Source organism: Haloferula luteola (assembly GCF_014201715.1).
Classification (GTDB): Bacteria; Verrucomicrobiota; Verrucomicrobiia; order Verrucomicrobiales; family Akkermansiaceae; genus Haloferula; species Haloferula luteola.
In genome coordinates this window covers 230,044-281,256 of record NZ_JACHFD010000004.1, presented here as the reverse complement: position 1 = coordinate 281,256, position 51,213 = coordinate 230,044, and the positions used below count along the sequence as shown (strand labels likewise).

Annotated in this window: 43 protein-coding genes and 1 pseudogene (1 of these 44 only partly in view); 22 read left to right on the top strand and 22 right to left on the bottom strand. The window is 60.6% G+C overall.

All coding sequences use genetic code 11. From position 1 onward, the window contains the following. Positions 1 to 231: 231 nt before the first annotated feature. A complete protein-coding gene (locus HNR46_RS05980; RefSeq protein ID WP_184016778.1) occupies positions 232 to 975 on the bottom strand; it encodes a glycosyltransferase in 744 nt (247 codons plus the stop codon). A gap of 55 nt (positions 976 to 1,030) precedes the next feature. Here HNR46_RS05980 and HNR46_RS05975 point away from each other — a divergent pair, with 55 nt between their 5' ends. From HNR46_RS05975 to HNR46_RS05965, 3 genes are read left to right on the top strand one after another with little or no spacing between them, the layout of a single operon-like run. Next, complete coding sequence (locus tag HNR46_RS05975) at positions 1,031 to 2,488, top strand: glycosyltransferase family 39 protein (RefSeq protein WP_184016776.1); 1,458 nt, start codon at positions 1,031 to 1,033, stop codon at positions 2,486 to 2,488. Positions 2,489 to 2,492: 4 nt separating this feature from the next. Continuing rightward, positions 2,493 to 3,311, top strand: coding sequence for an FAD:protein FMN transferase (locus tag HNR46_RS05970; protein ID WP_184016774.1), 819 nt, complete (start codon positions 2,493 to 2,495; stop codon positions 3,309 to 3,311). A gap of 10 nt (positions 3,312 to 3,321) precedes the next feature. Beyond that, positions 3,322 to 4,674, top strand: coding sequence for a Gfo/Idh/MocA family protein (locus HNR46_RS05965; protein ID WP_184016772.1), 1,353 nt, complete (start codon positions 3,322 to 3,324; stop codon positions 4,672 to 4,674). On the opposite strand, the gene HNR46_RS05960 is transcribed toward HNR46_RS05965, so the two are convergent. Both HNR46_RS05960 and HNR46_RS05955 read right to left on the bottom strand, forming a co-directional pair. After that, on the bottom strand, positions 4,671 to 5,174 hold the full coding sequence (locus tag HNR46_RS05960; protein WP_184016770.1) for an ankyrin repeat domain-containing protein: 504 nt from the start codon (positions 5,172 to 5,174) through the stop codon (positions 4,671 to 4,673). The genes HNR46_RS05965 and HNR46_RS05960 overlap by 4 nt on opposite strands. Positions 5,175 to 5,194: 20 nt before the next feature. Beyond that, positions 5,195 to 6,691, bottom strand: coding sequence for a catalase (locus tag HNR46_RS05955; RefSeq protein WP_184016768.1), 1,497 nt, complete (start codon positions 6,689 to 6,691; stop codon positions 5,195 to 5,197). A gap of 129 nt (positions 6,692 to 6,820) precedes the next feature. Here HNR46_RS05955 and HNR46_RS05950 point away from each other — a divergent pair, with 129 nt between their 5' ends. Beyond that, complete coding sequence (locus tag HNR46_RS05950; RefSeq protein ID WP_184016766.1) at positions 6,821 to 7,717, top strand: LysR family transcriptional regulator; 897 nt, start codon at positions 6,821 to 6,823, stop codon at positions 7,715 to 7,717. A gap of 42 nt (positions 7,718 to 7,759) precedes the next feature. Here HNR46_RS05950 and HNR46_RS05945 read toward each other — a convergent pair whose 3' ends face one another. The 3 genes from HNR46_RS05945 to HNR46_RS05935 all read right to left on the bottom strand — a co-directional run bounded on the left by HNR46_RS05945 (position 7,760) and on the right by HNR46_RS05935 (position 14,990). Beyond that, on the bottom strand, positions 7,760 to 9,859 hold the full coding sequence (locus HNR46_RS05945) for a TonB-dependent receptor (RefSeq protein WP_184016764.1): 2,100 nt from the start codon (positions 9,857 to 9,859) through the stop codon (positions 7,760 to 7,762). 149 nt (positions 9,860 to 10,008) lie between these two features. Next, on the bottom strand, positions 10,009 to 10,350 hold the full coding sequence (locus tag HNR46_RS05940) for a hypothetical protein (RefSeq protein ID WP_184016762.1): 342 nt from the start codon (positions 10,348 to 10,350) through the stop codon (positions 10,009 to 10,011). Positions 10,351 to 10,418: 68 nt separating this feature from the next. Continuing rightward, on the bottom strand, positions 10,419 to 14,990 hold the full coding sequence (locus HNR46_RS05935; protein WP_221285038.1) for a glycoside hydrolase family 9 protein: 4,572 nt from the start codon (positions 14,988 to 14,990) through the stop codon (positions 10,419 to 10,421). 216 nt (positions 14,991 to 15,206) lie between these two features. Between HNR46_RS05935 and HNR46_RS05930 the strand changes: the two genes are divergently transcribed. Further along, positions 15,207 to 15,461, top strand: coding sequence for a hypothetical protein (locus tag HNR46_RS05930; protein WP_184016758.1), 255 nt, complete (start codon positions 15,207 to 15,209; stop codon positions 15,459 to 15,461). Positions 15,462 to 15,470: 9 nt separating this feature from the next. On the opposite strand, the gene HNR46_RS05925 is transcribed toward HNR46_RS05930, so the two are convergent. Further along, entirely contained in the window at positions 15,471 to 16,826 is a 1,356-nt protein-coding gene (locus HNR46_RS05925) for an MATE family efflux transporter (RefSeq protein WP_184016756.1), read from the bottom strand. Positions 16,827 to 17,079: 253 nt separating this feature from the next. Here HNR46_RS05925 and HNR46_RS05920 point away from each other — a divergent pair, with 253 nt between their 5' ends. The 8 genes from HNR46_RS05920 to HNR46_RS05885 all read left to right on the top strand — a co-directional run bounded on the left by HNR46_RS05920 (position 17,080) and on the right by HNR46_RS05885 (position 26,689). Next, the gene (locus HNR46_RS05920; RefSeq protein ID WP_184016754.1) at positions 17,080 to 17,763 is read left to right on the top strand and encodes a CerR family C-terminal domain-containing protein; all 684 of its coding nucleotides are present in this window, start codon (positions 17,080 to 17,082) and stop codon (positions 17,761 to 17,763) included. Beyond that, entirely contained in the window at positions 17,760 to 18,749 is a 990-nt protein-coding gene (hlyD, locus tag HNR46_RS05915; protein WP_184016752.1) for a secretion protein HlyD, read from the top strand. The genes HNR46_RS05920 and hlyD overlap by 4 nt, the downstream gene beginning before the upstream one ends. Positions 18,750 to 18,753: 4 nt before the next feature. Beyond that, on the top strand, positions 18,754 to 20,475 hold the full coding sequence (locus HNR46_RS05910; protein ID WP_184016750.1) for an ATP-binding cassette domain-containing protein: 1,722 nt from the start codon (positions 18,754 to 18,756) through the stop codon (positions 20,473 to 20,475). Next, positions 20,472 to 21,599, top strand: coding sequence for an ABC transporter permease (locus HNR46_RS05905; RefSeq protein WP_184016748.1), 1,128 nt, complete (start codon positions 20,472 to 20,474; stop codon positions 21,597 to 21,599). Before HNR46_RS05910 ends, HNR46_RS05905 begins: the two co-directional genes overlap by 4 nt. A gap of 1 nt (position 21,600) precedes the next feature. Further along, positions 21,601 to 22,713, top strand: a complete 1,113-nt coding sequence (locus tag HNR46_RS05900; protein WP_184016746.1) for an ABC transporter permease — start codon at positions 21,601 to 21,603, stop codon at positions 22,711 to 22,713. Between the two features lie 6 nt (positions 22,714 to 22,719). After that, positions 22,720 to 25,479, top strand: a complete 2,760-nt coding sequence (locus HNR46_RS05895) for a DEAD/DEAH box helicase (protein WP_184016744.1) — start codon at positions 22,720 to 22,722, stop codon at positions 25,477 to 25,479. Positions 25,480 to 25,731: 252 nt separating this feature from the next. Next, positions 25,732 to 26,103 (top strand): hypothetical protein, encoded by a 372-nt coding sequence (locus HNR46_RS05890; RefSeq protein ID WP_184016742.1) that lies wholly within the window; start codon positions 25,732 to 25,734, stop codon positions 26,101 to 26,103. A 352-nt stretch (positions 26,104 to 26,455) separates the two neighbouring features. Continuing rightward, complete coding sequence (locus tag HNR46_RS05885) at positions 26,456 to 26,689, top strand: hypothetical protein (RefSeq protein WP_184016740.1); 234 nt, start codon at positions 26,456 to 26,458, stop codon at positions 26,687 to 26,689. Positions 26,690 to 26,693: 4 nt separating this feature from the next. Here the strand turns inward: HNR46_RS05885 and HNR46_RS21170 are convergent, their stop codons facing one another. Then, positions 26,694 to 26,816 carry a hypothetical protein gene (locus tag HNR46_RS21170; protein ID WP_281375552.1) on the bottom strand — a complete coding sequence of 41 codons (123 nt, stop codon included), beginning with the start codon at positions 26,814 to 26,816 and terminating at the stop codon, positions 26,694 to 26,696. Positions 26,817 to 26,869: 53 nt separating this feature from the next. Here HNR46_RS21170 and uxaC point away from each other — a divergent pair, with 53 nt between their 5' ends. Then, positions 26,870 to 28,294, top strand: coding sequence for a glucuronate isomerase (gene uxaC / locus HNR46_RS05880; protein WP_184016738.1), 1,425 nt, complete (start codon positions 26,870 to 26,872; stop codon positions 28,292 to 28,294). A 378-nt stretch (positions 28,295 to 28,672) separates the two neighbouring features. Here the strand turns inward: uxaC and HNR46_RS05875 are convergent, their stop codons facing one another. From HNR46_RS05875 to HNR46_RS20845, 5 genes and pseudogenes are all read right to left on the bottom strand, one after another. Beyond that, a complete protein-coding gene (locus tag HNR46_RS05875; RefSeq protein ID WP_184016736.1) occupies positions 28,673 to 29,656 on the bottom strand; it encodes a HupE/UreJ family protein in 984 nt (327 codons plus the stop codon). Then, positions 29,653 to 30,060 carry a peptidylprolyl isomerase gene (locus HNR46_RS05870; protein ID WP_184016734.1) on the bottom strand — a complete coding sequence of 136 codons (408 nt, stop codon included), beginning with the start codon at positions 30,058 to 30,060 and terminating at the stop codon, positions 29,653 to 29,655. The genes HNR46_RS05875 and HNR46_RS05870 overlap by 4 nt, the downstream gene beginning before the upstream one ends. After that, a complete protein-coding gene (locus HNR46_RS05865) occupies positions 30,005 to 30,484 on the bottom strand; it encodes a peptidylprolyl isomerase (RefSeq protein WP_184016732.1) in 480 nt (159 codons plus the stop codon). Before HNR46_RS05865 ends, HNR46_RS05870 begins: the two co-directional genes overlap by 56 nt. 380 nt (positions 30,485 to 30,864) lie before the next feature. Beyond that, entirely contained in the window at positions 30,865 to 31,605 is a 741-nt protein-coding gene (locus HNR46_RS05860; RefSeq protein WP_184016730.1) for a hypothetical protein, read from the bottom strand. Between the two features lie 69 nt (positions 31,606 to 31,674). Next, positions 31,675 to 33,633, bottom strand: a pseudogene (locus HNR46_RS20845) (DUF3604 domain-containing protein). 378 nt (positions 33,634 to 34,011) lie between these two features. Here HNR46_RS20845 and nadD point away from each other — a divergent pair. Both nadD and HNR46_RS05845 read left to right on the top strand, forming a co-directional pair. After that, positions 34,012 to 34,728 carry a nicotinate (nicotinamide) nucleotide adenylyltransferase gene (gene nadD, locus HNR46_RS05850; protein WP_184016728.1) on the top strand — a complete coding sequence of 239 codons (717 nt, stop codon included), beginning with the start codon at positions 34,012 to 34,014 and terminating at the stop codon, positions 34,726 to 34,728. Positions 34,729 to 34,789: 61 nt separating this feature from the next. Then, entirely contained in the window at positions 34,790 to 35,554 is a 765-nt protein-coding gene (locus HNR46_RS05845; RefSeq protein WP_184016726.1) for a tetratricopeptide repeat protein, read from the top strand. A 56-nt stretch (positions 35,555 to 35,610) separates the two neighbouring features. On the opposite strand, the gene HNR46_RS05840 is transcribed toward HNR46_RS05845, so the two are convergent. From HNR46_RS05840 to HNR46_RS05800, 9 genes are all read right to left on the bottom strand, one after another. Further along, a complete protein-coding gene (locus HNR46_RS05840; protein ID WP_184016724.1) occupies positions 35,611 to 36,636 on the bottom strand; it encodes a TQO small subunit DoxD in 1,026 nt (341 codons plus the stop codon). A gap of 29 nt (positions 36,637 to 36,665) precedes the next feature. Continuing rightward, the gene (locus HNR46_RS05835) at positions 36,666 to 37,112 is read right to left on the bottom strand and encodes a deoxycytidylate deaminase (protein WP_221285035.1); all 447 of its coding nucleotides are present in this window, start codon (positions 37,110 to 37,112) and stop codon (positions 36,666 to 36,668) included. Between the two features lie 31 nt (positions 37,113 to 37,143). Continuing rightward, entirely contained in the window at positions 37,144 to 38,373 is a 1,230-nt protein-coding gene (locus HNR46_RS05830; protein WP_184016722.1) for a VWA domain-containing protein, read from the bottom strand. A 4-nt stretch (positions 38,374 to 38,377) separates the two neighbouring features. Next, on the bottom strand, positions 38,378 to 38,983 hold the full coding sequence (locus HNR46_RS05825; RefSeq protein ID WP_184016720.1) for an RNA polymerase sigma factor: 606 nt from the start codon (positions 38,981 to 38,983) through the stop codon (positions 38,378 to 38,380). 2 nt (positions 38,984 to 38,985) lie between these two features. Then, positions 38,986 to 39,606, bottom strand: coding sequence for a redox-sensing transcriptional repressor Rex (locus HNR46_RS05820; RefSeq protein ID WP_184016718.1), 621 nt, complete (start codon positions 39,604 to 39,606; stop codon positions 38,986 to 38,988). Between the two features lie 119 nt (positions 39,607 to 39,725). Next, positions 39,726 to 41,063: a xylose isomerase gene (xylA, locus tag HNR46_RS05815; protein ID WP_184016716.1), complete on the bottom strand. Its 1,338-nt coding sequence runs from the start codon at positions 41,061 to 41,063 to the stop codon at positions 39,726 to 39,728. A 156-nt stretch (positions 41,064 to 41,219) separates the two neighbouring features. Next, positions 41,220 to 42,116: a helix-turn-helix domain-containing protein gene (locus tag HNR46_RS05810; RefSeq protein WP_184016714.1), complete on the bottom strand. Its 897-nt coding sequence runs from the start codon at positions 42,114 to 42,116 to the stop codon at positions 41,220 to 41,222. Positions 42,117 to 42,125: 9 nt separating this feature from the next. Further along, a complete protein-coding gene (eutC, locus tag HNR46_RS05805; RefSeq protein ID WP_184016712.1) occupies positions 42,126 to 42,887 on the bottom strand; it encodes an ethanolamine ammonia-lyase subunit EutC in 762 nt (253 codons plus the stop codon). Beyond that, the gene (locus tag HNR46_RS05800) at positions 42,887 to 44,302 is read right to left on the bottom strand and encodes an ethanolamine ammonia-lyase subunit EutB (protein ID WP_184016710.1); all 1,416 of its coding nucleotides are present in this window, start codon (positions 44,300 to 44,302) and stop codon (positions 42,887 to 42,889) included. The genes eutC and HNR46_RS05800 overlap by 1 nt, the downstream gene beginning before the upstream one ends. A gap of 95 nt (positions 44,303 to 44,397) precedes the next feature. Between HNR46_RS05800 and HNR46_RS05795 the strand changes: the two genes are divergently transcribed. From HNR46_RS05795 to HNR46_RS05770, 6 genes are all read left to right on the top strand, one after another. Beyond that, positions 44,398 to 45,483: a family 43 glycosylhydrolase gene (locus HNR46_RS05795; RefSeq protein ID WP_184016708.1), complete on the top strand. Its 1,086-nt coding sequence runs from the start codon at positions 44,398 to 44,400 to the stop codon at positions 45,481 to 45,483. Between the two features lie 226 nt (positions 45,484 to 45,709). Further along, entirely contained in the window at positions 45,710 to 46,459 is a 750-nt protein-coding gene (locus HNR46_RS05790; protein ID WP_184016706.1) for a TolB family protein, read from the top strand. 265 nt (positions 46,460 to 46,724) lie between these two features. Next, positions 46,725 to 47,492: a hypothetical protein gene (locus tag HNR46_RS05785; RefSeq protein ID WP_184016704.1), complete on the top strand. Its 768-nt coding sequence runs from the start codon at positions 46,725 to 46,727 to the stop codon at positions 47,490 to 47,492. Then, positions 47,489 to 50,068 carry a hypothetical protein gene (locus HNR46_RS05780; protein ID WP_184016702.1) on the top strand — a complete coding sequence of 860 codons (2,580 nt, stop codon included), beginning with the start codon at positions 47,489 to 47,491 and terminating at the stop codon, positions 50,066 to 50,068. The genes HNR46_RS05785 and HNR46_RS05780 overlap by 4 nt, the downstream gene beginning before the upstream one ends. An 83-nt stretch (positions 50,069 to 50,151) precedes the next feature. Beyond that, positions 50,152 to 50,922 carry a hypothetical protein gene (locus tag HNR46_RS05775; RefSeq protein ID WP_184016700.1) on the top strand — a complete coding sequence of 257 codons (771 nt, stop codon included), beginning with the start codon at positions 50,152 to 50,154 and terminating at the stop codon, positions 50,920 to 50,922. A 49-nt stretch (positions 50,923 to 50,971) separates the two neighbouring features. Further along, a protein-coding gene (locus HNR46_RS05770; protein WP_184016698.1) for a hypothetical protein crosses the window boundary here: on the top strand, positions 50,972 to 51,213 show its start. It continues 2,239 nt past the right edge of the window; the window shows 242 of its 2,481 coding nt (coding positions 1-242); it begins with the start codon at positions 50,972 to 50,974; its stop codon lies beyond the right edge, outside the window.

Here is a 51,213-nt window from a genome sequence, read left to right as displayed (position 1 = left end):
CTGTTCCTCGAGGTTGACGGGGACGATGAGTCCCTGGGCGTAGTCGTAGGGTTTGAAGCGTGCCATGGCTCGCGTCCCGAGGAAGCAGCGGGCGGGCCAGCGGGCGGAAATCGGGCTGGAACAGGGAGGGGTTTTTCGACAGTTTCAACATCCCTCTTTCAAAGAGGTTCCTCTCCAACTGCTCTCTCAGGTCGCATTAGGGTTCCAACTCTGGCCAGATTCAAAAGATCTTCAGCTCTCGCTCAAAAGCCGCTTTCTCATCTCCATGAGGGCCGCCAACATCTTCCAGGAATCTCCGACTCGGAGGCGGCTTTCGTCCTTTTCATCCCACGCCACGGGAAGCTCGACCCATGAGTGGCCAGCCGCGTGAAGTTCGACCATCAATTCGACATCAAAGGCAAAGCCTTCTTCATGCAATCGCCCTTGGACGTCGCGGAACTCCTCCCCGCGGATGACCTTCGCGCCACATTGGGAATCGCGCGTCTCCAGGCCGACCAACCACCGGGTAGCACCGAGAAAGGCACGATGCCGAATGGCCCGCCAAAGTCCTTCCCGAACCTTGGTTTCTTCACTGGAAACTCTCACTCCGATGATCGAGCGACGACGACGCAACGCCTCGCGGAGCAAGCGAACAGTTTCTCTGGCGGAAACACTGCCATCGGCATCGACAAAAGCCAGCCACTCGGCCTGGGGTTGTGAAGTCCACGCGGTGCGCACGGTTGCCCCCTTCCCTCGGTGATGGGATTCCCCGGACACCTCGACTTTGGAATACACCTCCGCGATCTCCTGACGGATTTTTTCAAGTCGTTGCCGCTCTTCGGCTCCCGATCCATCATCGGCAATCAGCCATTTCACAGGCAGCTGGGATGCGGCCAGCGCTGCCGCCAAATCCGGGGCAAAGCGCGCCAGTCTCCGGGCGTCGCACCAGACGGGCGTCACCAGGACGATGGTTGCTTCGACCCCTTGATTCGGCATTCTCCCACAACGTCCGCAATGCCGGCCGACTTTCAACCGTAGGCCCTCCTGTCTCATGAACCGCTACACCGTTTTTTGGCTGCTGATTCTTTCCCTAGCGGGTTGGCTGCGATTTCACGATCTCGACAACCGCCCCGTGCATGCCGATGAAGCGACCGGAGCCCGCATTGTCGCTCGGGCGTTGGATGGCGACTACCGATTTGATCCGGTTCACTATCATGGTCCGGTGTTTCACCGCCTGGGGCAATGGACTTCCAGTCTGGCCGGGCATCACCGCTGGCAGGAGATGGAGATGCTTCCCCTGAGGCAGCTGACCGCCTTGGCGGGTCTCCTCACGGTCGCACTCCCGCTCCTCGGGGTTCGCCGGTTCGGTCAAGCTCCGATGTTGGTTTCCTCACTCCTTCTGGCGACGTCTCCCCTTCTCGTTTACTACAGCCGCATGTTCATTCACGAGTCATTGTTAGCCTTGTTTGGTGGACTTGTGTTGGTTCAGCTGGCATCGGGGCGAGCGTATGGAGCGATCGGTTTCTGGCTGGGATTGATGTATGCCACGAAGGAGACTTTCGTCCTTACCCTTGCTGGCTGGGGGATCGCAGCGGTCCTCCTGTGGGGCTTGTTGGGGAAATCCCGTCCCCCGGTTCGCGATCTTTTCCAAAAGCATCGCGGAGATTTCATGATCGGGATCGTGAGCTTTCTCGCGATCTCGCTCGCCTTTTACACCGATGGATTCCGCCACTGGCAAGGGGCCATCGATGCCGTGCGGACGTATTTCATCTACGATACGACGGAGGGACACGACAAAGCAGCGTGGTGGTATCTGGACTTTCTGGCGTGGCCGCTGAAGTCCGGCGGCCTGTGGTGGTGGACTGGGGCACCGCTGATTCTGGCGATTCTGGCGGCGTGGAAGTGCCGCACGCGGACGGTTCGTTTTCTGGCGCTTGCGATCCTCGCCCAACTCGCCGTCTACTCCGCCATCGCCTACAAAACGCCGTGGTTGATGGTGCTTCCGTGGGCGCAGGTGCTGCTGTTAGCCGGGTTTTCCCTGCGCATCGTGCCACCGGGAAATTCCTGGCGGTGGGGGGCTGCGTGCGTCCTCACGACCCTAGTGAGCTGGCAGACTCTCCAAAGTTGGAGATCCTCTTTCGTCTATCCTTCCGAGGCGCGTAATCGATTTGCCTACGTCCCGACCAGTCCGGACATGGAAAATTTGAATGGCTGGCTCGATCAATTGGCAGCGGCTTATCCGGAGCTACCGCTCAGTCCCATCGGTATCATCGGTCATGGCTACTGGCCTCTTCCTTGGTATTTGCGTCAGCGTGGACCGGTCGGCCATTGGGATCATCCGCCCGCCTCTCTTGCACGGCTCCCGTTGGTTTTTTCGATGGTCGACCTCACCGCGGAGCTGGCGGAAACTCACGTGCCGATTCCCCGAGGGCTGCGCGATGGCAATCCAGTCATGGTCTGGGTGCGCAACGATTTCTGGGACGCATCGGTCGCCCAACCCCATCCCTGATTCTATGAGACAATTCCGCCACGAAGCCATGAACACGGTCTTTCATCTGCGCTTTCCCGGGGAGGCGAAGGGAGCCGCGGACATGGCCATTGAGTGCTTTGAGGAACTTGACCGCCTTGAGGGAAAGTTGAGCCGCTTCCGGGAGGACAGCGAGATCAGCAGGATCAATCAGCTAGCAGCCGGGGAAACGCTCTACCTCTCCGACGAAACCGACGAATGCCTTCGGATCGCGCTGACCCTCCACACGGATACTGGGGGGCTTTTTGATATCACTCTTGGGCGGGCCATTCGCCACCGCAAGGATCAGGAGGATGGACCGCTCCCGGCCCCCGCGGGCCGGCTATTGATTCATCCTGACCGCCCCGCGATCACCTGCATCGAGCCGGGGCGCGAACTGGACTTGGGCGGCATCGGCAAAGGCTACGCACTCGACTACTTGGCGGGCATTCTCCTCCAATGGGACGCGGCTGCCTGTCTTCTTTCATCCGGTGCCAGCACGCACCTCGCCTACGGGATGGATTCCTGGCCCATCGAGCTGGATGGCGATCGCAGTACGGTGGAGATCCAGCTCGAAAGAGCCGCGCTCAGCGCCTCGGGGACCGGCATCCAAGGAAGCCACATCGTGCACCCTGACCCCAACGCTCCCCTTGCCGTGGGCCGCCACTGGGTGATTGCCGACTCCGCCGCGGTGGCCGACGCCTGGTCCACCGCATTGATTTTAGCCCCAGCAGATCGCTTGCCCGATCTCCTCCGCGATTCGCCTGAGCTGCTTCACCACTTTGAGGAGATAGACGGCGTGCCGACGAAACGTTCTCTTGGATGACATTCCACCCATGAAGACTCGTCGACATTTCCTTACTTCCACCGCTGCTCTCACTGCTGGGGCGTGGGTCGCACCCCGTTTCGCCATTGGCCAGTCGGGCCGTTCCGCGAATGAAAAGATCCAGCTCGCCTTTGTCGGTGTGGGTGGCCGCGGATGGGATAACCTCAACGCTCTCGGCGGCGAAGACATCGTCGCGCTCTGCGACATCGATGACCAACGCGCGGCAGGAGCTTTTGAACGCTTTCCAAAGGCGAAACGTTTCCGCGACTACCGCGAGATGCTCGATAAAATGGGGAAAGAGATCGACGCCGTCGTCGTCAGCACCCCAGACCACTCTCATTTCCCGGCGACGATGGCAGCGATGGAACTCGGCAAGCACGTGTTTACTGAGAAACCGCTCGCTCACAATGTTTGGCAATGCCGGGCGCTCAAACGGGGTGCCAAGCACTATGGGGTGATTTCCCAGATGGGCAATCAAGGTCATGCGACGGAGGGGATTCGCTTTGTTCGTGAATGGTACGAGGCCGGCGTTCTCGGCCAGGTGACCGAGGTTCTGGCATGGTTCACCGGCCCCGATTTCAATGGCCCGTATTTCCGAAAGCCGGACGCCATGCCGCCCACCGCGCAGCCGGTGCCCGACACGATCGATTGGGATCTGTGGGTTGGACCCCACGTGGGAAAGGTGGACTACAACCCGGTTCTTCACCCTCTGACGTGGCGGGGATTCTTCGAATTTGGCTGTGCGGAGTTGGGTGATTGGGCGTGCCATACCTTGGACGCTCCCTTTTGGGCGTTGAACCTCGGCATGCCCACGGTGGTGGAAGCGGAAAAACGCGAGGGCGGCTCCACGCTCTTTACGCCTGATTCCTCACAAATCCGCTTTGAGTTCCCTGCACGCGGCGACGCACCGCCCGTTACTCTCCGCTGGCACGATGGCAACCTCCGGCCAGATCTCCGCCCCGAGTGGGGCCTGAAGGAACTGGCATCGGATGGCATGATCATGGTTGGAGACCAGGCCTCTCTCATGACCGGTGGCCGCCCCGATAGTCCCCGCTTGATCCCACAGGACCTTTGGAACGAGTTCCGCAAGGACATCCCCGAACGGAAGATTCCACGGGTCGGAAAAGGAGGCCACTACAAGGAATGGACCGACGCCATTCGCGGCGACGGCCCCATGCCTGGCTCCAACTTCGATTATGCAGCCGAACTCACGGAAATGACGCTACTGGGAGTCATGGCCATGCGCTTCGGGGGTCGCATCGAATACGATGCTTCCAGTATGAAAATCACCAACCGCCCCGAGCTGAACGAGTATCTCAAGGAGCCCGTCCGCGACGGCTGGGTCTATGGGGAGAAAATCTAAGCCCCGGCGCGGCGAGGCAACATCGCGCGGATGCGCGAGGTCCAACGAGCGAGGGTCGAGGCACGCAAGCCCCAGACTTTTTGCCGCCGGCCTTCGGCGGCTTCCTCCAACAGCTCCACGATCCGGGGGTGTCCGAACATCGCAGCGAACATCCCCGGAGTCTGCCCGCCACCCTGATCTGCTTCCGGGTCGGCACCCGCCTGCAATAGCATCCGGGCGACCTCAAAGTGACCTTTGAAGGCGACTCCCGCCAGCGGAGTTTGACCGCGATCATTTCGCTCATCCGGCCGTGCACCTCTCGCAAGCAATGCTTCAACGAGGACTGGGTGGCCGTGATAGGCCGCCAGCATGAGCAGCGTGTTGCCTTTCCCGTCTTTCAGCTCCACCGGCATGCCGGCCCCGATCATCGGGGCCAGCATCTCGGTGTCACCTCGGCGGGCCGCATCGAGTGCCATTTGTTGAAGCTCGATGAAGCGCTGTTTTTCCGATTCGGTGATCATGGTGGGCAGGGGGTCCGAGGTCAGCCCACGGGAGCCGCTTGCGGCTCTTCCTGGACAGAAATGTTGTTGGTATTGTCGCCAGCCAATCTCACCAGCGCCTCACGGACTCCCGCCCCATAGGCAGGATCCGCTTGGTCGAAGTGACCGAGTTGGCGATCGATGATGGATTGCGGCACTCCTTGCATGGCTTCCGCGATGTTGCTGAAAAGCTGCTCCTTCTGGACATCGGACATGAGGCGGAAAAGATTTCCCGGCTGGGTGTAATCGTCATTGCCATCGCGGTGGTTCCATCGGTCTGCGTCGCCGGAGATCTTCAACGGAGGCTCTGCAAACGCATCTTCCTCCGCCGGCCCATCGAAGCTATTAGGCTCGTAGTAAGCATCACTCGACTTCGGCTTCATGAAGTTCATCGAACCATCGAGGTGGTAAGTGTGGACTTCGCTCTTCGGCTGATTCACCGGGAGGGCTTCATACCAGGTCCCGACCCGATAACGGTGGGCATCGGCATAGCTGAAGATCCGCGCCTGCAGCATCTTGTCAGGGGAAAAGCTGATCCCCGGCACGATATTTGAGGGAGAAAAAGCCGCTTGTTCGATCTCCTGGAAATAGTTTTCAGGATTCCGGTTGAGTTCGAGCACACCGACGTCGATGAGCGGGTAGTCCGCATGGGGCCAAACCTTGGTGAGATCGAAAGGATTGAACGCACACTTCTCGGCATCTTCCTCCGCCATCACCTGAATCTTGAAGTCCCACTGGGGATATTCACCGCGCTCAATGGCTTCGTAGAGATCCTTTTGCGAGGACTCCCGGTCCTTCGCGATGACCTGCTCCGCTTCCGCATTGGTCATGCATTGGATGCCCTGACGAGTCTTGAAGTGAAACTTGACCCAGAATCGCTCGCCCTGCGCATTGATGAACGAATAGGTATGGGAGCCGTAGCCATTGGTATGGCGATAACCGATCGGCAGGCCACGGTCCGACATCAGAATGGTCACCTGATGGAGCGACTCCGGAGAAAGGGACCAGAAGTCCCACATCGCCGTGGCGCTACGCATGTTGGTACGGGGGTGGCGCTTTTGAGTGTGGATGAAGTCAGGGAATTTCAATGGATCCCGAACAAAGAAGACCGGGGTATTGTTGCCCACCAGATCCCAGTTCCCCTGGCCCGTATAAAACTTGAGCGCCCATCCACGGACATCTCTTTCCGCATCCGCCGCGCCTCGTTCTCCCGCCACAGTTGAGAACCGCAGCAAGCACTCCGTTTGCTTGCCTACCTCAGAAAAGACCTCCGCCTTGGTGTAGCGGGTGATGTCGTGAGTGATCGTCAAGGTCCCAAACGCTCCCGATCCTTTGGCGTGAACGACCCGCTCCGGGATGCGCTCGCGGTTCTGGTGGGCCAGTTTTTCAATCAGCTGATAGTCTTCCAGCAGCAGGGGCCCGCGTGGTCCTGCACTCTTGGAGTTTTGATTGTCGGCGATCGGGTTGCCACCGGTGGTGGTCATGATGGGTCGGCTCATGCAGATAGTTTTCGTTTCGGATTCTGTGCCGCGATCCTAGCGGGCCCCTTCCCATCTGGGTAACGAATGTTTCCAAACCCACCTATTGGACTTTTCAATACCTCCGAATCGATTCTAAAAAGAGCCGCCATGGATTTGAGGTTGCTACAAACGTTCATCACGGTCGTGGAGGAGGGCTCGATGAGTGCTGCATCGCGTCGGTGCCACCTCTCCCAACCCGCATTGAGCCAACAGATGCAAGCCCTTGAGGAAGAACTTGGGGAAGCCTTGCTGCATCGGAGGCCGCGTGGAGTCGAACCGACTGCGGCAGGCGAGCTGCTCATCTCCCACGCCCGAGCTTTGCTGGCACAGGCCGATCGATTGCGCGGGGAATTCCAGAATCGCCGCGAATTGGAAGCGGGCGGCATCGACTTTGGCATCATTCCCACCCTCGCGCCCTATCTCCTTCCCCAATGGCTCGGCCCTTTTCGCAAGGCCCATCCTGGAATCCGCGTCTCCATCGATGAAGCTCGCACCCGCCAACTACTGCCCAAGGTGGTCGAAGGCACCATTGAATTTGGCATCCTCAGCGATGTCACCACCGAAGAACGGAAGCTCGGTCCCTTGCAGCTTCGAGAGTTGTTTCGCGAGCCCCTGCTCCTCGCCGCTCCTGCCAGCCATCGACTCGCGCTCCGCAAAGAGGCACCGACCCCGACGGATATCGATCCGGACGAACTCATTCATCTCAGCGGTGGCCATTGCCTCGCCGAGCGTACTCTCAAACTGTGCCGCATCCGCAATCCCAACTCAGGACTGCAGTGCGATCAAATCGCCACAGCCCTGGCCATGACCGAGGCGCATATGGGAATCACCGTAGTTCCCAAGCTCGCCGCGCGCGACCATCTCCGGCCTGGCGTGGTGTGCCGCCCGTTTGCAGGAAATGGTCTGCATCGCGTGATTCACCTCATCAAACGCCGCGACACCCGTCTATCGCCAGCCGCAGAAAAACTTCTCTCTGTGCTGATTTCGCCAGAAGTGCCCGGTTAGCCGACTTCCCCCCAGTGATGAAAGCCGGCCGCGACTTCTCCCTCAGAAGCGTGTCGACACCCCGACGACCACTCCCCTCCCGGCCAGCGGAGCGCTATCCTTTAGAAACGAAGTACTGATCCGGGCTTCCTCTTGGGTGAGGTTGGTTCCCTTCAAGAAAACCGTCGTCTCGACCTGGCCTGTTGTAAACGTGTAGTCCAGCCCGGCATTGACCAAAACATAGCCGTCCGTGGGCAGTTCAAAGCTGGCCGTGCGATTCTGATCCGCAGCATATTGGCACTCCACATTCGCACCCCACCCACCATGGGTGTAGTCGAGACCCGCTGTGAATCGAAACGGAGGGATCCTCGGCAAGGGCTCATGCGTCGATCGGTTTTCGGCGTGGACGTAATCTGCCTTCAGACTCAAATCCAATTGAGAATCGAAAGCTGCCACCCGCTCGAGCGGCGCTTTCGCATCCGCCCCTTCCGCTGAATTCCCGGTCGCCGGGCCCAACAGATGAAAAACCGTTTCAATTTCACCCCCATAGAAGTCCGCATCCACAGCTCGATAGGCATAGATAGGGAAGCCATCGACCGGATCAAAGGCGCCGGTCGGCAAGGCTCCGATGTAGTCAGAAAACCGGTAGTAGTATCCACTGACTCCTCCCGTCACCCAACCTGCATTTTTCTTCAGCGAGACATCGAGTGACAAGACATCTTCGGTCCCCAGCCGGGTATCTCCAATCTCGTAGCTCCCCGTCGCCACGTGAGGTCCATCGGCAAACAATTCCACGTACGTCGGAGGACGTTGTGCATATCCGATGGCCACCGTCGCCGCATAGTTTTCTACCGGCTCATAAACCAAAGCCACCGATCCGCTGAAGGCGTCGAAATCCCGGCTCAGGCCAGGCCCAAACAGAGGATTCGTTTCGGTTTCATTCGACTGGTGATCGTAACGAGCCCCGAACTGCAGTCGAAACGGATGGAAGTCCATCTCCTCGAAGAAAAATACGGAATGCGTTTCATTATCGACCGTCGGCAGGAAGGCCTCGCTCCCAAGTGCCGAAAACTCATTCATTTGGGTCTCATACCCCACGGCACCCTCCATGCCCGCCAAGGCATGGTGAAGCATCTCCACCCGGCCATTGAAGCCTTCGATCAAAAACTGCGTCCCTGGCTCCACCCCTTCAAACTCGGTGTGTTCGTAGTCCGAATATCCCAAGGAAAAACTCAGTTCCTTCGCCCACGACGTCGGCTCCCACCAAGCTCCACGCATCTCGTAACGCCTCTGGCGCAACCCGATGGTGACGTCCGGCTCGGCAACCGTGCCGTAGGTCGAATCCATGCCCGAATACGAAATTCCGAGATATCCCGCATCCCCCACATAAGAAATGCCGACGCCGGCTCCTTTCGAGTGAGTGGCACTGTTAGGGAGCGTCCCGTATGGCTGGGGGGTTCCCGCGGGGTCAGTCAGACGAAGCCGCTCGGATCGGGCAAAGCCGGGGATCTCGATGTCCTCGGTCTCCCGGTTGAATCCATCTAGGTGGAAAACCCACGGACCCGTTCCCCAGGTCAGCGCTCCGGATTGAGAGAACAGTTCGTCGGCCGAACCTCCCATCAAACCAAGGCGGCCGCTTGGCCAAGGCCCCTCGAACCGCTCTTTCGCGATGCGATCGTCCATCACGTTCACAACCCCACCCATGGTATTCGGTCCGTAGAGCAAGGTCGCCGGTCCACGAACCACCTCCACCGCCTGCATCGACAATGGGTCAAGCGCTACCGCGTGATCAGGGCTCACATTCGACACATCGAGCACCGAAGTGCCATTTTGGAGAATCCGCACCCGGTCGTCACCCAAGCCACGCACCACCGGACGACTCGCACCCGGACCGAAATACGTGGAACTCACTCCAGGCTCTCGATTGAGAGTTTCACCCAGAGTCGGTGCCATTCTCTTGAGCAGGTCGCGGCCCGTGAGGACCGTTGCCGGTTGCACTTGCTCGAACAAAGTCTGCCCCGAGCGATTGGCAGTCACCACGATGGCATCCAGCGCACCGATCGGTTTTTCAAAATCAGGTCCGGCCGCAGCATCACTCTGCGCTCCCAGAACCATGGGTGCCGCAACCGAAAGTCCGGCGGCACGGAACAAAAAAGAATTCATGATCAATAGAAAGAAGGGTTGGAAATGAGGGCAGCCGCCCGGTCGGCTCATCGGCACGACGGGTCATCGAAGCCACCCAGCCCCTCCGACCGACCAAGGTCCGAGAGGCGAAATGGATAAGCAGCAAACGGGATCGGGTTTCCCGGCCTCTAAGGCGCCCGGGGCGGCGAATGCGCCCCCCTTCCTCCACGGAAATGGCCCGCCGGCAGCAGGAGACTCCGGCAAGGAGCCAGCACCATCGCCACCATCGGCAACACTTCTTCCGCCTCAGGCACCATCACCGGAGGCGGAATCTCCTGCCCGCCGGATGCCTGCCAGAGCTCCACCACACAGGGCGGCTCCTTGGGCGAATGCCCATGGCAATCGTGGTCATGCAGCTCTTCGTGCAGAGCCGGACTGACCGCCATCAATTGGATCAGCACCAGCTGCAACACCAAGAACACCGCCAAAGCGGGCCTCAGCATCGGATGGTGGTGTCCCGCAGAAGTCATGGCCGGGCGAAACGAAAATCATCTCACCCGGCAAGTAAAGACCAAATGCACACGTCGTGCATTTGCATTTATCGAATCCCCTGACTGATGCGCACTTCATCGAAATCCGCATCGATATTCCCGATCACAAAGGTCCAATCGTTGGTCCGGCTGTAGGCAAACGGAGCCGATTGGGAAGAGATCAGCACCCCGTCGACCCACACATCGACCTGGCTTTGGGCATTGTGAGTGATCTTCAGATGCTGCCATTGGCCCATCATCACTGCTGCATCCCATTGATCGTGCGCCAACGCCGTGTGACTTCCCACCATGACCTTGGGGCGGTCCGGTAGCAGCCATTTGTCCTGCATCACTCCCAGGGAACTATCCCAATTCTGCTCGAGGCGGAAAATCGACGAAGTGGCCACGCCATACGCTTTGTAGGCACGGGGGTAGATCCATGCTTCCAGGGTCAATTCGGGCGGAGCATTGCCTGGGGAGAGAAGTGCATCCGGAATGGTCACCATCAGTTGGTCTCCGACCAGTCCGAAACGTGCCGCTTCGCCCACCGGTTGCGTCATCCAGCCGAGATTGTCGGCGGCACGATTCGCTCCCCCTTGGGACGTCAGATGGAGCCCATTCGGTCCCGAATCTTCAAAATTCCCGTTGAAGTGATACAGCGCGATGGTTTCCGCATCGACTTCGAAACCATCGGGCGCCGGTGGCGTCCGCACCACTCGGCTGATGCGCACTTCGTCGAAATCCGCGTCGATGTCAGCGATCCGGAAGGTCCAATCCGTCGTGCGTCCATAATTGATCGGAGCATAGGCCGACGCCACCGCTTCGCCGTCCACCCAGAAAGTCACCACGCCCGTCTCGTCCCGCGTCAGCATCAGATGGTGCCAAGTCTCCAACGAAACCAAAGACTCCCAGGACCCTTGAGGCAAGAGGGTCGTGGAACCGGCGGAAACGGAAGGCACCGCAGGTTGCAGCCATTTGTCCTCACTGATCGCCAAGCTGCTGTCCCAGTTCTGTTTCAGTGAAAAGTTCCCGTTGGTACCGTTTCCATAGACCTTGTATGCCCGCGGGTAGATCCAGGTTTCCAGAGTCAGTGGCTGGGAAACGGAGCCCGGAGCGATCTGGGAGTCGGGAAAGGTCACTGACAAAGAATCTCCATAGGCTGAAAGTCGCAACCGCTCTCCCGCCGGCAACCCATTGGCATCGAAGCTTGCCACGCGCGTCGCCCCTCCTGCCGCCACCAAATCATATCCCTGGCCGCTCGCATCCTGAAAATCCCCATCGAAATGATAGAGCGCGACCGTATCCGCATCGGTCATCAAGGGAACCGCAAACGGAATCACGTCGGCATTCGCTCCTCCGCCCGTGCCTCCGGAACCCGACCCAGGCCCTGGCCCGCCGCCATCTTCGGGCTCCTCTTCTTCTGGAGGGAGAACAGTCGCATCCCCGGTGATCCGCACCTCGTCCAAGTAACCATTGAAATTTCCGAGCGTCAGCGTCCATTCCCCGCTGGGTCCGAAAGGACCCGCCGTCGATTGACCCGATCCCACCGTCACTCCATCGAGTTGCGCCTCATACTCCCCCGCTGCCGTTCGACAGATCCGCAGATGCTGCCACTCCCCGGGTCGAACCGCCGCCTCCCAGGCCGAACCAGAGACCAAGGTCAATCCATCGGTGATCAAAAACGGAGCAGCCGGCTGCACCCAGATATCCTGCAAGGCCCCGAATTTGGAATTCCAGGACCTCACCAAGGCCATCAAGGGCGAAGAACCCTGTCCATAGGCTTCGTAGCTTAATGGACAGATCCAAGCTTCCAAAACCAAAGGTGTCGGAGCGTTCTCCGGCGTGATGTAGCTCGCCGGTATGACAGCCGTCAGCTGATCACCCATCCCGTGGAAACGGACCGCCCGTCCACTTGGCTCGGCCATCCATCCGGCTGCATGCTCCACCCGCTCCACGTCTCCTTGCGCCGTCAGATCAAATCCGTGCGCGGTCGCATCCGTAAAATCGTCATCAAAGTGATAGAGGGCAATCGTATCCGCCGCCACTTCCCAAGGAGCACCACCGGAAGCCCCCTTCACCCCAAACCACCGAGCCGCCGAGAACCGCCGACCATCTGGCATCACCACCTCCGCCTCGATGCGATGCCGAGCCACTCGATGGGGAGTGAAGGTGAACTCGCTGCCTCCAATCCAGGGGTCGACACCGCCCCATTCCCAGGTCACGCGGGCGGCGCTGAGATCCATCCCCGGACAACTCACCTCCGCCGTCACCGCATCGCCCGCCGACACGTAATCCCCCGGCAACAAAATCTCCGGCGTGGCTGAAGTCCATGGGGTCGCCGCTCCCGGGGATTGAGCACCCCAGCGCGCCAAACTCGCCAGCCCTCGCCCCTGTTGCGCGATCACAAACTCCGTCGTCGAGTTGAAGGCATCCCCCCACCGATCATAGAATGGATATTTTCCAGTGCTGAGACCGTCTCCTGGATACGACAACGACCCCAAAACCGAGCCGTAACGTGCCACCCAACTGAAGCCGGTCTGGATGTTCCCCAGAGGAATGCCGCTAGGCGGCAACACCCGATCATCATTCTGGGCATACTGATGCACAATTTCCCGCTGGCGGCGCCAACCACTACCAGTGACGTAGCTCACATTCACCGGATTGCAGCCCATCTCATAGTTGGCATTCCCCACCACCGCCGTTCGGTGAGCAGGATCGGCCACCAACAAATCGGTCACCGTGATTTCGAATGCCCGCTCCGAGCAAAAAAACCACCCGGCCGTGCTCTGCTGTTTCGAATAGGGGTCAAGGCAGGACCCGTAAGCGCCTTGCCCGGAAAGCGTCGTCAGCCAAGTGCCCGTGTCCATTTGCAGGGCCTCTTGATCCGCCAAATAGGCTGCGTCCATTTCCCCCGCACTGCGTTTCCCCACCCGCTGAGCAAACAGGTAGTCACGCGTCGCGCAGCCGTATCCTTCAAACAGCGCCCACCAACCCCAACGACGCACATCCGTCGAAGTCGGATCATACCATTCCTTGAGCTTCTGCAAGCACACCGGATTCCCCGTCGCAGCAAACATGGCGGAAGCCGCCCACGCCAATTCGTCGTCGTGGCCAAAGATATGACCGTAGTGCGTGATCTTCTGATAACTCCCCTCCAGTCCGTGCTCTTCGATCGCTTCCAACAAGAACTGCCAACCCGCTGCAGCCTTCTGCAGGTAGAGCGCCGCTTCGGATGGGAATTGCTGTTGGAACAAAGGAGACGACCCCAAGTCTGCCAGTGCACCCACCGCGGCCGCAGTCGAGGCCGTATTCTTCGGCCATACCACCTGCTCGTCGCCGTCCTCGGGAAGCACATCGTCTTCGTATTTTCGGTGCTTCGGATACACGAGGAAGAAGAACCCGCCGTCGTCGTCCTGCATTTTGGCAAGGAAATCCGCTTCAATCTTCGCCTCCTGCAACAGGTCACTCTTGCCATCGCCACTCTCCGGGATGCCCAAATTGTCGAGGGCCCCCGCCGCCGGTGCGGCATCGACAATGAACGCCAGATGATGAATCAATTGCGCCGAATTGATCGTGTACTTGCTGTAATCGCCCGCGTCGTGATGGCCACCGGAAACATCGATCGGTCCACTCCGCAAAATCGGATACAACTGCGTCTCCGGGGAAACCATCTGCGGAGCGACCTGGGCGGAATCGGCACTGCCCTGGGCAATGAAACCCCAGGTGTCATCGAATTCAGCGCCGCTCGTAGGAACGCCAGCCAGAGCGGTGTGGCAGGCCGCATGCGGATGGCGGCTGAACGGCAACTCGACCGCATGCCCGCAGCGCTGGTTGTACAAACCCTGTGCATAGGTTCGCGCAAAACCCAGCAACATATTGTCAGCGATTCGAAATGGCAGAGAGACTCCCAGGCCTTCCACCTTCAGGCGATATTCCCCCGGGGTTTCCCATGAGCTGAAATCCGCCTGCCAAACCTGCTGATAGGGTGGTGGCGAGTAGGTATAACCCACGTCCTGGCGCAGTGTCAGCGGACCCGAAAAAACCACCAGCCCACTCGCTTCATCGACCACCGAAAAACTCGTCGCTGCCACTGCCATCTCCCCGCCGCTCCCGAGGTAGTACCCCACCATCGCCTGCTTCGGGCCCACCGTCTCATAACCTTCCTGATTCACGTGCACCGCCGGACTGCGCCGATCCCCATCGAAGACCGCCGCATACTCCGCGATCGAGGACTCCCCTTCCCACCCGTCCGTCGTGACCTTCACCTCCGCCCCGTCTGAAGCCGCCGAGGAAAGCGTCAAATACAGCCGGTTCTCCACCCGCAAATCCGTTTCACCCAAGGGCGCATACAAAACTCGACGCCGAAATCCCGTGATCGAACAACTCACGGACTGCCCATCCACCTCCACCACGCAGCTATTGGCCTCGGGCGCCACAAAATTCCCCCCCTCCACGAAATCCCAAGCGTCCACACTGCCATTCGTATCCGAAGTGGTGATCCGTCCCAGCTCCAGAATCTGAGGCGTCAACCACCGAGCGGCCGACTCTCCCACCTCCGGCATTTCCCCACGGACCCCCTCCAGTCGATCAAAGTCGCCTGCCAAAGAAACCTGAAATCCTCCCACTCCCAATCCGATCATCGCCCCCCTTGCGATGACCCGATGAATTCGAGCCCAATGCATGTTGAGCGGGTCCATAACGTGTTCGCGTCAGGACGTCGAGTTGGATTGTTACGCACAACTCATCTAATCCATTAACTTTAATTAACTTAAAAACTGCCTACTCCGCCCCCGCACTTCCGGAAAAACCCTCGGTTAGGGCATTTGACCCAGGCATGAAACCGAGGAATTTGCTTCATGAGCAGCGCTTCCCGTCCGACCTTCACCTTTGCCTCCATCATCGCCCTCGTGGTGTCGATCGCCAGCTTCTATCAAGGACCCATCTTGGGTCTGCTGCTCGCCATCACCGCCATGATCTTTGGCCTCTTCGGGGTCCTGATGTCACTTTCGTCCCGGAAACGCGGAGGCATCGTCAGCTTCACCGCCATCTCACTCGGTGGACTCGGCATTCTCGCCGCGATCATCCGCGCGATTGCCTATCTCATTGAATAACCGGTCGTTTCATCCTTCCCAGGTGGTTTTCGACCAAGCACGCCGCCCAAGGGCCACGGCGGTTAAGGTCAAACCCACCGTGATTCCCCACCACATCCCGGTCACTCCGTGGCCCAGAAGAATGGCCAAAACCCAGCCAAGAGGGATCGACACCACCCAGTAAGCGCCAAACGCGATCCATGCCGGGATTTTCACATCATCGAGCCCCCGCAAAGTGCCCGCGGCGATGATTTGCATCGCATCGCTGAATTGAAACGCCGCCGCGACCCACAGCAATCCGGCTGCCATTCTTGCCGTCTCGGATTCACCCACGAATCCACTCACCAGGGCATCCTTGAAGCCCACGAAAACTCCCGCCCCAAACAGCGCATACACCAGGCCCATCGCCCAGCCACTCACCAAAATACCCCGCATTCGCCAAAACTGCTTGGCTCCCACCACCTCCCCCATCCGCACCGTCTGCGCCATCGATATTCCCAGCGGCACCATGAACACCGTCGCCGCGCACGACAGCGCCACCTGGTGCGATGCCAGGGCCTCCTCCCCCAGTGTGCCAATCAAAAGAGTCGCAAACACAAAGGCACTCACCTCCGCCAACAACTGCATGCTGGCCGGGAAACCCACCCGCAACAGATCCCGCACCGCCGCCGGATCCGGACGGCGGAACCACCGGTAGGGAACCCATTCCCGCAACCCAGGCGATCGCAGACACCACGCGATCATTCCCACAAACGCCAACAGCCGGGCCAATAAAGTCGCCAGCCCCGCTCCCTCCAGCCCCATTGCCGGAGCCCCAAGGTGGCCGAAAATCAGGACCCAGTTGAGCGCCACATTCGCCAACACGGAACCCAAAGTGATCCAGAAAACCGGCCAGGGCCGATTCATCGCATCGGCGTGATTCTTCACCGCCATCCCCGCCATCGCTGGAATCATCGACCCCGCGATCAGCAGCAAATACCCCGGCACCGTCGCCACCACCGCAGAAGATTGTCCAAAGCGACCGAGGAACGGCCGCACCCCCCATCCTGCCAACAATGTCAGCACTCCTAATGCCGTGGTGATCTGCAGACCATGCCGCAACGCTGCCCGCGCCGCTTCCGGATCCTGAGCACCGCGTGCCTGCGAAACCCGAATCGAAACCGCCATCGACATCCCAATCCCAAACATCATCGGCAAATAAATCAGCGTATTGGCAAACGAGGACGCCGCCAACTCGGTCACTCCCAATCGACCGATCATCATCGTATCGACCACTCCCATCAGCATCTGGCTGAGCTGACCCACGATCAACGGCACCGCCAGCCGCAGGGTCGTCTTGCCCTCGTCCATCAAACGGGGCCTGGCATGAAAATCAGTCGGATGCATCGGTCGACAAAAAAAGCCCACTCGGCAGCAGCCAAGCGGGCGGGATCAAAAAGGGCCATTTCCTCCCTTCAATCCCGCACGCCACGCGCCATGCGCGCAAAGACGAGAAGCGGGAAAAAGAAGTTCACCCCGCAGGGCCTAGCCGCCCACCCCTTGGTGGTCAAGCCCCCCGAGAAATCATCTCCGCCACTCCCACTCCTCGAAAATCAATCAATCGTTTGACTTTTTCAAACCCTTGTTCAACTTCCCGCCCGTGTCGGCGAAGATCTTTCCAGTTCAGGCCAACAAAGGTGAGCGCGCCCGCCAGCGCCTGCTCATCGCAGCTTTGGAGAAAATCTCGGAGAAGGGCTACGACACCGCGTCCGTCCGGGAAATCGCCGACGCCGCTGGCCAGAACGTCGCCGCCATTGCCTACTACTTTGGTAGTAAGAAGAAACTCTACGCTGCCCTGCTGGAAGGCGTCGGCAGCCACATCCGAGGCATTTTCTCGGACCTCGACGAAACAGTCCGCCAGCGATTGGAAGCTGGGACACTGGAACCCGCTGAAGCCATCCGCCTCCTCAAGGCCATGCTGCGCGCCATGGTCGGAGTTCAAATGGGTGGCGGTGGCGACTTCGAGAAACTCCACCGCATCATGGTCCACGAGCAGACCACTCCCAGCGATTGTTTCCCCATCCTTTACGACAAAACCCTCCGGCCTCTCCACGAGCGCTTCACCTCCCTGCTCGCCATCGCCCGCGGAGAAGACCCCACCTCGCCAGAAGTCATCCTCCGCGCCCATGCCCTCTTTGGGCAGGCCATCTCTTTCACTTGGGTCCGGCCCACCATCGTGCGCCGCCTTGGCGTGCGCCAGCTCGATGCCACCCACGCCGCCACCATCTCCGCCTTGATCGAGGATCACATCGACCTCATCTGCAACCGTCCCTCCACTCCATGAATCGCAAAGCTGTCCTCGGCCTGATGGTCGTGCTCGCCGCCGGCACTGCCGCCGTCCTCTACTTCCGCCAACGGGAAGCCGACCAGGGCCCCATCGTTCTCCACGGCAATGTCGACATCCGCAGCGTCGACCTCGCCTTTCGCGTTTCCGGGCGCATCGCCGAAGTCCTCAAAGATGAAGGGGATTCCATCCAACAAGGCGAAGTCCTCGCGCGCCTCGATCCCGCGCCCTTCCAGGCCGAACTCGCCTCCGCTCAAGCCGCTCTTCAAGCTGCCGCAGCCCAGGAAGCCCTCAAACGCGCTGGCTATCGTCCAGAAGACATCGCCCAGGCCCAAGCCTCCCTCGATCAAGCCAACGCCCAACTCGACAACGCCCGCACCACCTTCCGACGCCAATCTCAGCTCGTCGCCAAAGGTGCGGTTCCCCGGCAAACTTACGACGATGCCGAAGCCGCCCAGCGGGTCGCCGAGCAACAAGTGAAAGTCGCCACCGCCAACCTCGCCCTGCTCCAAGCAGGCTTCCGCACCGAGGAAATCGACGCCGCCGCTGCGGCTTCCGCCCAGGCTCGCGCCGCTGTCGAAACCGCCCGTATCCGTCTCAGCGATGCCGAACTGACCGCGCCCTCCGGCGGCATCCTCCTTACCCGTGCCGAAGAGCCCGGTGCCATCGTCTCCTCCAGCTCCACCGTGCTCACCCTCTCCCTCGAAAATCCCGTATGGGTCCGCGCCTACGTCCACGAACCTGAATTGGGAAAATTCCCTCCGGGAAAAGCCGTCGAACTCTTCACCGACAGCCGTCCCGATCAACCCTATCACGGCCATGTCGGCTTCGTCTCCCCCCGAGCCGAATTCACCCCGAAACCAGTGGAGACCGAAGAACTGCGCACCTCCCTGGTCTATCGCATGCGCGTCATCGTCGACGATGCCGACGCCGCCCTGCGCCAAGGCATGCCGGTGACCCTTCGGGCCACCGACTCCAACCCCTGAGACCATGGCCGAAACGGTCGTCACCTTCCGGGATCTCACCAAGACCTTCCCGGGCATGGAAAAACCGGCCCTCGCGGCCGTCTCGGGTGAAATCCGTACAGGACTCATCACCGGCCTCGTCGGTCCCGATGGCGCCGGCAAAACCACCCTGCTGCGTCTCATCGCTGGCCTCATGCAGCCCGATTCCGGCGACCTCGCCACACTCGGGGTCGATCCCCTCCACGAAGCCGCCACCATCCGCGGTCAAGTCGGCTACATGCCCCAAAAGTTCGGTCTCTACGAGGACCTCACAGTGCTCGAAAACCTCAATCTCCAGGCTGACCTCCGGGACATCATCGGGCAAGAACGTGAGGAAGCCTTCGAACGACTCCTTACCTTTACCGACCTCAAACGCTTCACCGGACGCTTCGCTGGAAAACTCTCCGGCGGCATGAAACAAAAACTCGGCCTCGCCTGCACCTTGCTCGGAAAACCCTCCCTGCTGCTGCTCGATGAACCCGGCGTCGGCGTCGATCCCATTTCCCGCCGAGAACTCTGGGGCATGGTCGAGGATCTCGTCCGTCAAGGCATCGCCGTCGTCTGGAGCACCGCCTACCTCGACGAAGCCGAACTTTGCGGAACCACCCTCGTGCTCAGCGAAGGCCAACTCATCGCGAGCGGCACCCCGCGCGAAATCTCCTCCCCACTTCAGGGTCGATGCCGCCAATTGCGCAACCCCGGCCACGGCAAACGCAGCCTGCTGGTCCATGCCCTCAACCGTCCCGAAACCACCGACGGCACCATTCAAGGGGATAGCTTAAGACTCACCTTTCAGCCCGATGCCCAACCGTTTCCTCCCGAGGACATCGGAGCATCCCCCGCTGCCCAGTGGGCCGAAGTGACCCCTCGGTTTGAAGATGCCTTCATCGATCTCCTCGGCGGGGGCCCTCCCGGGGAATCGGTGCTTGCCCGCCATACCCGGGAAATTCCCGGCCAAGGTGACGTCGTCATTGAAGCCCACGAATTGACCAAACGCTTCGGCGACTTCACCGCCACAGACCACGTCTCCTTTGAAGTCCAGCGAGGCGAAATCTATGGCCTGCTCGGTCCCAACGGTGCTGGCAAGTCCACTACCTTCAAAATGATGTGCGGACTCCTCACCCCCACCTCCGGCAGCGCCCGCGTGGTCGGACTCGATCTCCGCCACAGCGGAACCAAAGCCCGTCAGAGGCTCGGCTACATGGCCCAGAAATTCTCCCTCTACGGCAACCTCTCCGTCGCCCAAAACCTCGCCTTCTTCGCCGGGGTCTACGGCGTGCGGGGGCGACCCGGCCAGAAACGCATCCAAGAACTGGCCGAAATCTTCCACCTCGGTCCCTTTCTCCGCGCACCCACCGACTCCCTCTCCCTCGGATACAAACAACGGCTCGCCCTCGCCTGCGCCGTCCTTCACGAACCCGATCTCCTCTTCCTCGACGAACCCACATCCGGTGTCGACCCCGTCACCCGCCGGGAATTCTGGACTCACATCAATGGCCTCGTCAGTCGCGGAGTCACCGTCATGGTCACCACCCACTTCATGGATGAAGCCGAGTATTGCGACCGCATCGGCCTCGTCTTCCGGGGTCAGCTCATCGCCGCAGGAACCCCCGATGAACTCAAGGCTGGCGTCGCGACCGACACACGCCCAGACCCGACCATGGAAGATGCCTTCATCGAGCTCGTCACCGGAAAGGAGAGCCCATGAAAGCCCTCTCCTTCCGCCGCCTGCGTGCCCTCTGCTGGAAAGAAACCCTGCAAATATTCCGCGATCCCAGCAGCAACCTGATCGCTTTCATCCTGCCCCTCGCCATGATGGTCATCTTCGGCTTCGGGCTCAATTTGGACTCCAGCCGACTCCATCTCGGCCTGCTCAATGAATCCCCGGGGACTGCGGCTCACGGACTCGCCGCCGCCTTTGTGGATTCCCCATCTTTTGACGTCGAAGTATTCACCGACCGGAATGCGATGGACCAGGCGCTCACGGATTCGGCCATCCGTGGCTATGTCGTCATCCCTGCCGATTTCGATCGCCTCCTTGTCACCGCGGGAAATACGGCTCCCCTGCAAGTCGTCGCGGACGGGTCCGAACCCAACACTGCCCGCTTCGTCGACGCCTACTCCAATGGCATCTGGAACTCATGGCTGGTCAGCTACTACGAAGACCGTGGTCTCACCCTTCCCGAAGAGGTTCAGGTCGAACCCCGCTACTGGTTCAACCCCTCCACCCGCAGCCGAAATTTCCTGATCCCCGGTTCGGTCACCGTCATCATGACCGTCGTCGGCGCCCTGCTCACCTCCCTGGTCGTGGCCCGCGAATGGGAACGCGGCACCATGGAGGCCCTGCTCGCCTCACCCGTCACCCGCTCCGAGTTGCTGCTCAGCAAGATCATCCCCTACTACGGTCTGGGCATGGTGTCGCTGCTCCTCTGCGTCTCCGCCGCCCGCTGGATGCTTGGCGTGCCCTTTCGCGGATCCCTTCCGGCCCTGCTTCTCGTGGGCAGCTTCTTCCTCCTCAGCGTCCTCGGCATCGGCCTTCTTCTCTCCACCGTCACCCGCAACCAATTCAACGCCGCCCAAGCGGCCCTCAACGCCGCTTTCCTTCCCGCCACCATGCTCTCCGGCTTCATCTATGAAATCTCCAGCATGCCTCCCCTGCTCCGCGGCATCACCCACCTGATTCCCGCCCGCTACTTTGTCTCTTCCATCCAGACCCTCTTTCTCGCGGGCGACCTCTGGAATGTTTTGCTGCCTGATCTCCTCTTCCTGATGGCGGCCTCCGCCTTCTTCCTCGGACTCACCGCCCGCTCCACCCGGCGCCGCATGGACTGACATGAGCTTCTTCCACCGCATTCACGCCCTGATCCGAAAGGAACTTCAGGCCCTACTCGGCGATCCCTCCAGCCGCACCCTGCTGTTCCTTCCCGTCATCATGCAGACGCTGCTGTTTCCCTTCGCCGCCACCCTGGACGTCGAAAATGCCAGCCTGGCCATCTTCAATCGCGACACCGGGCCCGAGTCCCTCGAACTCGTCCAACGCTTCGCCGCCTCCCCGGCCTTCAGCACGGTGCTCTCCCTCAATAGCGAAGCCGAAGTCGAAACGGCCATCGACACCCATCACGCTCTCCTCGCCGTCAACATCCCCGCCGACTTTTCCCGCAAACTCGCCCGTGGCGAAGCCTCGCCCCTCCAGGTCGTCCTCGATGGTCGCCGTTCAAATGGAGCCCAGATCGCCCTCAGCTACCTCCAGGGCATCACTCAGGAATTCACCCTCGATCGTCTCGACGCCGCCGGCCGCACCCTGCCCTCCACCGTCGTCACCCGCTTTCGCTACAACCCCAACCTCAACTACCGCCATTTCATCCTGCCCAACCTGATCGCCATCATCACCACCATCGGCGCCCTCATCGTCACCGCACTCTCCGTCGCCCGCGAACGCGAACAGGGAACTTTCGATCAACTCCTCGTCTCACCCCTGACTCCCGAAATGATCATGATCGGGAAAGCCGTTCCCGCCATGATCGTCGGCTTCTTTCAGGCCACCCTCATCCTCTGCGCTGCCGTCTTCATCTACCACGTTCCCTTCCGCGGAAACCTTCTCCTCCTCTATGCCGGGATGTTTCTCTACAGCCTCTCTCTGGTCGGCGTGGGATTGTTCATTTCCTCCCTGTGCAGCACCCAACAACAGGCCTTTCTCGGGGCCTTCTCCTTCATGATGCCCGCCATCATGCTCTCCGGATTTGCCGCGCCGGTCGAAAACATGCCCCGTTGGCTGCAGATCGCCGACATGGCCAACCCCGTCCGCCACTTTGTCGAAGTCGTCAAAGGCGTCTTCCTCAAGGACACCTCCTTCCACCACGTGCTCGCCGATGTCATCCCCCTCATCGGCATCGCCTTCGTCACCCTCTCGGCAGCCTCCATCCTCTTCCGCCAGCGCAGCACCTGACGTCCCATGCTGGACTCCCGCCGCGGCGACCGCTATCCCGTGCGCCCACCCGTGCCCGAGCCGATCGACATTCACGACCACTTCTCCGCCTCCCTCTGGCAGGACCGCTTCGAGGAGGAGATCCTGCTCATTGCCAACAAACTCAAGGGCAAGGCCCGCGGACTCCAAGGCCACTGGGAAAATGAATCCTTCGTCCTCCACGCGGAAGTCGCCGGTGAATCCTGCGAAATCCTCCACTGGCGCGAAGGTGACCGCTGGGACTTTGAGTCCACCTGCACCTGCGACATCCGCACCTACTGCCCCCACGCAGCTGCCGCCCTGCTCGCGGCCAGCAAGCCCTCCAAACTCCGCGACCTTCTCGCACCGCCCGCCACCCCGCCGCAGCCCCCTGTGGACGCATCTCACTCAAGCTCCGCGATTCGCCACGAAGGAAACGCCACCTTCCATCTCCGCATCACTCGCGAACCCACCGACTCCAAAGTCGTTCGCCTGCTTCTCCAGGCACTCAAAATCCACGACACCGGAGAATGGGTCGTCGCCCGCCCCGAAATCCTCTACGGCGATCACCGGATTCCCCTCGGTGGCAAAGCGGGCATGCGCGAACACCCCCTTCCCGATGGCTCCCTCTTGGTCCGCGATCCTGCCGCCGAGATGAACGCCATCCTCCAGCTCCAGCAAACCGGCCTCGCCTCCCTCGCTTCCCACGCCCAGTTCCGCTTCCTGCTCGCCCTCGAAGGAAAATCCCGCCCCACCCCCCAAGACCTGCCCCCCGCCTCCACCCTCTGGTTTCCCAACCCCAGCCATGGCACCCTCGACCAATTCTGGCCCTGGCTCCGCGCCACCGGCGTCGAGTCGCTCCAAACCGCCGGCTGGACCGTCAACTTCGACGCCGAAGTCGGCCACGAAGTCATCTCCGTCGACCCCGAAGGCTTCAAATACGTCCTCGAAGACGACGGCACCGGCTGGTTTCACCTTTCCGTCGGATTCGATGTCAATGGCAGCCAGCTCGACCTGATGCCCATCCTCGCCCAGTTGCTCGACCGCGGCGCCACCGAGGTGACCCTCGAATTTCCAGCCGACGGATCTTTTCTCCATCACCTCGATGACGGCCGTGCCCTGAAGCTTCCCGCCGACCGCATTCGCCGCATTCTCAAACAATTCGCCGCCTTCCTCGACCCCCGGCGTTTCAAGGGCTCGAAGCTTCGCCTCCACCCGCTCGACGCCGCCACCCTCGCCCACAACGATCCCGAGAAATTCAACCCTCCCCCCAAGCTCGAACAACTCATCCACTCCCTCAGCACGGGGCTGGAAGCCGCACCCGGCACACGCGCCACCCCCGATGGCTTGCAGGCGGAACTCCGCGACTACCAACGCGATGGCTTCCACTGGATGCAATTTCTTGCCGCCAATAGCCTCCACGGCATTCTCGCCGATGACATGGGGCTCGGTAAAACCCTCCAAACCCTCACCCACATCCTTGCCGAAAAAGAAGCCGGACGCATGAACGGCCGACCCGCCCTCGTCGTCGCCCCCACCTCGGTCGTCCCCAACTGGCTGGCTGAAGCCCGCAAGTTCGCCCCCACCCTTCGTCCACTGGTTCTCGAAGGCCCTCAACGAAAGAAATACTTCCGCTCCATTCCCTACGCCGACCTCGTTCTCACCTCCTTCGCTCTCCTCCAGCGCGACATCGAAAAACTCCGAGGATTCTCGTACCACCTCGTGATCCTCGATGAGGCCCAGCACATCAAAAACCCCGCCGCCAAGGTTGCCAAAGCCGCCTGCGACCTCGATGGCCGCCACCGCCTTTGCCTCTCCGGCACCCCGGTCGAAAACCACCTCGGTGAACTCTGGAGCCAGATGCGTTTCCTCATGCCCGGCTTTCTCGGAACCCAAGAGGACTTCAATCGACGCTTCCGCAAACCGATCGAGAACGAAGGCAACGACGAACGCCAAGCGGCCCTGAAAGCTCGCGTCGCCCCGCTCATCCTCCGCCGCACCAAAGATCAAGTCGCCAAAGAACTTCCCCCAAAAACCATCCTCGTTCACCCCGTCGAGCTCAACACCGCTCAGAAAGACCTCTACGAAACCGTCCGTGCCACCATGGACAAACGCGTCCGCCAGGCCATCGCCATCAAAGGCCTCGAAGGCTCCCGCATGCTCTTTCTCGAAGCCCTCCTGAAGCTCCGCCAGATCTGCTGCGAACCGAAACTCCTCAAATTCGAAAACGAGTCGAAACTTGAGGCCGATGCTGCTGGCTCCGCCAAGCTCGACTACCTCGCCGACCTGCTCGACACCCTGGTCGAAGAAGGCCGCCGCATCCTCCTTTTCTCCCAATTCACCAGCATGCTCGACATCATCGCCGCGCATCTGGAAAGCCGGAACATCCGCTATCTCATGCTCACCGGCAGCTCCAAGAACCGCGGCGAGCTCGTCGAGCGCTTCCAAACCGGTGAGATCCCCCTCTTTCTCATCAGCCTCAAAGCTGGCGGCACGGGTCTCAACCTCACCGCCGCCGACACCGTCATCCACTACGACCCCTGGTGGAACCCCGCTGCCGAGGCCCAAGCCACCGACCGCGCCTACCGCATCGGCCAGAAAAACCCCGTCTTCGTCCACAAGCTCATCTGCCAAGGCACCGTCGAGGAGCGCATCCACCAACTCCAGGCCAAGAAAAGCGAACTCGCCGACGCCCTCCTCGCCGACGCCGCCAAAGCCGCCGCGCCCGACGCCCAGCTCCTCTCCAACCTCCTCGCGCCGTTGGGGTGAGCGTGGCGGCGGCTCGCATCCGACCCGTCCGCAAACGCTCCTTCTTCGACGAATTTCTCCGTCTGATCCGCCAGAAGAAAATTTGCCGGGAGTTCGCAAAAAGGTCGGCTGTGACCAAGAACACGCTCAAACGCTACATCGATTACTTGGAGGCAGCCGTTCTGGTCCGAGTCATCACCCGGGTCGATCGGAAGGCCGGGTGCTTCCAGCGCAACCCGCAGTATAGGAACTACCTCACCCGAACCGGTCTCTTTGAACCACTCGTGGAAGGCAGCGACGGCCTGGGGCATCTCATGGAAACCGCCATCTTCGCCCAGCGCTTTCACCGCCGGCGAGCACCTGCATTACCCGAGATGGAAAAGCGGCAGCCATACCCACGGACTGGATTTCATCTCACTCACCGCCGGACTGGTTCCAGAGGAGGCGGTCAAAATCAAATACAGCGACCGGCCCGCCCAACGTCCTGCCACCAGGGTGCCGTGGCAGGGCTTTTCCTGGGAAAACAATATCCCACGCCTGACCATCACCACTCGCACACATGAAGAAAGGATCGCGCGTAACGGCATCGCAGCGACCCTTGAACCGGCTGCCATCCATTCCTATCGGCTGGGGTTGGGCAAATGAACTCCAACTTTCCGGACACCCGGCTCCTCTCGAACCTCCCCGCGCCGCTGGGGTGAATTCGGCTCGCAACGCCCGGTCGAACGGCAAACCAACAGGCGATGTCGAACCATCGATTCACGAGAAGCTTGGCAGCGATCGCAGCGGACCAAGGATCTTGCTCCGCAAGGGCTGTCCGGTCGTGAAATCGAACGCAGTCTGGCGGAGAAAGGGCTGACGGGGCTTCTCAAGCCCTTCGAGATCGAGAGCCTCATGGACAAGGTGGGGTTGATCCGGTCGCAAGCCCCGGTGAATCCGAGAAGCTGGGCCATCCAGGCTTTCGGTCTCCTCGCACTGACCGTCGGCATCGGGGACCGTGACCATCAACCCCATCGATTGCTACCGCTCCATCGACGGCACCGTACTGACCCGCATCACGATCGATTCCATCCGCGAGCCGATTGAGTCAAAGCTCCCGGCAGAATGGCGGCACCCTTTCCAAGACCACGCGGAAGCTAAAGGAGTTTACGCTCTGACGGGCGGGGAGATCGCGGCCATGGAGACGGTGACCGGAGGGGAACTGGACTTCCGCGATGAGCCTCCGGCCTGAGTTTCTAGTCTTCGTCCACAAGCTCATCTACCAAGGCACCGTCGAAGAACGCATCCACCCACTCCAGGCCATGAAGAGCGAGCTCGCCGACGCCCTCCTCGCCAGTATCAGGCCCGATCCGCGGCATAACCCTCTCGGATGCTTGCGAGGCCCGGAGACGGTGGCCAGTCTCCTCCCAACATGGCTTATCTCGACGACGACTTTCTTCTCCACTCCGCCACGGCAAGGCGCCTTTTCCACGAGGTCGCCCATGACCAGCCGATCTACGACTACCATTGCCACCTCTCGCCCCGTGAAATCGCCACCAATCACCGCTGGCAAAACCTCGCCGAAATCTGGCTCGGCGGTGACCACTACAAGTGGCGCCTGATGCGTGCCAACGGCATCGATGAACGCCTCATCACCGGCGACGCCTGCCCGGAAGACAAATTCCGCGCCTGGGCAGAAACCATGCCCATGACCCTCCGCAACCCGATCCATCACTGGTCCCACATCGAGTTGCGGCGCTATTTCGGTATCGACACCCTACTCAGCCCCGACACTGCCGACGCGATCTGGGAACAAGCCAACGCCCGCCTCGCCGAGCCCGATTTCTCCGCCCACGGAATCCTTGAAAAGTTCGACGTCCGCATGATCGGCACCACCGATGATCCGGTCGATGCCCTCGCCGACCACCAAGCGATCGCCGCCTCCGGTATCGCCACCCGGGTGCTCCCGACATTCCGCCCGGACAAAGCCTTCAACGTCGATCAACCTCAAGCCTTCAACGGCTGGCTCGACAAGCTGGAACACGCCACCGGACTCTCCATTTCCAGCCTCAGCGACCTGCTGGACGCCCTCCATCGCCGCCACGACGATTTCCACGCAGCGGGCGCCCGCCTGTCGGACCACGGCCTGGAGTCGATCCCCACCCTTGATTGCGACGACGCCGAGGCCTCCAACATCTTCGACAAGGCTCGCTCGGGAAAGCCTGCAACCCTTGAGGAGCGGCAACAATTCACCTTCTACCTTCTCGTCTTTCTCGGCCGACTCGACGCCGCCAAAGGTTGGACCAAACAACTCCACCTTGGCGCCGCCCGCAATGTCGACCCCACAGGCTCCGCCAAGCTTGGCCCCGATACCGGCTTCGACAACATCGGTGATTTTCCCCAAGGCCCCGGCCTCATCAAATACCTCGGCCGCCTGGCCGCCGAAGACGCCTTGCCTCGTGTGATCCTCTACAACCTCAACCCAGCCGACAACTACCTCTTCGCCACCATCGCGGGCAGCTTCCAAGGGGGCGGACTGATCCATCGGATCCAATTCGGCTCCGGCTGGTGGTTCCTCGATCAAAAGGACGGCATGGAACTTCAGCTCAATGCCCTTTCGATGACCGGTCTGTTGCCGCGATTCGTCGGCATGCTCACCGACTCCCGAAGCTTCCTTTCCTATCCCCGCCACGAATACTTCCGCCGTATCCTTTGCAACCTGATCGGCACCGAAGCCGACCGCGGCGAACTTCCTGACGATTTCGAACTGCTCTCGCGCGTCGTCCGGGACGTTTGCGCCGGCAATGCCGCCCGCCAGTTCGGCCTCGATGAAGCCGCCGATCTTCAGCACCTCTAAAGACGAGAAAAAAAAGACTCCGTCCCGGAGGCGGCGGGCTCTCCCCCCAGATCGCCCGTCGTCTTTCCCGGAACGGAGTTGCGTTGACTATGCGGAAACTTTTCGCGGGAGCAACCCTGTTCCGGTCCATAGGCAAAGATTCTGATTCGGGAAGACCAATTACTCGGAACTCCTAATCAACCTTTTAGGACTTCGCCTCTCGCCTCTCCCTCTCGATGGGGAACCCCATGAATCCCATCTAGCCCTTGGATTTCCTGAAAGTTTTCCTCTCTCGAACCACGATTTCCCGAACTCGCGAGCGTCCTCGGGAATCGCAAAAAAAACGCGGAAATTCAAATCCGACTTCGGCCCCCATCGAAGCAGACCCCGCGTTGAAGATCAGGGAATGAAGGCCACCGTACGCTCCACCACCCAGAAAGCGGCCACACATCCGATCGCATAGGGAGCGACTCGCCATCCCCACGATGGCCATCGTAGCGGAATTTTTCGCAAAAAGGCGATCCCCAACAAAATCGCACCAATGAAGGCGAGCTGTCCCAGTTCCACGCCGACGTTGAAGAACAGAAGCGCGATCGGAATCGCTTGCGGTGGCAATCCCACCTCGCTGAGCGCACCGGCAAATCCCAGCCCGTGCAGCAACCCAAAGCTGAAGGCGACGCACCACGGCCACCGTTCCGTCAGCCCCTTCCGGCCAGTCCCGCGCTGCAACACCTCCGCAGCCACAAAAACGATGCTCAGTGCGATGCATGCCTCCACAGGAGGACCCGGCACATGAACCCACCCCAGCGTGGCGGCCGCCAAGGTCAGGCTGTGTGCTCCCGTAAATGCCGTAATGGTCCCGATCAACTTCCGCCGGCTCTTCACCAACAGCACCAGCGCAGACACAAACAACAGGTGATCCATTCCCAGAAGGATGTGCTCTCCTCCAATCACCGTATACGTCCATGCCAACCTCAAACTCGACGGCGTCTCTTCAATCGCGAACCGAGGGTGTTCCGGAGTCGCTCGAGTCGTTTGAGTCGTCCCATCGAGCCCGATCACCCGGACCAAGGCATCCGTCTGCGTCGCGGCGAGACCATTGACCGTCACCGACGTACCGACAAGCCCCCCTCGACGGCTGATGCGTTGCCTTTCGAAATAGGCATTGTCCGAGAAACTCGCCGCCGGCCCCGCCAATACCTGCGTCCCCTCAGGAAACTCCAGATGAATGGAGAGCCGCCGGTCCCCAAGCGCCGGCACCTTCCACACCACCTCATAGGTGTCAGGCCGCGTCTCCCGCATTTCGAGATACCCAGGCCGGGATTCATGCCCCACGACCCTCAAACCCAGACCCAACAGAAAAATCGCGACCCACTTTTTCATGATTGGGGCGAGGGTTCGGGCCACTCGATCGTCACCTGATAACGCTGACTCAGCGACTCCAGATATCCATCGCGAGTCCGTTGCCGTAGCTCCCGACTCCACTCCCTCTCCACTTCCGGCCGAACCTCCTCCAACGAAGGGAGACGCCCAGGAATCCGATCTTCGAGGCGAATCAAGTGCAGCCCAAATCCCGAAGCGATTGGCTCACTCCAACGGTGGACGGGCATCGTCTCGACGGCCGCAGCCACTTCCTCTCCGAACGTCGCGCGAATCCGAGAGGCGCTGTCATTCGTCACCTCCCGAGGCAGCAATGTCGGATCACCCCACTTCCCGAAATCAGCTTCATCCTCACGCAGCTTCGCCGCGAGCTGGGAAGCTTTCTCTCTGGGGACATCGCGCCGCAAAAAAAACCTGCCGGAACGAATACCTTGCCGGTTGCCGAAAGCTCTCCGGATGCTCGGCCAAAAACCGGCTCAACTCATCCTCCGTGGGCACCACACTGGATCCCATGTCCCCGACGATGAACTCCATCTTCTGTTCAAGCCGACGACGAATGATCGTATCATTCAGATCCAATGACAGCTTCACCGCCTCCCGCGCCAACATCTCCTCCCGCACGTAGGAATCCACCAATCCCGTGAGCTCTTCCGAAGTCGGCGGCCGTTGCCACGTCCGTGCAAACGTCGCGGCCAAAGATTGCACTCGGCCGGCACTCACCCGAATCTCGTCAGGAGGCGACCCCACTTCGGGATTCAACATCCGATAAGCCCCAAACAAAAGGGCTCCGATCACGAAGAAGTGCACGAGAGGTTCTTTGAGAATCTTCATGAGGCAGATCGTTGCAAAGTTCGACACCGCAAAAGGGCGGAATGGCGTCCGCACAAAGCCAATGCCAAGGGCACCACAAGGAGCCCCCAACCTGGAAGGAACATCGAAAACCCCTTCTCGCTGCTCCGCCCGAGCTCCCTCGATTCCGAATGAGCCATCGCCAGATAATGCCTCAGTTGCACGGTAGTCAGGGGATCGAGATCCGGGATCTGGAGCAGTCGGGAGATTGGCTCCGCCCATTCAAAATGATTCCAGCGAGTCAAATCCTCTACCATGGCCGAAGCCAGGAAAGGGTAGGCCTCCAACCATTCCGGAGCCTGACTCACGATGCGCTGCCTGAGGGCGCCTTCCTCTCGGTTCCCATGCGCTGAAAGAGCGGCCTACACCGCCAAAATTTCGTCACGCTGCCGAGTGGGATCGCGGAGATAGTATGCTTCGATTCGATCCATCGCCCCAACTCCCTTCAATTCGATCCAGGCCGTCGTCCAAGCAGCCAGTTGCTTGGGGGTCGCGCGAGTGGCGCATCGCTCGAATCGATCCTGAACCCGAGGCAGATCCGAGGGGTCGTGATGAATGGCGAGGAGGAGGATCCAAAGAGCCTGCCACTCCACCATCCGAGGATCGTCCAGGTTTCGGCGCAGCTCGGCAGGGCTCAGAGGGAACTCCAATTCCCTGAGCTCCGCGTAGCTCGCTTTTCCCACCTCAAGATGGGCCATCGTTGCCACCATGCGATCCTCACTCCCCAGCAGCCGAGAGAAATACTTGAGACGCCGTACAGGATCTTTCCGCCAGACCCCCGCATCGCGCAAAATGTCGTCAATCACTCCACGGTTCTCTGGAGTCACCCATCCCAGCCGACGCCACTCCCCATCCGGCGACTGCACACACAGCACCGTCGCGGCCGGACGGCTGGCGAGTTGCCTCCTGACCTGAGAATCCACGAACAAGTCCGGCGAAACATCCAGGTCCGCCCCCTTGAGAACCTCCCATGTCTGATATCGAAAGCAGTTCGCCGAATCTTCACGGGCCAGCACCGCCACCGATGCCGCCAGCAAACGATCCGCCACCGAAACTTCCGGCACAGGAACACAGATCTGGCAGGCATGAGACCGCGTGACCATCTACGCGACCAATATCGGGACCCCAAGCTGTCGGACCGCCTTCATGATACAAATTCAAAACACGCTCCCTCAAGGCGTGTACCAAATCGGTGAAGTGTAGGCCCGCTCGGTCGTCTTCAGCGGAACCTCGTCAGGAAGCTCGAGTTGATACTTCACCTTGTCGTAGGCCGTCCACCGAGGCGTTGGGATCTCAATCACCCGCGCATAGTAGAAAGCTTTCAAAGCCGGATCAAAATCAGGATCCGTCCACACGTCGCCCAACTCGGGTGCACCGATGGTGTTCGTCCAGCTAGGAATGCTGAGATCCACGGTGTCGCCCACCTTCTCTTTGCAGCGGCCATCCGGGCCAATCTTCCGCGCCCCGGAAACCGCCACATCATAAACCCGCTCTTGAGCTTCGCCGTCCTTGTCGAGCCAACCCTTGATGATCTGAACTCGATCGAGATTCGCCCCCATCGCATCCCGCAGCGCATAAACCAGGAAACTCGGTGCCTTATCGCCCGTGCGCTTGAGCAAATCGGAGCCCATCGGCACCCCCTTGGTGTAACCAATCAGGGCAAGATCACGGCGGTGGGCGTCCTCCTTCTCGAAGTCCCACCCACCGAACAAGCGGACACGTATGCGAGTCCCGGTCGTCGCATAAGTTTCCCGCCGCTCCATCGCGTCGAACAATGCCCCACGGGTGTTCTCGGTGGCCCACACGGCCGTCAATCCGGAGGTGATGTATTCATAGCTGTAGAGTTTGAGATCGAGATCCTTGTTCTCCAGAGCGATGTGGAGCTTCCCATCTTCGATGATGCGATGGGCCGAGGGCTCGTAGGTAGCGTACTTGCCGAAAAAACTCTCGTTGTCAGGACTGGGCATGGCGACGTGGTTATCCCCCGCGCCCACGAGACCAAACTTGAAGGGATTGACGCCCAGTTTCTCCTCGAGGATCAGGCCATTCTGCAAGCCGGATCGAGCATACTCCGCCTGCAGCATCTCAGGCTTCTTCGCTTCGGTGGCATCGGGGTTCCCATAATCCCACGTTTCAAAATCCGCAAACTCATCGTCGGGCGACAACATCGGATGGGCTTCGCCATCTCCTTTCATCTGCGTCGCCTAATAGAGACGCTCCCACTTCTGGCGTTGCTCGGCGTAATCCCGATCCAAGGGAGCCCCATCGTTGAAATCGTCCTGCATCGCGAACATCATCCCATTCGACAGATTCCCATTGTGAGGGATGGCGAGCACATCACCGCCCGTCTTGTCTTCATAGGCCTGCATCCACTTCCACAAATCGCGGGGATTGTTGGAGCCTTGAGGAGGGGTCGTGGTGTAGGCGGAAACCTGACGGGCCCGTTCACCACCATCGCGGAAAATCACATTGCGGTGCAAGTTGTTGCCCTTCTCAAGTGATGTCCATTCGAAGGCGATGAAGGCCGTGAACTTGCCCGGTTCGTTGTACTCCTCCGCAGCACTGATGATGTCCTGCCATACTGCGTCGAATGCGGGATTGCCGGGCTGACAATTCAGCGCATCGGGCAGTTTGCCTTGCCCAAATTGCTCAATCAATCGCCACATCGCCTTACTCGCGACATCGCCCCCTGCATTGAAATCCTCATGATATTTCCGGCCGTCCGGGTCGGCGAGAATCGCAGGCGTGCCTTTGACGATATCCTGAATCACCCCCATCGCATCCGAGTGATCGGTGATCATAAAGAAATCGTAGGGAACACGCAGCTTATTCGGCTGACCGGTATTGCTGACCACCTGTTCACCGCGCGCAAACCGATAAGCCTCGCGCGGTCCCAAGGTCGTGCCCGCCCCCCCGGCATCCGGAGAGAGCGCCGTGTGTACGTGAGTGTCTCCGAAATAGACGTTCGTGGCAAAAGCGCGGTTCGCATAAGGTGCATAGGGACGCCCCTTCAGCACCTTTTCCGCCCCTTGAAGCCCCGCTTCATAACTTCCTCCATGACTAGCAGGTTCCTCTTGGTCTTGAGCTTGGACCTGAGATAGCGCTCCCCATAACGCCCATGTGCCTATCATCAAGGACCACCTCCGTGGCCCGGGATTATCGATTCTTTTTTCATCGTTTCGCAAATTGAAGTGAGATGGAAGAAACTTCACCGGATCGATTCACCGACCCCTTCCCGGCTAAGTCATCGCCGAAGCAAATCGAACCCCTACCGGCTCTCCTCCCCGCACTCCGACCATCCCGAAGATCTCTCGCCCTCCTTCTTTCCTGGAATTCCTCGCTCCCTGCGAGGATCCGCCTAAGGCGATTTCTCTCCCCCCATCGATTCGGATTTTCCGACATCGCACTTACCCCGCATCCCATGGAAAACCGAGATATCACAGGGTCGGCCTATCAGAGGATATTCCGAGGCGCCAGTACGAAGTGAAGATCTTCTCGTGACGAGTTCGATGATTCGCTTTTCAGTATCCTATTCCCTATCCTTCAACTCGCTCATCTTCCCCAATTCGCAGCATTCCCTCGCCGATTGCCCATTTCGGAAAAGCCTGCTTCGCTCGGGCACGATGACGCCTTCGGCATCCCACTCCACCCGCATCGCCCTCTTCGGAGGGAGCTTCGACCCCGTTCACGATGGCCACATCGAGATCTCCCGGCGGGCCATGGATCAGGCGGCACTCGACCGCGTCATCTTTCTTCCCTGCCGAATTTCTCCCCATAAAGCGGACGGTCCCCTACCTGCCAGCGGCGAGGATCGCCTCGAGCTGCTTCGCCTGGCGACAGCCGACCTCCCTTGGGCCACCATCGACGATTTCGACCTCACGGCTCCTCCCCCATCCTACTCGTTCCGCACCGTGGAGGAAATGACCCGCCGCCATCCGGAGGCGAAGCTATTTTGGCTCCTCGGTCGCGACCAATGGGAAGCCCTGCCACGATGGAAGGAACCCGAACGCTTGGCGCGCTCGGTGGAATTCCTGGTTTTTTCCCGGGAGGGTGCTCCCGTGCCCCGCCCGGGATGGTCGATGCAGGCCCTGCAAGGAGTACATCCAGCTTCCTCAACCGCCATCCGGCGCGCCCTCGCCGCGGGTCGTCCCCCCGATCACCTGCACCCGGCGGTTCTGGCCGCGATCCGCGCTCGTGGGCTTTACGGCGTCGCGGACCTGGCATGATCCGCTGCTTGCGGTTTCGCCACCTCTTGCCTAGCTTCGCGCCAACATCACGCGAATGCCCATGAAAGCCACTCTCCTGCTCGCCCTGCTGCCCCTGCTCCTGCCTCTTCAGGCTCAAGATGCACCAGAGCCCACCAAACCCCAGCCCGCCTGGGTGCAGGAGTTCACCAACCTTTCTCAGGAGCAGCGCAACGAATACTTCATCGCCCTCAACAAAGCCCGCGAGATGTTCGCCCAAAAGCGCATCTTCGAGACCATCGACGAACTGGAAAAAGCCAAAAAAGTCTTCGGCAACTCACCCGACGTCGAAAACCTCCTCGGAGCCTGCCAGGTCGAGTTTCGCAATTTCGACGAGGCCATGGCCCATTTCCAGCGCGCTGACGAACTCACGCCGGATTCGCCCAGCGTCCTCTTCAACATCGGTGAAGTCCAATTTGTCACCAAAAAGTGGGCTGAGGCCGAAGCCACCTTTCATCGAGTTCTCAAGCTCGCAGGCGCCGACGCCGCCCAACTCCAGCTCTCCCGCCTGGTCGAGTTCAAGTTGCTCCTCTGCCTCCTCAAGCAGGACAAAGCGGAAGATGCCGAAATCCTGTCGGAAAAATACGATGAATTCGACGACTCTCCGTTCCCCTACTATGCCGAGGCGGCCATGAACTTCCACCATGGCAAAGAACTCGAAGCCGAGCTCGCATTGCGCCGCGCCCAGCGGATTTTCCGCACTCCCGGCATGCTCAACCCATGGCAGGACACGCTCATGGAATTCGGCTACATCAAGAGCTTCATCGCCACCCCCGTCGATGATCTCGGCGAAGGTGCCGGCGAGTGACCCCGGGCCCCCTTCGGGCGGGCCTTACTCTCTTCACGCCTTGGAAGTCAACGGACTCACGGCACTTCCAAGGTCGTCGCCCACGACGCTCCACTGATGTCCTCGAGCTCGACCCGATAGCTTCCCGCCCGGAGTCGCTTGAGGCCGTCGCTTTCAAACCGCACTTCCGCCTTCGCTCCGAGCGGAAGCATCAAACTGTGGGCACCGGGCTTCACCTTGGCCACGTAGCGATTCTCAATCGCTGTCGGTGCCAGCCCTGCCAATGCCTGCTGGTCCCAGGCGGCCACTTCCACGCCCGTGGCATCCAGCACCCGGAGCGCGATCGCGAACGAGCCATACACATCGGCTCCCTCGACCCGATAAAGCGTCACGCCCAAAGCACCACCATCGAGGTGCGCCTCGGAGAGCTCGACCCGGGGTTTCACCGAGAGATTGTGCAACTTTCCCCACACCCCACCGTGGAAAATCTGGTTGGTCGCCAGAGTCAGCAAAAACACCGCAGCGGCCACCACCACCACCCCACGCTTTTCCAAGGCCCAGGCCACCAGACGATCGGCAAGGCGACTCCCTGGTATCTTCATGCCGCGTTTTTCCATCCAGAAATCGAGGGAAAATCGCCCGCCACCCGTGCCCACCAGCGCCAACCCGGCACTCACCCCCAGCACCCCAATTTGCCACTCATCAAGGCAGGTCGTCCCGAGCCATCCCGCACCCAGCAGGATTCCAAAAGCCAACAGGGCCGTCGCCAGACCCATCCACCGCGTCATGAATCCCAGCATCACCGCCAGACCCACCACCGCCTCCACCACCGTGAATCCCAACAGCTTCCACCATAGCAACTCCGGGTGACTCACGAAAAACTCAATCGCCGGCCGAATCCCCAAAGCATTCGGAAGGAAGTGATTGAATTTCTCTCCGAGATATCCCGCACCATCCGGGTCCAACTTGTTCTCCAGCACGAGTCGACGCCAGAACGCGGAAAAATAGGTCCAGCCCAGAACCAGACGAAGCGGCAACAACAGATTTCCCGCCAAAAGGTAGGCCCCTCCAACAAGGGGCGATGGAGCAGCTTTGGAACTCATGTCCCATCAAGAGGCTCCACTCCGCCCTTCTATTCCCCCGCCATGCCGCCACTTTCCATCACCGGAAGATCAGAAACCTGCTCCAGGCGGATCCCATACAGCGCCGCGATCTCAGGAGCATCCGATGCATGATAGGCATCCCGGTAGTAAATCTCCTTCACCCCGTAGGCGCACAGCGTCTGCATGCATGCCGTGCACGGCATCGTCGTGCTCGCGACCAACTTCACCTCACCCCGGCGGAACAAGCTGCAGAGATTGATCTCCGCATGCAGCATGAACTTCTGCCGTGACTCCCGATCATCCCAGAACCCCGGAGGCGCTTCGAACCCCGGCGCCAAACCATTGTAGGCCGTGGCAATCACCCGATTGTCAAAATCCAGCGCCGCGGCTCCCACCTGACGATAGGGATCCTCTGACCGCAGGGAGGCCACATGGGCCAGAGCCATGGCATAACGAGGAATCGAAAGTCGCGACATGCCGCGACTCAATCTCCACCACCCCCCACCGTCAACGTTGCTCCGCGCTCAAGCCCAAGGCCGTCTCAATCAACCGGCAAGCATCCATCCAAATCGGATCCTCCTGGCGACTGACCTCTAGCAGCTTCTGCAAATCCTCCGAGCTCACCTCTTCGTGCCGCAGCCACAATCCAAACGCCGCCATCGTCGCCACCCGAAGTAGGTCCTCCTGCGGAGCTTCCTGGTCCGCCACCCGAAGCACGAATTGGTGTCCCCGACCGTCCTGAAGCTCGATCGAACCCAAATCACTCCCGCCGGAAAACTCCAGCAACACCAACTGCGACCTCCCCGCCGGCAGGGTCGTCGGCAATTTCGCATCCGAACGCATCCCATACGAACCCACCACCCGTCGCGGCTCATCAGAGAGCGACCGCACCGTCAAACCCACCGAATCCTCGTCGCGAGACCTCAACGCCACCGCCACCAGCATGCGCTCCGCATTCCATGGGCACCGCATCGAACCGACACCGCATTCCAAGCCGTCTCCCAGCGGACGCGTGGGAATCGTCAGGCTGTTCACCAGTTCCTCCACCCGCACCGCATCCCGAGGCGGCAGCTCTCCCCGCTCACGAATCCATCGCCGCACCCACACCGCACTCCCAGTGCCCGTCACCACCGGCAGCCGCAACGATGAATCCGTCGCAAACCCACCCAAATCGGCCGTCACCGGCAGCTGGGTCAACGATGGAAGCGGCGCTTCCGACAAGCTTCGCGTCCGCTGCAAAAATGCCGGCCCACTCACGATTCCCTCGCTTCCCTGCGGAGCCTGCGGCGTCCCTTGTTGAACCTGACCCGCCGTCGCCACTTGAATGGTCCCCGCACCCGGCCCCGGAGCCGGCAGCAAAGCCACCGCATCCACCGTTCCTTCCCCACTTCGCCCGCCACGCCCCAGCATCGCCGCAGCCACCATCACAGCCGCCGCAGCCCCCGCCATCATCCAGCCCGCCCGTGAGCGCCGCTCCTTCGGCTGCTCTGCCTGCAGCTGGCGATCCTCCTCAGTGCTGGCTTTCAGCACCGCCCGGCGCTGCCGAGGCCGCAGCTTCGCCTCTCCCATCGGCCCCAGCACATCCCCCAGAAATCCACAAGTCCGCTCCAGCTCCTGGAGCGTCAGGCGAATCGCCGGATCCGAGGCAGCGGCACGTTCCACCAGACGGGCATCTGCCTCGTCAAGTTCGCCGAGCACATAGCCGGTCAAGCGGGGATCATCGGGGAGCAGTTTCATGGCATCAATACCCGTCCATCAGATCGGGTGGCAAAAGTTGGCGAATCCGCTTCAGGCCCGTGTGAATCAGAAAGCCAATGTTTCCCGAGCTCAGCCCGGTCTCATCAGCGATCTCCTTGTAGCTTTTGCCGTCGCGGAACTTCATCAAAATGACCATCCTTTGATTCTCCGGAAGGCGGTCAAGATAGCGGAGAACTTGGGCAACACGCTCCTCACGATCCGCCTCATCCGCGGGTGAGATTTCAGTTTCCGCCACGGGATGATGGTGGGGCAGGTCGTCCAGCGAACTCACCCGTCCCTCCTTGCGCAGGACGTCCAGCGCCCGGTTTCGACAGACCGTATAAAGCCAGCTCTTCAGCCCTTCACGAACCTTCGAGACATCCTGCCGACAAAGCCGGATGAACGTATCCTGAACCACATCCCGTGCGCGATCGACGTCCTTCACGATCGTCTGGGCATAGCCAATCAACGGCGACTCATACTCAGCGAGCGCCTGTTCAATAAAGCTTTCCCGGGTTTCGACCATTTCGCCGTCGGCGCCATGCACCGTGTTCTCTGAGGGAACGACCCGGAGCTGCGGCGTCTTGGGACTTTCGCCCTCCCCTGCCATGATCAGCGGACAAAAAAGCTGAGATGTTCCAATTCGATCGCCAGATCGACGTTGTTCACCACCACAGGCTCCGGCACCTCCAGCACCACCGGCGAGAAATTCAAAATCCCCGCCACTCCCGCCGCCACCAGCCGATTCGCCAAAAGCTGCGCGATCGACGCCGGGACGCACAAAATCGCCAACTTCACCCCCTCCTCCTTCACGAAATCCTCCAGATCCTTCTCCGGCAACACTGGGACCGTCACACCCCGTGCCGCGGCTGCCGCAGGGTCCGCATCAAAGGCCGCCACCACCTCAAACCCCTCCTTCTGGAAACCCTGATAACGCAACAACGCCGATCCCAGATTTCCCGCCCCCACCAACACCACCGGCTGCAACCGCTCCCGGCCCAACACATCGCGAATCATCCCCGCCAGCGCCGGCACCGGATACCCCAACCCGCGGGTCCCAAATTGGCCAAAATACGCCAAATCCTTGCGCAGTTGAGACGGCTTCACTCCCGCTGCCTTCGCCAGGGCCGAAGAACTGACGGTCTCCTCACCGTGCTCTTCGAGCCGCCGCAAGCAGCGGTGATAGATCGACAGGCGATAAATCGCCTTCTTTGGAATATCGATCCGTTCCATCAGCCGGGGCACCCAACGCTGCGATCTCCTCAGGGTCAAGCTCCCGGATGCAGAAAGCCCCGGCACGGAAAAGTCGGCATGCCCACCTCTCCGCCCGGGGCCGGATGCGTCCGAGAAAATCAGATATGCCTCAAAAGAAGGCTTTCATACAGCTCCTGCTTCCCGCTGGCAGGCACCGGCTCACCCTGCTCATGGGCAATCCGATGCAGGTCTTCCAGCGAAAGTTTTCCCTCCTCAAACGCACGCCCCTCCCCTTCGTCGAACGTCGCATAACGTGCCTTCCGCATCGCCGGCATCGCCGATTTCGTCAGCAACGCCTCCGCCGCCATCGCCGCCCGCGCAAACGCATCCATCCCGGAAATGTGCGCAATGAACAGATCCTCAAGATCCGTCGAATTGCGGCGGATCTTCGCATCGAAATTGATCCCTCCATGCGAAAAACCGCCCGAACCGAAAATCACCATCATCGCCTCCGTCAACTCCAGCGGGTCCACCGGAAACTGATCCGTATCCCAGCCATTCTGCGCATCGCCACGGTTCGCATCCACACTGCCCAACATCCCCGCATCCGCCGCCACCTGCAGCTCATGGGCAAAGGTATGACCCGCCAAAGTCGCGTGGTTCACCTCAATGTTCAGCGCGAAATCTTCCAAAAGATCAAACTCCCGCAGAAACCCGATCACCGTCGCCGCATCGTAGTCATACTGGTGCTTGGTCGGCTCACAAGGCTTCGGCTCAATGAAGAACTTCCCCGTGAAACCCTGCCCCCGGGCATAATCCCGCGCCATCGTCAGGAACCGCGCAAAGTGCTCCCGCTCCCGCTTCATGTCCGTATTCAGCAAACTCAGGTATCCTTCCCGGCCACCCCAAAACACATAACCCTCCCCACCCAATGCCAACGTGGCATCCAGCGCTCCACGCAACTGCCCACCCGCCCGCGCCAGCAACGCAAACTCTGGATTCGTCGACGCTCCATTCATGAAACGGGGATTGCTGAAAAGATTCGCCGTCCCCCACAGCAGCTTCACTCCCGAGGCCTCCTGCTTCTCCTTCAAATACGGCACGATCGCCGCCATCCGCGCTTCGAACTCCGCCAGCGTCGTGCCCGGCTCGTCGATGATGTCCGTATCATGAAAACAATAATACGGCGCCCCCAGCTTCGTGATGAACTCGAACGCCGCATCCGCCTTGTCCTTTGCCTGCTGCACCGGATCCTTCGATTCCAGCCACGGCATCGGCCGCGTCGGCGCACCAAACGGATCCGCCCCTCCCCCACAAAAACTATGCCAGTAGGCGATCGCAAAGCGCATCCAACTCTCCAGAGGTCGCCCCATCACCACGCGCTGGGCATCGTAATACCGAAACGCAAGCGGGTTGGAACTCTCCGGGCCTTCAAAGGCAATCGGACCAATCTCAGGAAAATAGGCTCGGGAGCCGAGCGTCAGGTTCGTCGACATGATGGGTTCTGGGTTCAATACAATTCCAGACAGCTTTCGCCCCGATCCCGGGACATGACAAGGCCGCCTTCTGTCCATCAACCTGACACACCCCGCACCCCGGCGCCTTGACGATCGGACCAAATCCCTCTCGCATTAGCACATTCGGTCAGAAAATCACTCAAGTGGCCGTCGCCGAAACTCCGTCGGCGTCCGCCCCGTCGCTTCACGAAACTTCCGCGCGAAATAATTCGAGTCCCCAAACCCACAATCGTGGGCGATCGCCGTCATGCTGCGATCACTCTGCCGCAACAGTCGCTTCGCCGACTCCACCCGCAGCCCGATCAAAAACCCAATCGGCGACTGCCCCGTCGCCTGCCGGAACGTGCGCAGAAAATTCGTCCGCGAAAGCCCCGCCATCCGCGCCAATGCCGCCACCGTCCACGGCTCCGCATACTGCTGCTCCAGCGTACTGATCAGCCGGCCCATCCGCAGCAGCGCACGACTTTCCCCCGCCTCGCTCTCTCCATAGCGCCGCGAAAGAAACCCCATCAACTCCACCAACAAGCCCAATCGAAGCGCCTCATGCCCCGGATCCTTTCCCTGCTCCTCCTTGGCCAGACGCTCCGCCAACACCTCCGCCACCCCCAGATCCTCGCGCCCGAGATCCAGCCGACTCGAAAACCGATGGGCCGTCCGGAAACTCGGCTCCAGCTTGAACAACGCACTGTACCCCGGCAGCCGCCTCAACAATCCCTCCGGCAAGGGCAAACGCTCCGGGTCATACATCACGTTCACCAACACCAGCCCATCCCGCTCCCGGAATGCGTGGACCTGGCTGCCTTGCACCACCAACACATTTCCCGCCGAAACCGGAAACGATTGCCCCTCCAACACGTGCCGACCCCGCCCCGAAAGCACCAACACCAACTCGCAGAAATCGTGGAAGTGATCCACCTCCGTCACATCGTGCAGGTGCGAGGGCCCTCCGTCCGGCTCCGTCCGCACCCTGCGCACCGCCACCGGAAAACCCTCCTTCCCAAAGTAGTCTTCGCCCCTAGCCAGCACCGCCATGGACCCATCTTAGCACAAGCGGCCGGGATCCGGACAAGGGTCAAAATCCAAACCTCCCCCCGCCCCACTTTCATCCTTCAAATCCACCCCACTGAAGCCCAGCCGACGCGCCTCCCCCAACAACCATGCGATTCGCTGGGCCGCCGCCTCCACCGGCAACCCCGCAGGGCGGATGTTCGAAACACAATTCCGCTGCGCATCCGAATTTCCCCGCCGCGGACCCTGCACCAAATAAGCCCCCAAACTGTCCGGCGATCCCAATCCTGGCCGCTCCCCTAACAACATCAGCACCGCCCGCGCCCCCAACGCCTCCCCAATCTCATCCTCCAACGCCACCCGCGCCTGGCTCGAAATCACCAAAGGCCCCAACTCCCATCCCCGCAGCAACGGAAACAACGCCTCCAGCAACGGCGGAGCTTGGCGATGCGTCGCCTCGGCCGACAACCCGTCCGCCACCACCACCACCAAATCATAATCTCCCCGCGCTCCCTCCAACCTCTCCCTGGCCCCTTCCCCCAACTGCCGACCCCAATCCGGCCGCTGCAGATACACCTGCCGATCCGCCGCCCGCGAAGGCGCATACATCACCGGCAAACCATGCCCTTCCAACTCCACCGCCAAACCCGGCGGATCGAAAACCGCATGCACCGCATCCCGCGCCCGCGCGTGATCCACCAAAAATCGCAATCGCTCCCGACAAGGCAACGAACCTCCCGTCCGCCCCATCGCCACGCGGGCCGACGTCCATGCCTGAAATAACCGCTTCTCCATCACTGCTCACCTCCACCTGTTGCCACTCCGGACCCCAATCCCAACCAGGCCGGCGCCTCCGCCAGCGCCCGTGTCGACGATGCCAAACGCCCCCCCGGCATCGTGATCCCCTGCGCTTCCAGCCAACTCTCGAACTCCGGAGTCGGGCGTTTCCCCAGCACCTGCCGCAGATAATGCGCGTCGTGAAACGAACTCGATTGATAACCCAACATGATATCATCCGCGCCCGGCACCCCCATGATATAGTGGCACCCTGCCACCCCCAACAGAGTCAACAAAGTATCCATATCGTCCTGATCCGCCTCCGCATGATTCGTGTGGCACACATCACACCCCATCGGCAGCCCCAGCAGCTTCCCGCAGAAATGATCCTCCAACCCCGCCCTCACGATCTGCTTCCCATCGTAGAGATACTCCGGGCCGATGAACCCCACCACCGTGTTCACCAATAACGGAGAAAACTCCCTCGCCACCGCATACGCCCGAGCCTCCATCGTCTGCTGATCCACCCCGTGGTGGGCTCCAGCCGAAAGCGCACTCCCCTGCCCCGTCTCGAAATACATCACCTCATTCCCCAGCGTCCCCCGCTTCAACGACAACGCGGCCTCCCGCGCCTCGCCCAACAACGCCAGATCAATCCCGAAACTCGCCTGCGCCGCCTCTGATCCCGCAATCGATTGGAACACCAGATCCACCGGCGCCCCCTGCTCCATGGCCCGCAACTGCGTCGTCACATGTGCCAACACACACGACTGCGTCGGAATCTCATACCGCGCAATCAACCCATCCATCATCTCCAACATCGCACAAGTCGTCGAAACCTGATCCGTCGCCGGATTGATCCCGATCACCGCATCCCCGCAGCCCAACAACAGCCCATCCAAAATCGATGCCGCAATCCCCCGCAAATCATCCGCCGGATGATTCGGCTGCAACCGCACCGAAAGCCGCCCCGGCAAACCCATCGTGCTCCGAAAACGCGTCACCACCCGGCACTTCGACGCCACCAAAATCAAATCCTGGTTCGCCATCAACTTGCTCACCGCCGCCACCATCTCCGGCGTCAAACCCGCCGCCAGCGCCGCCAACACCTCCCCATCCGTCTCATACGCCAGCAACCAATCACGAAACTCCCCCACACTCAGATCCGCCACCGCCGCAAAAGCCCCCACATCGTGCCGGTCCATGATCAACCGCGTCACCTCATCCTCCTCATACGGCACCAGACACTCCTCCAAAAAATGCCGCATCGGAACATCCGCCAACAAACACTGCGCCGCCACCCGCTCCTCCGCCGACTCCGCCGCCAATCCCGCCAAAACATCCCCCGACCGGTGCGGCGTCGCCTTCGCCAGCAAACTTTTCAGGTCACCGAATCCATACCTCCGGCCAGCAATCTTCGTACTCCAACGCATCCGCGGGCATCGCAAGCAGAGCCCGCGCCGACTTCCCCGGGATGGCAGATTCCTGAACTGACAGCTCGCCTCCTCCCACCTAGCCTTTCCGATCCATGAAACGATTCATCCACCCTCTTTTCATCGCCCTCACCGCCCCCCTCCTCGCCCTCGCCACCCCCGCCCATGGCCAAGATCGCACCGTCGAAGCCCACGACCCCGTCCTCGGTAAAGACGGCGACACCTACTACCTCTTCTCCACCGGCAAAGGCATCCGCGTCCAATCCTCCAAAGACCTCCAAACCTGGCACTCCGAACCCCCCGTCTTCTCCGCAACCCCAGCCTGGGTCGCCCAAACCGTCCCCGCCTTCGGTGGCGACATCTGGGCCCCCGACATCGCCAAACACAACGGCACCTTCTACCTCTACTACTCCGTCTCCGCCTTCGGCCGCAACACCTCCGCCATCGGCGTCGCCACCAATACCACCCTCGACCCCACCTCCCCCAACTTCGCCTGGAAAGACCACGGCATCGTCCTCCGCTCCGTCCCCGGCCGCGACCTCTGCAACGCCATCGATCCCAACCTCGCCCACGATGCCGATGGCAACCCTTGGCTCACCTTCGGCTCCTTCTGGAACGGCATCAAACTCGTCAAAATGCAGCCCGACCTCCTCCAGCCAGTCACCGGGCCCGGCGAAGCATGGTACACCCTCGCCTCCCGCCCCCGCGACTTCGCCGTCGACGATCGCGACGCCGGCGACTCCGCCAACCCCGAACTCGACTACGCCACCCTCTACTCCCCCGATCAACTCGCCCGCAACCGGAGCATGAAGAACGGCGCCATCGAAGCCCCCTTCCTCTTCCAGAAAAACGGCCACTACTACCTCTTCCTCTCCTGGGATCGCTGCTGCCAAGGCGTCTCCAGCACCTACAAAATCCTCGTCGGGCGCGCCGATAACATTCGCGGCCCCTACCTCGACCGCGACGGTCAGCGCCTCGTCCGCGGTGGCGGCACCCTCCTCCTCGCCGGCGACGGACAAGACTGGGCCGCCGCCGGACACTGCGCCGCCTACTCCTTCGACGATCGCGACCTCCTCGTCTTCCACGCCTACGACCTCAAAGACCAAGGCAAAGCCAAACTTCGCATCCGCGAAATCGCCTGGGACGACCAAGATTGGCCCGTCCTCGTCCCCGAAGACTGACCCCCAAAAAAGGGGCATCCTGCACCCCAACCATCATGCATCGTGCCCCCTTCTCACCTCCCCCACCCACCCCTCAAACCTCCGCCAACCCCGGAAACTCGGCGCTTTCAGAGCTTTCTGCCCCCTTGGCCGACCCCTTGCAAAGCTGTCGCCGCACCGCAACGCTCGATCGGACGCCCGACGAGCGGGACCCGCGGACCATCACCCCACCGTGCTTCCATCGACCATGAAAACCCCACGCCTCCTCCTCCTCGCCCTCGCCGCCACCCTTCCCCCCGCCACCGCGGAACTCCTCACCAACAACGCCTACCCCGACCAAAATCCCCAAATCTCCGACTCCCTCATCGTGTGGGAGGCCCAACCCGATGGCGCCGACACCGAGATCATGGTCCACTACCAAGGCGAAACCCGTCAACTCACTGACAACACGGGCGATGACACCGCCGTCGCCCTCTCCGGCTCCACCCTCGTCTGGCAATCCTGGGACGGCACCGACTGGGAACTCTGGGGCTACAACGCCGCCTCCGACATGCTCCTCCAACTCACCGACAATACTGTCGACGACACCGATCCTCACATCGCCGGTGACCACCTCGTCTATACCACCGTCGACGGCGGCGATACCGAAATTGCCACCCTCTCCCTCGGGCTCCTCATTCCCGAAATCGCCGAAATGAAAGTCACCCCCCAAGCCCTCAAACTCACCTCTCGCGGCAAATGGGTAAACCTCCGCCTCTCCCTCGACGACAAATCCCTCCTCGATGAAGGCATCGATCCCGACACCGTCAGAATTCTCGGATCCGTCACCGCCAATCAAATCTCCAGCCGCTACGGCAACCTCTTCATTCGCGTCGACCGCGCCGAATTCTCCGCCGCCCTTGAAGGCCACTCCGGAGCCACCGAAATCGACCTCGTCGCCCAGACCTACTCCGGCTCCACCATCGTCGCCACCGATACCATCAAGGTCATTCCCTGATCCCTTCCCTCGCCGCTCGCCGGGTCCGCCCGGCCGCTGCCCCTCCCAGCCCCTCTCCCCAACCCCACCCCGGCCGCTCTCCCCGAGCGCCGGGGTTTTTCGTCTCCCCCCTCGCCGCACCATTCACCCCCATCATCACCGTAGCCCGTTGATCCTCTGAATTTTTGTCGATCATCGTACTTGCCAAGCAACCGCATCTTCCTCATTTCATGAAGTAGTCGTTTTGACTACTTTAAGCCATCTCCCTCAACCCCCTCCCCCTCCCATGAAGCCTTGGATCCTTCTCAAAGCAGGCCTCCTCACCGTGGCCCTCCTCCCCGCGCAAGAACCCCCTCGCCTCCTCTCCTCCCGCACCCAACCCCTCGGGCAACGGCAGATCACCTTTGAAAAACTCCAACCCCTCACCCTGCCCGCCTCTCCTCCAACCAGCCCCTCCCTCCCCAGCGCGCTCAACGCCCCTCCCGCCTCCCCCCTTAAGCCCCAGCGCTTCCTCTTCCTCGGCGGCACCATCTACCTCCCCCAGGGCAATCCCCTTAAGGCCAAAGCCCTCGTCCACTACGCCCCCCAACCCGGCACCGACCCCGTCCTCCTCTGGATCAACGCCCAACTCGCCTGGCTCGGCGGATTTGCCGAAATCGACGACCCGTCGGCCACCCACGCCCTCCTCATCGCCACCTCCGAAGTCGCCCTCCCCGCAGGAAACCCACCGGATCCCACCCCGGCCTCCCCGCCGCTCCCGCCGGGCATCTCCTGGCCCACCTTCGCCGCCGACAACACCGGCGAAATCCAGCGCGCCGATGATAGCACCGAACCCCTCGACCTCTCCCCCCTTCAGGCCCTCATGGCCACCTATCGCGCCCAATGGCCCACCCTCCGCACCGCTCACCAACAACGCCTCGCCGCCGCCCAACGCCAAAAAATCCGCGAACTCGCCGACCCTCCCCACCTCAAAAACCTCCGTGTCCGCTACTGGCAGACCCTGCCCGCCACCTCCCCAAACTCCCCACAAACCCCCAGCCCCTCCCTGCGGTGAAACCCTCCCTCCTCCCCACCTCCCTCCTCGGAACCCTCCTCCTCGGCATCACTCCCGCCCACGCCATCCTCGATACCAATGCCAATGGCCTCAGCGACCTCTGGGAAAAATACTACAACTCCGGCCAACTCTTCCCCTCCGCCACAGGCGACTTCGCTCCCACCGCCGATCCCGACCACGACGGCTGGACCCACCTCGATGAAGCCCTCGCCGGCACCGACCCCTGGAGCCCCCAACACCCCCTCGGCATCGTCCGCGCCACCCTCACCACCCATCCCTCCCTCCCCGGGAACTTCTTCATCGATTGGAACGCCCTCCCCGGAAAAAACTACCAACTCTCCCTCTCCACCGACCTCCAAAACTGGGCCTCCTTCGGCGACCTCATCCAAGGCGACGCCCCCGGCCTCCCCCTCGGCATCCAAATCGCCTACCAGGACGGATCCCTCCCCGACCACATCTTCTGGCGCGTCCATGTCCTCGACTCCGACCTTGATGGCGACCAACTCACCCACTGGGAAGAAGCCCTCCTCGGCACCGATCCCAACCTCGTCGATACCGACCTCGATGGCCTCTCCGACCTCTGGGAAGCCACCAACCACCTCGATCCCCTCGACCCCACCGGCGACAACGGCCCCGATGGCGACCCCGACGGCGACTCCATCCCCAACCAAAACGACACCCACCCCGCCGATCCCAACCCCTTCCGCTGCGTCGTCCAGAGTTCCCTCCAGATCTTCGTCCACGAACAAGGCTTCAGCGACCTCTACACCATCGAAGACACCCAGACCCTCTCCCTCGATGGCACCTTCGTCCAAAACCGCGACCCCTACTCCTCCAACATCTACCCCATCGCCTTCCTCGATCACGACCCCGTCCTCGGCGGCATGATGCAAACCGTCACCCTCCAGATCGTCTCCTCCACCCCCGTCGCCAGCAACCGCTTCTTCACCCTCGTCCAAATCCGCGAAGACGCATCCCTCCTCGGCAGCCCCCAATGGCTCGGCCATCCCGCCTTCACCCCCGTCCTCACTCAAGCCCTCGAATTCACCCTCCTCAAAGGACAAACCCAATCCAACACCCTCACCATCCACTACGACGTCGACCAACTCTCCGAATCCCTCGACCCCACCGGCACCCTCAACGACTACCTCCTCTTCCCCCAACTCGCCGAAGCCCGCACCGAATTCGGCTTCGACGACTACCCACGCGAGATCGAAAAGGATCAACACCCCCGCCCATGGCTCATGGTCCCCGGTGATCACTCCTCCGCCCACACCTGCCTCCTCAGCGGACTCGGCAACATCGCCTTCCACCTCCAAACCCAAAACGATCCCCTCGCCCCCCAACCCGACCCCACCCAGCCCTCCACACCCGCCCAGATCCAGGTCGACCCCGAACGCGCCATCCCCGGAGAACCCCTCACCCTCTCCTTCCAGGGAACCGGTAGCGACGACAGCACCTACCTCGATTTCGCCGATGGAGCTCGCATCCTCGACATCGTCACCTACCCCAAAAAGGTCGTCAAATTGACGACGCACGCCATCTCCATCACCAATGACGACGTCGACCCCCAGACCATCAAAGTCGGGGAAGGCCTCCCCTACACCGTTTGCGTGCGGAAAAAGAACCAATCCGGCGCCCTCTGGAGCACCCCTGGCGGCGATGACATCGTCGTCTCCGGCGCCATCAACACCGGTCCCAATGGCATCTGCGAAACCCAAACCGATCCCCGCGACGAAATCATCATCGAAACCGGCTACGGCCAACCCGATGCCCCCTTCCTTCAGCCGGGACCCAATGGGGCCATCAACACCATCCCCGATCCCTTCGACGACAACATCGGCACCGCCATCACCACCGGCGCCGACGGCATCCGCAACACAGGCGCTCCTCCCCCCGTCGTCCACCCCATGAACGTCCCCTCTGCCAGCGAGCTCGAAACCCGCCTCAACGAAATCTACGGCGACCAAGCCAACATCTATTTCGAAGTCAACTCCCAGTCCGCCGAAGTCGCCTTCGACGTCGGCGATCCCGAAGGAGAATTCGAGGGATCCGAAATCAAAGTGAATGGGATGTTTGATTATCTGATAACAAAATCAAGGAACACAGAAGAAAAGTTACTCATAGCAACATCCTTCCAGCCAACTTCTTACTTCAATGTCTATTATCTCCCCTGCCCCATCCAAAGCCACTCTATCAATGAAAATGGATGGAAAACTTCGAGGCCACTGGGCTACGCGCGATCCGATTTCAGAACTCCTTATCTTCGTGCCAATGGCATCGACACGACTGGACTCATCTTCGCCGTCGCCCACGAACTGGGACACAATGGATTTCAGGGAGATTCTTCAGGCCTTCTCCACCCTCGCTGGCAAGGATCCTTCACACCCACCACGCTTGGTTTCCCGTTGGCAGCCCTTGAAGACGATAAGAAAAGACTGATGTATCCCACCATCGAAGACATCACTCCGGACGGAAATATCACCTATCGCATCAACCCCAACACTGGAAAACCATGGGCCCTGCTCCTCAAAGAAGAAACCGACATTTTTCACGGACGAAGAATGGGATACTGAGTCTCTCAATACTTATCCATATCCACTACTTCACCTCTTCCACAACAGCATCCTTCGCTCAATCTACTCCAGACATCAACAGCTTGAGTGACATCCGACAAACGGAATATGCTTGGCGACTGAAAAAAATCGAAACCACCAACGACACTTTTCAGGCCATCGTCCAATTTAGCGAACTTACTTGGACCTTCGCCAATTCCCCTGATAAGGCCGACTTAAAAAACCAACTTCGTGAATTCCTCCTAGAAAACCATCCCGAGCTCCCCGCCTTCAAAGAAAAGCAAATCAAGACCGTCCCCTATCGGTATTCAAACTCACAATTCCGAGACAACTCCATCACCCGCCTCGCTGATTTTCGTGAGGAGTGGTCGGTTCGACTCTTAGGCTGGTGCCTCATGGATGATCGTGAACTCGAAGAACCCGAATGGACCGAAGAGCAACTCGACATCTGGTTTCAGGAAGGCGGGGGGCAAAATAAAAATCCGGAATCTGCGGCTTTCACACTCAGTAAAATGCAGCTTCCTGATGCACCAACAGGCGATCTCTTTCTATCAACTACCCCGAAATCGATCGAACTCTGGAAAGGCTGGTGGAAAAAGCACGAGCATGAAATCGGCGCCCTCCTGGCTCAACCCATCCCAGATCCATCACAAGCGGCTCAGGACAAGGGCTCCGCAGAGCCCCCTCAGGACGCTGTTCAAGACAACGCCCCCCCTTCAACTCCGGCTGAAAACTCGTCACTCGCTCAGTCCCCCCCACATCGGTGGGCATGGATTCTCGGTGCTTTTCTCGCCATAAGCCTCACCGCCCTCCTTCTGATCGCTCGCCGCAAATCCCGCGACGAATCGCCCTGATGCATCCAATCCACCCCAAAGCTCCCTCCAACCCAACAGCGAAACCACCGTGGCTGCGACATCTCCAACCCATCCCCGTTCTCCCCTGACACCGAGGAACTCCCCCAAAGCCCTCCTCCTCCTCGTCCATAGCATCCTTGCAGGGCTTACCCTCAACGCCTTCGCTCAAGACGATCAGGGGGTCCATGATCTCAGTGACATCCGAAAGACGGAACACGCTTGGCAATTGGAAACAATCGAAACCACCAACGACACCCTTCAGGCCATCAGCCAATTCGCCCAACTTTGTTG

Bases quoted from the DNA above. Each gene is read 5' to 3' on its own strand.
- HNR46_RS05955 (WP_184016768.1), bottom strand. From the start codon at position 6,691: ATGAGCCGACCCATCATGACCACCACCGGTGGCAACCCGATCGCCGAC.
- HNR46_RS05785 (WP_184016704.1), top strand. From the start codon at position 46,725: ATGAAGCCTTGGATCCTTCTCAAAGCAGGCCTCCTCACCGTGGCCCTC.
- HNR46_RS05830 (WP_184016722.1), bottom strand. From the start codon at position 38,373: ATGAAACTGCTCCCCGATGATCCCCGCTTGACCGGCTATGTGCTCGGC.
- HNR46_RS05925 (WP_184016756.1), bottom strand. From the start codon at position 16,826: ATGCATCCGACTGATTTTCATGCCAGGCCCCGTTTGATGGACGAGGGC.
- hlyD (WP_184016752.1), top strand. From the start codon at position 17,760: ATGAATCGCAAAGCTGTCCTCGGCCTGATGGTCGTGCTCGCCGCCGGC.
- HNR46_RS05860 (WP_184016730.1), bottom strand. From the start codon at position 31,605: ATGGTCACGCGGTCTCATGCCTGCCAGATCTGTGTTCCTGTGCCGGAA.
- HNR46_RS05980 (WP_184016778.1), bottom strand. From the start codon at position 975: ATGCCGAATCAAGGGGTCGAAGCAACCATCGTCCTGGTGACGCCCGTC.
- HNR46_RS05810 (WP_184016714.1), bottom strand. From the start codon at position 42,116: ATGGCGGTGCTGGCTAGGGGCGAAGACTACTTTGGGAAGGAGGGTTTT.
- HNR46_RS05960 (WP_184016770.1), bottom strand. From the start codon at position 5,174: ATGATCACCGAATCGGAAAAACAGCGCTTCATCGAGCTTCAACAAATG.
- HNR46_RS05895 (WP_184016744.1), top strand. From the start codon at position 22,720: ATGCTGGACTCCCGCCGCGGCGACCGCTATCCCGTGCGCCCACCCGTG.
- HNR46_RS05820 (WP_184016718.1), bottom strand. From the start codon at position 39,606: ATGGAACGGATCGATATTCCAAAGAAGGCGATTTATCGCCTGTCGATC.
- HNR46_RS05845 (WP_184016726.1), top strand. From the start codon at position 34,790: ATGAAAGCCACTCTCCTGCTCGCCCTGCTGCCCCTGCTCCTGCCTCTT.
- HNR46_RS05905 (WP_184016748.1), top strand. From the start codon at position 20,472: ATGAAAGCCCTCTCCTTCCGCCGCCTGCGTGCCCTCTGCTGGAAAGAA.
- HNR46_RS05800 (WP_184016710.1), bottom strand. From the start codon at position 44,302: ATGCGTTGGAGTACGAAGATTGCTGGCCGGAGGTATGGATTCGGTGAC.
- HNR46_RS05950 (WP_184016766.1), top strand. From the start codon at position 6,821: ATGGATTTGAGGTTGCTACAAACGTTCATCACGGTCGTGGAGGAGGGC.
- HNR46_RS05865 (WP_184016732.1), bottom strand. From the start codon at position 30,484: ATGAAGATTCTCAAAGAACCTCTCGTGCACTTCTTCGTGATCGGAGCC.
- HNR46_RS05825 (WP_184016720.1), bottom strand. From the start codon at position 38,983: ATGGCAGGGGAGGGCGAAAGTCCCAAGACGCCGCAGCTCCGGGTCGTT.
- HNR46_RS05900 (WP_184016746.1), top strand. From the start codon at position 21,601: ATGAGCTTCTTCCACCGCATTCACGCCCTGATCCGAAAGGAACTTCAG.
- HNR46_RS05840 (WP_184016724.1), bottom strand. From the start codon at position 36,636: ATGAGTTCCAAAGCTGCTCCATCGCCCCTTGTTGGAGGGGCCTACCTT.
- HNR46_RS05945 (WP_184016764.1), bottom strand. From the start codon at position 9,859: ATGAATTCTTTTTTGTTCCGTGCCGCCGGACTTTCGGTTGCGGCACCC.
- HNR46_RS05940 (WP_184016762.1), bottom strand. From the start codon at position 10,350: ATGACTTCTGCGGGACACCACCATCCGATGCTGAGGCCCGCTTTGGCG.
- xylA (WP_184016716.1), bottom strand. From the start codon at position 41,063: ATGTCGACGAACCTGACGCTCGGCTCCCGAGCCTATTTTCCTGAGATT.
- HNR46_RS05965 (WP_184016772.1), top strand. From the start codon at position 3,322: ATGAAGACTCGTCGACATTTCCTTACTTCCACCGCTGCTCTCACTGCT.
- HNR46_RS05790 (WP_184016706.1), top strand. From the start codon at position 45,710: ATGAAAACCCCACGCCTCCTCCTCCTCGCCCTCGCCGCCACCCTTCCC.
- HNR46_RS21170 (WP_281375552.1), bottom strand. From the start codon at position 26,816: ATGCCGCGGATCGGGCCTGATACTGGCGAGGAGGGCGTCGGCGAGCTC.
- HNR46_RS05930 (WP_184016758.1), top strand. From the start codon at position 15,207: ATGAGCAGCGCTTCCCGTCCGACCTTCACCTTTGCCTCCATCATCGCC.
- HNR46_RS05935 (WP_221285038.1), bottom strand. From the start codon at position 14,990: ATGATCGGATTGGGAGTGGGAGGATTTCAGGTTTCTTTGGCAGGCGAC.
- HNR46_RS05795 (WP_184016708.1), top strand. From the start codon at position 44,398: ATGAAACGATTCATCCACCCTCTTTTCATCGCCCTCACCGCCCCCCTC.
- uxaC (WP_184016738.1), top strand. From the start codon at position 26,870: ATGGCTTATCTCGACGACGACTTTCTTCTCCACTCCGCCACGGCAAGG.
- HNR46_RS05910 (WP_184016750.1), top strand. From the start codon at position 18,754: ATGGCCGAAACGGTCGTCACCTTCCGGGATCTCACCAAGACCTTCCCG.
- nadD (WP_184016728.1), top strand. From the start codon at position 34,012: ATGATTCGCTTTTCAGTATCCTATTCCCTATCCTTCAACTCGCTCATC.
- HNR46_RS05835 (WP_221285035.1), bottom strand. From the start codon at position 37,112: ATGTCGCGACTTTCGATTCCTCGTTATGCCATGGCTCTGGCCCATGTG.
- HNR46_RS05970 (WP_184016774.1), top strand. From the start codon at position 2,493: ATGAGACAATTCCGCCACGAAGCCATGAACACGGTCTTTCATCTGCGC.
- HNR46_RS05975 (WP_184016776.1), top strand. From the start codon at position 1,031: ATGAACCGCTACACCGTTTTTTGGCTGCTGATTCTTTCCCTAGCGGGT.
- eutC (WP_184016712.1), bottom strand. From the start codon at position 42,887: ATGGAGAAGCGGTTATTTCAGGCATGGACGTCGGCCCGCGTGGCGATG.
- HNR46_RS05875 (WP_184016736.1), bottom strand. From the start codon at position 29,656: ATGAAAAAGTGGGTCGCGATTTTTCTGTTGGGTCTGGGTTTGAGGGTC.